General features: G+C 65.1%; 52 protein-coding genes (1 of these 52 running past the window's edge). 27 read left to right on the top strand and 25 right to left on the bottom strand.

Going from position 1 to position 57,671, the window contains the following annotated elements; translation table 11 throughout:
- Positions 1–435, bottom strand: the 5' portion of a protein-coding gene (locus VN706_03730) for a matrixin family metalloprotease (GenBank protein ID HXT14711.1). It extends 312 nt beyond the left edge of the window; the window shows 435 of its 747 coding nt (coding positions 1–435); the start codon lies at positions 433–435; its stop codon lies off the left edge, out of view.
- Between the two features lie 88 nt (positions 436–523).
- Positions 524–1,417 (bottom strand): alpha/beta hydrolase, encoded by an 894-nt coding sequence (locus VN706_03725; GenBank protein HXT14710.1) that lies wholly within the window; start codon positions 1,415–1,417, stop codon positions 524–526.
- A gap of 271 nt (positions 1,418–1,688) precedes the next feature.
- Here VN706_03725 and VN706_03720 point away from each other — a divergent pair, with 271 nt between their 5' ends.
- Both VN706_03720 and thrA read left to right on the top strand, forming a co-directional pair.
- Positions 1,689–3,167, top strand: a complete 1,479-nt coding sequence (locus VN706_03720) for a M20/M25/M40 family metallo-hydrolase (protein HXT14709.1) — start codon at positions 1,689–1,691, stop codon at positions 3,165–3,167.
- 21 nt (positions 3,168–3,188) lie between these two features.
- Positions 3,189–5,660, top strand: a complete 2,472-nt coding sequence (gene thrA, locus VN706_03715) for a bifunctional aspartate kinase/homoserine dehydrogenase I (protein ID HXT14708.1) — start codon at positions 3,189–3,191, stop codon at positions 5,658–5,660.
- A gap of 21 nt (positions 5,661–5,681) precedes the next feature.
- Here thrA and VN706_03710 read toward each other — a convergent pair whose 3' ends face one another.
- Positions 5,682–6,377 (bottom strand): energy transducer TonB, encoded by a 696-nt coding sequence (locus tag VN706_03710; protein HXT14707.1) that lies wholly within the window; start codon positions 6,375–6,377, stop codon positions 5,682–5,684.
- A gap of 166 nt (positions 6,378–6,543) precedes the next feature.
- On the opposite strand from VN706_03710, the gene VN706_03705 reads away from it, so the two are divergent.
- Positions 6,544–7,560 carry an LLM class flavin-dependent oxidoreductase gene (locus VN706_03705; GenBank protein HXT14706.1) on the top strand — a complete coding sequence of 339 codons (1,017 nt, stop codon included), beginning with the start codon at positions 6,544–6,546 and terminating at the stop codon, positions 7,558–7,560.
- Positions 7,561–7,609: 49 nt separating this feature from the next.
- Here VN706_03705 and VN706_03700 read toward each other — a convergent pair whose 3' ends face one another.
- Positions 7,610–9,295, bottom strand: a complete 1,686-nt coding sequence (locus VN706_03700; GenBank protein HXT14705.1) for a hypothetical protein — start codon at positions 9,293–9,295, stop codon at positions 7,610–7,612.
- 95 nt (positions 9,296–9,390) lie between these two features.
- Here VN706_03700 and VN706_03695 point away from each other — a divergent pair, with 95 nt between their 5' ends.
- Genes VN706_03695 through VN706_03685 form a run of 3 tightly spaced genes read left to right on the top strand, consistent with a single transcriptional unit; the run spans position 9,391 to position 11,408 of the window.
- The gene (locus VN706_03695) at positions 9,391–9,828 is read left to right on the top strand and encodes a MarR family transcriptional regulator (GenBank protein HXT14704.1); all 438 of its coding nucleotides are present in this window, start codon (positions 9,391–9,393) and stop codon (positions 9,826–9,828) included.
- Between the two features lie 12 nt (positions 9,829–9,840).
- A complete protein-coding gene (locus tag VN706_03690) occupies positions 9,841–10,788 on the top strand; it encodes a ring-cleaving dioxygenase (protein HXT14703.1) in 948 nt (315 codons plus the stop codon).
- 2 nt (positions 10,789–10,790) lie between these two features.
- The gene (locus VN706_03685; protein ID HXT14702.1) at positions 10,791–11,408 is read left to right on the top strand and encodes an alpha/beta hydrolase; all 618 of its coding nucleotides are present in this window, start codon (positions 10,791–10,793) and stop codon (positions 11,406–11,408) included.
- A gap of 60 nt (positions 11,409–11,468) precedes the next feature.
- Here the strand turns inward: VN706_03685 and VN706_03680 are convergent, their stop codons facing one another.
- Complete coding sequence (locus VN706_03680) at positions 11,469–11,885, bottom strand: hypothetical protein (protein ID HXT14701.1); 417 nt, start codon at positions 11,883–11,885, stop codon at positions 11,469–11,471.
- Between the two features lie 72 nt (positions 11,886–11,957).
- Here VN706_03680 and VN706_03675 point away from each other — a divergent pair, with 72 nt between their 5' ends.
- Positions 11,958–12,305 (top strand): hypothetical protein, encoded by a 348-nt coding sequence (locus VN706_03675; protein HXT14700.1) that lies wholly within the window; start codon positions 11,958–11,960, stop codon positions 12,303–12,305.
- A 95-nt stretch (positions 12,306–12,400) separates the two neighbouring features.
- Here VN706_03675 and VN706_03670 read toward each other — a convergent pair whose 3' ends face one another.
- On the bottom strand, positions 12,401–12,955 hold the full coding sequence (locus VN706_03670) for a DUF4142 domain-containing protein (protein HXT14699.1): 555 nt from the start codon (positions 12,953–12,955) through the stop codon (positions 12,401–12,403).
- Between the two features lie 85 nt (positions 12,956–13,040).
- Complete coding sequence (folE, locus tag VN706_03665) at positions 13,041–13,643, bottom strand: GTP cyclohydrolase I FolE (GenBank protein ID HXT14698.1); 603 nt, start codon at positions 13,641–13,643, stop codon at positions 13,041–13,043.
- A gap of 105 nt (positions 13,644–13,748) precedes the next feature.
- Between folE and VN706_03660 the strand changes: the two genes are divergently transcribed.
- Positions 13,749–14,381, top strand: coding sequence for a helix-turn-helix domain-containing protein (locus tag VN706_03660; protein ID HXT14697.1), 633 nt, complete (start codon positions 13,749–13,751; stop codon positions 14,379–14,381).
- A 243-nt stretch (positions 14,382–14,624) separates the two neighbouring features.
- On the opposite strand, the gene VN706_03655 is transcribed toward VN706_03660, so the two are convergent.
- Both VN706_03655 and VN706_03650 read right to left on the bottom strand, forming a co-directional pair.
- A complete protein-coding gene (locus VN706_03655) occupies positions 14,625–16,367 on the bottom strand; it encodes a hypothetical protein (protein HXT14696.1) in 1,743 nt (580 codons plus the stop codon).
- 49 nt (positions 16,368–16,416) lie between these two features.
- A complete protein-coding gene (locus VN706_03650) occupies positions 16,417–16,959 on the bottom strand; it encodes an RsmD family RNA methyltransferase (protein ID HXT14695.1) in 543 nt (180 codons plus the stop codon).
- A 160-nt stretch (positions 16,960–17,119) separates the two neighbouring features.
- Between VN706_03650 and VN706_03645 the strand changes: the two genes are divergently transcribed.
- The gene (locus VN706_03645) at positions 17,120–17,689 is read left to right on the top strand and encodes a hypothetical protein (GenBank protein HXT14694.1); all 570 of its coding nucleotides are present in this window, start codon (positions 17,120–17,122) and stop codon (positions 17,687–17,689) included.
- A 13-nt stretch (positions 17,690–17,702) separates the two neighbouring features.
- Here the strand turns inward: VN706_03645 and VN706_03640 are convergent, their stop codons facing one another.
- The 5 genes from VN706_03640 to VN706_03620 all read right to left on the bottom strand — a co-directional run bounded on the left by VN706_03640 (position 17,703) and on the right by VN706_03620 (position 23,789).
- Complete coding sequence (locus VN706_03640; GenBank protein HXT14693.1) at positions 17,703–19,286, bottom strand: amidase; 1,584 nt, start codon at positions 19,284–19,286, stop codon at positions 17,703–17,705.
- 45 nt (positions 19,287–19,331) lie between these two features.
- The gene (locus tag VN706_03635; GenBank protein HXT14692.1) at positions 19,332–21,290 is read right to left on the bottom strand and encodes a serine/threonine-protein kinase; all 1,959 of its coding nucleotides are present in this window, start codon (positions 21,288–21,290) and stop codon (positions 19,332–19,334) included.
- A 124-nt stretch (positions 21,291–21,414) separates the two neighbouring features.
- Positions 21,415–22,206 carry a choice-of-anchor D domain-containing protein gene (locus VN706_03630; protein ID HXT14691.1) on the bottom strand — a complete coding sequence of 264 codons (792 nt, stop codon included), beginning with the start codon at positions 22,204–22,206 and terminating at the stop codon, positions 21,415–21,417.
- 354 nt (positions 22,207–22,560) lie between these two features.
- Positions 22,561–23,532: a tRNA epoxyqueuosine(34) reductase QueG gene (gene queG, locus VN706_03625; GenBank protein ID HXT14690.1), complete on the bottom strand. Its 972-nt coding sequence runs from the start codon at positions 23,530–23,532 to the stop codon at positions 22,561–22,563.
- Positions 23,529–23,789: a hypothetical protein gene (locus VN706_03620; GenBank protein HXT14689.1), complete on the bottom strand. Its 261-nt coding sequence runs from the start codon at positions 23,787–23,789 to the stop codon at positions 23,529–23,531. The genes queG and VN706_03620 overlap by 4 nt, the downstream gene beginning before the upstream one ends.
- 34 nt (positions 23,790–23,823) lie before the next feature.
- Between VN706_03620 and VN706_03615 the strand changes: the two genes are divergently transcribed.
- Entirely contained in the window at positions 23,824–24,060 is a 237-nt protein-coding gene (locus VN706_03615; GenBank protein HXT14688.1) for a hypothetical protein, read from the top strand.
- Between the two features lie 14 nt (positions 24,061–24,074).
- Here the strand turns inward: VN706_03615 and VN706_03610 are convergent, their stop codons facing one another.
- Positions 24,075–25,475, bottom strand: coding sequence for an alkaline phosphatase family protein (locus tag VN706_03610; GenBank protein HXT14687.1), 1,401 nt, complete (start codon positions 25,473–25,475; stop codon positions 24,075–24,077).
- Positions 25,476–25,587: 112 nt separating this feature from the next.
- Here VN706_03610 and VN706_03605 point away from each other — a divergent pair, with 112 nt between their 5' ends.
- Both VN706_03605 and speY read left to right on the top strand, forming a co-directional pair.
- A complete protein-coding gene (locus VN706_03605; protein HXT14686.1) occupies positions 25,588–26,547 on the top strand; it encodes a TIGR00730 family Rossman fold protein in 960 nt (319 codons plus the stop codon).
- Between the two features lie 3 nt (positions 26,548–26,550).
- Positions 26,551–27,756, top strand: a complete 1,206-nt coding sequence (speY, locus tag VN706_03600) for a deoxyhypusine synthase (GenBank protein ID HXT14685.1) — start codon at positions 26,551–26,553, stop codon at positions 27,754–27,756.
- Here speY and VN706_03595 read toward each other — a convergent pair.
- Together VN706_03595 and VN706_03590 are read right to left on the bottom strand one after the other, a co-directional pair.
- Complete coding sequence (locus tag VN706_03595) at positions 27,748–28,539, bottom strand: MBL fold metallo-hydrolase (GenBank protein ID HXT14684.1); 792 nt, start codon at positions 28,537–28,539, stop codon at positions 27,748–27,750. The two genes, speY and VN706_03595, sit on opposite strands and share 9 nt — an antisense overlap.
- A gap of 12 nt (positions 28,540–28,551) precedes the next feature.
- Positions 28,552–31,665 (bottom strand): AAA family ATPase, encoded by a 3,114-nt coding sequence (locus tag VN706_03590; protein HXT14683.1) that lies wholly within the window; start codon positions 31,663–31,665, stop codon positions 28,552–28,554.
- A 798-nt stretch (positions 31,666–32,463) separates the two neighbouring features.
- Here VN706_03590 and VN706_03585 point away from each other — a divergent pair.
- On the top strand, positions 32,464–32,946 hold the full coding sequence (locus VN706_03585) for a GreA/GreB family elongation factor (GenBank protein HXT14682.1): 483 nt from the start codon (positions 32,464–32,466) through the stop codon (positions 32,944–32,946).
- Here the strand turns inward: VN706_03585 and VN706_03580 are convergent.
- The 5 genes from VN706_03580 to VN706_03560 all read right to left on the bottom strand — a co-directional run bounded on the left by VN706_03580 (position 32,943) and on the right by VN706_03560 (position 39,377).
- The gene (locus VN706_03580) at positions 32,943–34,586 is read right to left on the bottom strand and encodes an HD domain-containing phosphohydrolase (GenBank protein ID HXT14681.1); all 1,644 of its coding nucleotides are present in this window, start codon (positions 34,584–34,586) and stop codon (positions 32,943–32,945) included. The genes VN706_03585 and VN706_03580 overlap by 4 nt on opposite strands.
- Before the next feature lie 309 nt (positions 34,587–34,895).
- Positions 34,896–36,542 carry an HD domain-containing phosphohydrolase gene (locus VN706_03575; GenBank protein ID HXT14680.1) on the bottom strand — a complete coding sequence of 549 codons (1,647 nt, stop codon included), beginning with the start codon at positions 36,540–36,542 and terminating at the stop codon, positions 34,896–34,898.
- The gene (locus tag VN706_03570) at positions 36,539–37,576 is read right to left on the bottom strand and encodes a sigma 54-interacting transcriptional regulator (protein HXT14679.1); all 1,038 of its coding nucleotides are present in this window, start codon (positions 37,574–37,576) and stop codon (positions 36,539–36,541) included. The genes VN706_03575 and VN706_03570 overlap by 4 nt, the downstream gene beginning before the upstream one ends.
- A gap of 59 nt (positions 37,577–37,635) precedes the next feature.
- Positions 37,636–38,427 (bottom strand): tetratricopeptide repeat protein, encoded by a 792-nt coding sequence (locus VN706_03565; GenBank protein HXT14678.1) that lies wholly within the window; start codon positions 38,425–38,427, stop codon positions 37,636–37,638.
- A gap of 353 nt (positions 38,428–38,780) precedes the next feature.
- The gene (locus VN706_03560) at positions 38,781–39,377 is read right to left on the bottom strand and encodes a hypothetical protein (protein ID HXT14677.1); all 597 of its coding nucleotides are present in this window, start codon (positions 39,375–39,377) and stop codon (positions 38,781–38,783) included.
- A gap of 240 nt (positions 39,378–39,617) precedes the next feature.
- On the opposite strand from VN706_03560, the gene VN706_03555 reads away from it, so the two are divergent.
- Both VN706_03555 and VN706_03550 read left to right on the top strand, forming a co-directional pair.
- Positions 39,618–39,950, top strand: a complete 333-nt coding sequence (locus tag VN706_03555; GenBank protein ID HXT14676.1) for a PadR family transcriptional regulator — start codon at positions 39,618–39,620, stop codon at positions 39,948–39,950.
- Positions 39,950–42,604 (top strand): ABC transporter permease, encoded by a 2,655-nt coding sequence (locus VN706_03550; protein HXT14675.1) that lies wholly within the window; start codon positions 39,950–39,952, stop codon positions 42,602–42,604. The genes VN706_03555 and VN706_03550 overlap by 1 nt, the downstream gene beginning before the upstream one ends.
- An 82-nt stretch (positions 42,605–42,686) precedes the next feature.
- Here the strand turns inward: VN706_03550 and glpD are convergent, their stop codons facing one another.
- Positions 42,687–44,321, bottom strand: coding sequence for a glycerol-3-phosphate dehydrogenase (gene glpD / locus VN706_03545; GenBank protein HXT14674.1), 1,635 nt, complete (start codon positions 44,319–44,321; stop codon positions 42,687–42,689).
- Positions 44,322–44,357: 36 nt separating this feature from the next.
- Between glpD and fadI the strand changes: the two genes are divergently transcribed.
- The 10 genes from fadI to VN706_03495 all read left to right on the top strand — a co-directional run bounded on the left by fadI (position 44,358) and on the right by VN706_03495 (position 55,024).
- Complete coding sequence (fadI, locus tag VN706_03540) at positions 44,358–45,656, top strand: acetyl-CoA C-acyltransferase FadI (GenBank protein HXT14673.1); 1,299 nt, start codon at positions 44,358–44,360, stop codon at positions 45,654–45,656.
- Positions 45,619–47,823: a fatty acid oxidation complex subunit alpha FadJ gene (gene fadJ / locus VN706_03535; GenBank protein ID HXT14672.1), complete on the top strand. Its 2,205-nt coding sequence runs from the start codon at positions 45,619–45,621 to the stop codon at positions 47,821–47,823. Before fadI ends, fadJ begins: the two co-directional genes overlap by 38 nt.
- A 44-nt stretch (positions 47,824–47,867) precedes the next feature.
- Positions 47,868–48,416, top strand: coding sequence for an RNA polymerase sigma factor (locus VN706_03530; protein ID HXT14671.1), 549 nt, complete (start codon positions 47,868–47,870; stop codon positions 48,414–48,416).
- Positions 48,409–48,996: an isoamylase early set domain-containing protein gene (locus VN706_03525; protein ID HXT14670.1), complete on the top strand. Its 588-nt coding sequence runs from the start codon at positions 48,409–48,411 to the stop codon at positions 48,994–48,996. The genes VN706_03530 and VN706_03525 overlap by 8 nt, the downstream gene beginning before the upstream one ends.
- Positions 48,997–49,001: 5 nt before the next feature.
- Positions 49,002–49,637 carry a hypothetical protein gene (locus VN706_03520; GenBank protein ID HXT14669.1) on the top strand — a complete coding sequence of 212 codons (636 nt, stop codon included), beginning with the start codon at positions 49,002–49,004 and terminating at the stop codon, positions 49,635–49,637.
- Positions 49,638–49,721: 84 nt separating this feature from the next.
- Positions 49,722–51,575: a M14 family zinc carboxypeptidase gene (locus VN706_03515; protein ID HXT14668.1), complete on the top strand. Its 1,854-nt coding sequence runs from the start codon at positions 49,722–49,724 to the stop codon at positions 51,573–51,575.
- A complete protein-coding gene (locus tag VN706_03510; GenBank protein ID HXT14667.1) occupies positions 51,575–52,513 on the top strand; it encodes a proline dehydrogenase family protein in 939 nt (312 codons plus the stop codon). Before VN706_03515 ends, VN706_03510 begins: the two co-directional genes overlap by 1 nt.
- A complete protein-coding gene (locus VN706_03505; protein ID HXT14666.1) occupies positions 52,513–52,929 on the top strand; it encodes a hypothetical protein in 417 nt (138 codons plus the stop codon). The genes VN706_03510 and VN706_03505 overlap by 1 nt, the downstream gene beginning before the upstream one ends.
- A complete protein-coding gene (rsgA, locus tag VN706_03500) occupies positions 52,926–53,906 on the top strand; it encodes a ribosome small subunit-dependent GTPase A (GenBank protein ID HXT14665.1) in 981 nt (326 codons plus the stop codon). The genes VN706_03505 and rsgA overlap by 4 nt, the downstream gene beginning before the upstream one ends.
- A gap of 128 nt (positions 53,907–54,034) precedes the next feature.
- Complete coding sequence (locus VN706_03495) at positions 54,035–55,024, top strand: tetratricopeptide repeat protein (GenBank protein ID HXT14664.1); 990 nt, start codon at positions 54,035–54,037, stop codon at positions 55,022–55,024.
- Between the two features lie 22 nt (positions 55,025–55,046).
- Here VN706_03495 and VN706_03490 read toward each other — a convergent pair whose 3' ends face one another.
- Complete coding sequence (locus tag VN706_03490; protein HXT14663.1) at positions 55,047–55,754, bottom strand: GntR family transcriptional regulator; 708 nt, start codon at positions 55,752–55,754, stop codon at positions 55,047–55,049.
- A gap of 184 nt (positions 55,755–55,938) precedes the next feature.
- On the opposite strand from VN706_03490, the gene VN706_03485 reads away from it, so the two are divergent.
- Positions 55,939–56,202 (top strand): hypothetical protein, encoded by a 264-nt coding sequence (locus VN706_03485; GenBank protein ID HXT14662.1) that lies wholly within the window; start codon positions 55,939–55,941, stop codon positions 56,200–56,202.
- On the top strand, positions 56,199–57,416 hold the full coding sequence (locus VN706_03480) for a DNA polymerase IV (protein HXT14661.1): 1,218 nt from the start codon (positions 56,199–56,201) through the stop codon (positions 57,414–57,416). The genes VN706_03485 and VN706_03480 overlap by 4 nt, the downstream gene beginning before the upstream one ends.
- On the opposite strand, the gene VN706_03475 is transcribed toward VN706_03480, so the two are convergent.
- On the bottom strand, positions 57,413–57,671 hold a 259-nt coding region (locus VN706_03475; protein ID HXT14660.1), incomplete at its 5' end, for a hypothetical protein. The genes VN706_03480 and VN706_03475 overlap by 4 nt on opposite strands.

The following is a 57,671-nucleotide window of genomic DNA, read 5'->3' as shown; positions in this document are numbered from 1 at the left end:
CACGTGCACTTCGGCCTGCGCCGAATCACGCACGAAGGCGAATTGCACGGGGAGGTCGACGTCGTTCCACGCCTCGAACGCTTCGCGCACCCGATTCACATAACTGTTGGAGAAGTCGTCGAGCGGTGACTGCGGTTGAATCCACACGCTGAGCGGCGAGTCCTCGCGTCCGGACCAGCGCGCGAGCGATGAGTCGCGTTCGCGAAGAATGTCGCCGATGTAGGTGCCGGATTCTTCATCGCGCAATCGCTGCATCACGCTCGATCGGTCGGCGCCGCGCGACGGCAGCGCGGCGACTTCACGGAGGACGCGAGCGATGGCGCCCGACGAAATGGTATGGCGCACGGGCTTCGGTTCAGCGACCGGCGCGTGAATGGCGCCGAGGACGGAAAGTCCCAGCGCAAGCGAGAGCAGGGGGAGGACGGCTCGCTTCATACCGATCGTTGACCGCCCCGGGACCGGCAGCGGCCCGGAGTTCAGGGGGAGGGAACTACGTGTTACTGCGGAGGAGTATCGGCGGGAACTACGAGAGAAATGATTCGACCAGCGAGAAAAAGCGGGAAGGGGATTCCCAGAAAGGCATGTGCCCGGAGGTAGGAACGAGCTCGTGGCGGGCGTTCTCGATGATATACGAATTGGCCCGCGAAACCGCTAGAGGCAGTGCGTCGTCGTCGCCGTGAAGGATCAGGGTCGGCGTTGTGATCCCACGAATTATCGGACGCCAATCGTATCCGTCGCGCCGCAAACGGGCAAGAACCGCGGCGCCGGTTTCGCTCGTCGCGGACGGAGGCGCGAATCGGCTGGCCATCTCGGCGTCGGCGAACCAGGCGGGATACACGGCGCGCGCGTATGTGCTGTGCAACTCGGGATCGGGGTCGCCAAGCGCAGCTTCGGGGATGGCGGCGACCGCATCGCGCTGCGGCCCTTCGAGCCGGCGCAAAACGTTTTCGCGCAACGGGATCATCCACTCGCTCGTCGGCCCGACGGCGTCGACCAGCACGAGCTTGCGCACGCCCGCGAGATCGCCCGCGGTGGCGAGCATCGCGATGCCTCCTCCCCACGAATGGCCAAGCACGTCCCACGAACGAATGCCCAGCGCGCGGCGCAACGCACCCACATCCGCCGCATCGTCCTCGATCGTCGACTCGGCAGGATTGGCCGGGGCGGACGATGCGCCCCGGCCGCGGAGATCGTAAAGAACGAGTTGTCGGCCTGCGGCGAGCGGCGACAGCGCGGGCCACAGCATCGAGTGGTCGTACACCATGCCGCCGTTGATGCAGACGAGCGGTCGCGCGCCGTCGACATGCGGGCTGGTGAACACGGCGAACGAGATGCCTCGCGCGCGCACGGTCTGTCGCTCGAGCCGCGGCGTACGAGGGAGGGATTTTCTGAAGGCGACGAAATCGGAGTACGACATTCAGAGAAATATGCTCAAAAAAACTGGACCACGGAAAACTGCCGGACGAATACTGACAGGCACGGAGACGGCGTTTAAACCGTTTGAATCGCGTTTCAAGGGAATGCTTCTTAGAACATCCCCGGGATGCTTCGATTCGCGAGGCGTCCCGAGGGTGTTCCAAAAAGAAGTCGCTGGACGGCAGTAGACTGCAGTTCACGCCGTCTCCGTGCCGTTCCGTGTTCGTCCGCCGTTGTCCGTGGTATACTGAGCGTGACCCCAACAATTGCTCATGCGCCGACTCATTCCCGCACTGCTCGCGATTCCCAGCCTTCTCGCTGCCCAGGAAAGCTTCGATCGCGCGATGATCGCCAGGATCCGTGACGAAGGGCTCAACCACTCGCACGCGTACGCGATGCTCGACACGATCGCGACGGTCATCGGGCCGCGGCTCACCGGTTCGCCCGCGTTCATGCGCGCCGCCGAGTACGCGAAGGGACGGCTCGAGAGTTTTGGATTGTCGGACGTCCACATGGAGAGCTGGCCGTTCGGCCGCGGGTGGCAACTCGACAAGTTCACGCTCGAGATGACGGCCCCGCGCTACACGCCGCTCATCGGCTACCCGGATGCGTGGTCGCCCTCCACGAACGGCGACGTCGTCGGCACGCCGCTGCTCATCGCCGGCATCTCGGCCGATTCGCTCGAGAAGATGCGCGGCCGCCTGAAGGGCGCGATCGTCCTCGCGCAGCCGCTGATGACGAACTTCATCCGCGAGGACCGCGTCAATCCCACGGCGCCGAACGCGCCGGCCGACGTGTACACCCCCGCCCCGCCGATCGGTGGCGGTCGCGGAGGGCGGGGCGGCGGGCGCGGTCCGACCGAAGCGCAACGCATCGCGGCCATCCTGCACGATGCGGGCGTCGGCGTGGTGCTCAAGCCGAGCCGCGGCATTCACGGCACGCTGTTCGTACAGACGCGCGACGCCGGCGCGAGCGGCGTGCCGACCGTCGTCGTCGCGGCGGAGCATTACAATAATATAATTAGATTATTGGCAAACCACGTCGCGCCCACGCTTCGCGTCAACGTTCACGGCCAGTACTTCACGCGGGACACGAGCGGCTATAACGTCATCGCCGAGCTGCCCGGGACCGATCCCCGCCTGAAAGACGAAGTCGTGATGATCGGCGGCCATCTCGATTCCTGGCACGCCGCCACGGGCGCCATGGACAACGCCGACGGCGCGGCTACCGTGATGGAAGCCATGCGCATTCTCACCGCGGTCGGCGCGCGCCCGCGCCGCACGATTCGCGTCGCCCTGTGGGGCGGAGAGGAGGAAGGCCTGTTCGGGTCGCGCGCGTGGGTCGAGCGACACCTCGCCGGCGACGCCAACGCGGGCGCGCGCGACAAGATGTCGGTCTACTTCAACATCGATCCCGGCTACGGTCTGGTCTACGGCTTCTACACCGAGGGCAACGCCGCCGCCAAACAGATCTTCGACGCGTGGCTCGAGCCCTTCAAGGACCTGGGCGCCCGCAAGAACGTCGTCGCCGGCATCGGCAACACCGACCACTTGAGCTTCATCGCTCAGGGCATCCCGGGCTTCAATCCCGTGCAGGAGTTCGCGGACTACGACGTGCGCATCCATCACACCGACATGGACACGATCGATCGCATGAAGCCGGACGACATCAAGGAAGCGGCGATCGTGTTCGCCGCCTTCGCGTACAACGCGGCGATGCGCGACGAGAAGATCCCGCGCGCCCCGCGCTGATCTCCGGCGATTCGAGGCGCCATGACGGTCGAGATCGTTCACAAGTTCGGCGGCACGAGCCTCGCCGATCCGGAACGCTTTCGCCAGGTCGCGGCAATCGTCGCGGCCCGGCCCGAGTCGCGGCGCGCCGTCGTCGTCTCGGCGATGAGCGGCGTGACGAACGCGCTGATCCGCGCCGTCGAGCTAGCCGGATTAAGAGATTCATCATACGCCACGATCGTCGATGACGTCGAGCAGAAACACGTCGAGACGATCGCCGCGTTGATCGCCGACGACGCTGCTCGAAGCCTGTTGGCCGGGCTCGAGCGCGATCTCGCCGACATTCGCGACGTGTTGCACGCGACGACGCTGCTGCGCCGTCATTCCCGAGAGACACTCGACCTCGTTGCCGGCTTCGGCGAGATCTGGTCGGCGCGGCTGCTTGCGGCGCAGATCAACGGAACCGGCGGACAGGCCGCCGCGCTCAACGCGCGCGAGGTGCTGGTGGCCGAGTGGCGAGATGACGTGCCGCAAATCGATTGGGCGGCATCACGCGAGCGACTCGCCGCATGGCTCGGGCAACGACGGGAAATTCCGCCGACGCTCGTCATCACCGGCTTCGTCGCATCGGCGCCGAGCGGCGTGGCCACGACGCTCGGGCGAAACGGCAGCGATTACAGCGCATCGATCTTTGGCGCGCTGCTCGACGCGCGCGAGATCCACATCTGGACCGACGTCGACGGCGTCATGAGCGCCGATCCGCGCCTCGTGCCCGAAGCCGTCACGCTCGACAACATGTCGTACGACGAAGCGATGGAGCTCGCATACTTCGGCGCGAAAGTCGTGCATCCGAGCACGATGGCGCCCGCCGTCGAGCGCGGGTTGCCCATCTACATCCGAAACACCTTCCGCCCCGAGCTGCCCGGCACCCGCATCCACGCGGGACCGTCGACCGGCTACGTCGTGAAGGGACTCACCGCGATCGAGTCCGTCGCGCTGCTCAACCTCGAGGGCACGGGAATGATCGGCGTGCCCGGGACCGCGCAGCGCTTGTTCGGCGCGTTGCGCGATGACGGCATCTCGGTGATCATGATCTCGCAGGGCAGCTCGGAGCACTCGATCTGTTTCGCGGTGCCGGCGGCCGTTGCCGATCGTGCGCGCGACGCTGTCGAACGCGCGTTCTTCGCCGAGCAGCATCATGGGCAGATTCAACGCGTCGAGATCGCGCGTGAGTGCAGCATCCTCGCCGTCGTCGGCGACGGCATGGCCGGCGTTCCCGGCGTCGCGGCGAAAGTCTTCAGCGCGCTCGGGAAAGCGCGCGTGAACATTCGCGCGATCGCTCAGGGCTCGTCCGAGCGCAACATCTCGGTGGTGGTGAACGCGCCGGATACCCAACGGGCGCTCCGTGCGGCGCACGCTGGGTTGTATCTCTCCGAGCAAACGATCTCAATCGGCCTGGTCGGCGCGGGAAACGTCGGATCCGAGTTGCTGCGCCAGCTCGCGCGCGAGTCGGCGCGCCTCGAGCGCACGTTCGGCGTCGATCTCCGCGTGCGCGCGATTTCGACGTCGCGGCACATGCTGCTCAGCGATCGCGCCATCGATCTCGAGCGCTGGCGCGAGCTGCTCGAGGCGCATGGCGAGCCGCTCGACCTCGACCGATTCGTGGTGCACGTCCACACGGATCACCTGCCGCACGCGGCGATCGTGGACTGCACGGCGAACGATCGCGTCGCCGCGCGGTACGAGGCGTGGCTCGCGAGCGGCATTCACGTGATCACGCCCAACAAGCGCGCGAACGCGTCGAGCATCGCGTACTATCGACGGCTGCGCGCCGCGAACCGCGCCGTCGGCGCGCATTATCTCTACGAAACGACCGTCGGCGCCGCGCTGCCGATCATTCAAACGCTGCGCGATCTCGTGCAAACCGGCGACGAGATCATCGAGATCGAAGGCATTCTTTCCGGCACGCTGTCGTATCTCTTCAACGCGTTCGACGGATCACAGCCGTTTTCCTCGCTCGTCGCCCGCGCGCGCGAGCTCGGATACACCGAGCCCGATCCGCGCGACGATCTGTCGGGCACCGACGTCGCGCGCAAGGTCGTGATTCTCGCGCGCGAGATGGACGGCGACCTCGAGCTCGCCGACGTCAGCGTTCAAAGTCTCGTGCCTGAGGCGCTGCAATCGGGCACGCCCGAAGAATTCCTTGCCGCGCTGGCCGCGCACGATGACGAGATCGAGATGCGCCGCCGCCGCGCCCACGAAGCGGGCAAGGTGCTTCGCTTCGTCGGCCGCGTCGCCCGCGACGGCTCGGCGAGTGTCGGTTTGCGTGAATACGGCACGACGCATCCATTCGCGCGCCTGCAGCTGACCGACAACATCGTGTTGTTCAGAACGCGCCGCTACAGCGAGAATCCGCTCGTCGTTCAAGGCCCGGGCGCCGGCCGCGAAGTGACCGCGGCCGGCGTGTTCGCCGACGTGTTGCGATTGGCCGGCTACCTCGGCGCGACCATTTGAGCGAGCGAAGATACCGCCAGGCTACCGCCGCCGGCCCATCGTAAAGCGGAATTCCTGCACGACGAGTTGCGGTACCACCTGTCCACCGAACGTCGCCGGGAAATATCGCGAGGCGCGAAGCGCGCGCCGCACGGCGTCCGCGAACAGCCGATGCATCGACGACGGAAACTCGATCTTGTCGGCGACGACGGCGCCCGTCGTATCCACCACGAACTTCACGACGAAGTCGCCTTCGATCCCCATGTCCTGCAGCATCGACGGATACCGCGGCGTCGGATTTCCGCGCAGCGGTTTCACGCCCCGCTCGACCATGTCTTCCGTATAGATGCCGTTCTCCGGCGGATGCACCACCGCCGACGCGAGCAGCTTCGACGCAATGTCGCTGCCCAGCGTGCTGAGTGAGTCCGCCGCTCCGATCCACGCATCCGTGACAGAAGTCAAATCGGGCGCGGCCGCCTCGGGAACGCGAACGCTCGATAGCGCGAGCTCGACCGACGCGTTCGTCGCCCACAAGTCCGGCTGTGCGGGCTTGGCCGGTTTCGCACGCGCGGCTGTCGCGGCCCGCGTCGCCGGCGGCGGTGTCATGAAACGCGTCGGGTCGACATACGTGATGTGCTCGACCGGCGCGTACGCACGCCGTTCCTGAACGGACGTGCCGTTGTGCGTGGTGCTGACCACCGCCAGTGCGATGAGCGCACCATGTGTGACGGTGCTCACCGCTGTACCACCGAACCAGCCCTCGTGAACGGGCTGTGATCCAATGAGAGTTCTCAACATGTTCCCCGCCCCTTCCCCTCACCCTTTCCGCACCGAACCCAGTCTGCCGCTTGCCGAATAGGCATCTGTCGCGCCACCGCGTATGCCGGGCACGTAGCTTTTGGCTATGCACATTGGCGTATACAGCTTTGCCGACACGACGCCCGACGTCGGCCCGGAGCGGCGGTTGCGCGATCTCATCGAAGAGATCCAACTCGCGGACGAAGTAGGCCTGGATGTATTCGGCGTGGGCGAACATCATCGCCCCGACTATGCCGTGTCGTCCCCTGCCGTCGTGCTCGGCGCCGCCGCCGTGCGCACCAAACGAATTCGGCTGACGAGCGCCGTTACGGTCCTCAGCTCGGACGACCCCGTTCGCGTCTTTCAGGACTTCGCGACCGTGGATCTGCTCTCCGGCGGCCGCGCGGAGATCATGGCGGGGCGCGGTTCCTTCATCGAGTCGTTTCCGTTGTTTGGCTACGATCTCCACGATTACGACGCGCTGTTCAGCGCGAAGCTCGATCTCTTGCTCGAGCTTCGTAACAACGAGAGGGTCTCCTGGTCGGGCAAACATCGGACTCCGCTCGACGAGCTCGGTGTGTATCCCCGGCCGGTGCAGCGGCCTCTGCCCGTGTGGATTGCCGTCGGCGGAACGCCGCAATCCGTAATCCGCGCGGCGACGCTCGGACTTCCACTCGCGATCGCGATCATCGGCGGATCGCCCGAACACTTCGTCCCGATGGTCGAGCTCTACCGCGACACGGCGGCTCGCGCGGGTCACGACCCCGCAGCCCTGGCCGTGGGCATCAACTCACATGCGTTCGTCGGCGAAGATTCGCAGGCGGCCGCGGACGCGTTTTTTCCGTCGTACGCCGCGGCGATGACGCGCATCGGGCGCGAACGCGGCTGGCCGCCGACCACGCGCCGGCAGTTCGACACATCGCGATCGCCCGCCGGCGCGCTGCTCGTCGGCAGCGTGCAGGAAGTCATCGACAAGATTCTGCACGAGCACCAGCTCTTTCATCATCAGCGCTTTCTCGCGCAGATGGACGTGGGGTGCGTACCGCACGCGTCACTGATGAAGTCGATCGAGCTGCTCGGCACCAGAGTGGCGCCCGTCGTTCGTCGAGAGATCGACGGCTGATGATCGCGCGGCAATCACACTAGCGAGCGCGCTAACGATCGCGCTAACGCTAGCGATCGCGATAGCGGTGCGGACACGCGGGATTTGCATCGAGCGCCGCGCAGATCGGCGGCGGCTCGAAGCGAATGACGTCGATCACGCGTTGCGATACACGGCGTCCCGCGCGCGTCGCCGGCTGATAGCGAGAGGCGGCGAGGCTCGCGCGAACCGCCGCGGCAAGCCGGCGATCCGTCGACGCCAGCACGACCACCGTGCGCGGGTCCGCAACGCCAATGCTGTCCACGAGGAATGACGCGAGCACGTCCGCGCGCGCGTTGCGCGAACGCATGAAGTCCGGATACACGCCAACCGGCGGCCGCCACACGCCGTTCATGTTGTTCGGGCTATTCACCGGATTCAGACCACCGACGGGCACCGCAACCCACGGCAGCGAGGCGGGGCAGGCGACGTCGGCTCCGGTGTAATTCCCGCGACCAGGATCAGCCGGCGGGGATCTATCCGCACGCGCCTCGCGCGCGGCATTGCGAAAGATCGGCGTGGCCTGGGCCTTCCCACTGCTCTCGGGATGCGGGTCGCCGCACCACGCCAGCGACGACACCTCGAATGTTCGCTTTTCCTGGCGCAGATACCCCGCACTCAGGCGCACGCCGCTGTTCCAGCCGAGCGACGTCATTCTGGTCTGGCGATAGCTCGAGTCCGGCGATATCGCGGCCGCCTCGAGGTTCAACGCGTCGAGCCGCTGCGCGTAGGCGTCAATTGAATCCGGGTGAAACCAATCCTGCACGTCACCGCGCCGCGGTCCGCCAATGCTGTGGTAGTACACCCAACCGTCGTGCGTGGCGTGGATGTCGAGACGCCCCTGGCCGAACGGCAACGTTCTGCGCGGCCACGCGATAAGAGATCGCTCAACAACCTGACGGACCGGCGTGCCGTCGATTTCCGCCGCATGAAAATGCCAGCTTTGCATGGCCGACCGGGCGGCCCGAACGACCGACGTATCGGCACCAGGCAGAAACTCGATCGAGCCGCGTTCGATATTTCCGGCCGTGTCGACGACGAAGGCCGTGCCGATCTCGACCGGACCGGTGAAGCGCGCGGAGTCGATCTCGACGCGCGCGTTCGTCGTGTCGGGCCGGGCCGGGCAACTCACATCTTCACTGAAGTACGGACGCGCCAGCGTCGGTGCACGACCATCCCGGCCACCCGCGACTCGCGCCGCGCTGTCGAGCAGGTCGAGGAAATCGAGCGCCGCCTTTTTTGTCACGACGGCCGAACCGTAGCCCGGTTGGCAATGCCGCCAGTACAGGTTGACGGAACCGCGCGTCGGCCCGGACGGCCGCGCCTCGACTTGAAACCCTCCGTGTCCGAGCACCACATGCAGCGGGAAATCGCCGCCGAGAGTGTCGACGGCCTGAACGATGGGACGCGTGCGCGCGATCCACGCCTCGAGATCGCGCGCTCCGGTCAGCATGCGGATCGGCGCCGGGTCGCGGCCGACGACGCCTTGCTGTGAGAGAAACGTGATCGTGACCCACCCGGTCTTGTCGGCTTCGACGGTCACCGGCGGCATGGATTCGCCGAGCCGTGCGCCGACGGCAACGCGTTCGGGCCACACGGCGTTCCACGCGGCGCTCGACGCGGCGGGCGACTGCGCCGAGGCCGTGGCGGCGATCGTTGCCGCCGCGACAAGGGGAGCGGCGACCGGAGCGATCGCCGCCAGAATGTGCGCTCTCATCCGTAATTGACGATCAAGCGGGCTCGGTGTCGCACCGCCCCGCACGTCATCCAAGATATCTTGATATCAAGATACTTGACGTTAAGTTACTTGCCATGACGCGCACCCCGACCGGCATTCACACCTGGCTCGTTCTCTGGAAAGCTGCCCGCGCCGTCGAGACTCGTGCCCACGAGTCCATCGGCCACACGGGACTCGGCGCTACCGATTTCGCCGTGCTCGAGGCACTGCTGCACAAAGGGCCGCTGCCGGTGAACACGCTCGGACGAAAGCTGCTGCTGACCAGCGGGTCGATCACCACCGCGGTCGATCGCCTCGAGGACAAGGGCCTCGTCTCGCGCGCCGACGATCCAAACGATCGCCGAGTGCGGGTGGTCGAGCTCACGCGCGAGGGGCGAAAGCTGATCGTCCCGGCGTTCGCGCGGCACGAGAAGGATCTCGAACAGGCCGTGTCGGCACTGACGCCGCGCGAACGCACTACACTCGTCAATCTGCTCCGCAAGCTCGGCAAGGGCGCGGAACTTCAGAAATAAAAAGAGGGAATCATGGAACTCCTCGGCATTCATCATCTCACCGCCGTGTCGGCGAAGATTCGCGACAATCACCAGTTCTACACGAAGACGCTTGGGATGCGGCTCGTGAAGCGCTCGGTGAATCAGGACGACGTCAGCGCATATCATCTCTTCTACGCCGACGCGAAAGGTTCGCCCGGCAGCGATCTCACGTTCTTCGACTGGCCCGTGCAACCCGAGCGCCGCGGCACGCGTTCGATCATTCGGACGAGCTTGCGCGTGAACGGCCTGGGCGCGCTCGAGTGGTGGGCGGCGCATCTGCGCGGGCAGAAGTTGCGTTCCGGCGAGGTAATCGAGCGCGACGGACGCCTCACGCTCGACTTCGAGGATCCGGAAGGCCAGCGCCTGTCGCTGGTCGACGACGGCGGAGCGGGCAATGGCAATCCGTGGGACAGGAGTCCGGTTGCGCCGGAGCATCAGGTGCGCGGGCTTGGCCCGATCGTGCTCAGCGTGCCGCGGCTCGAGCCAACGGACGTCATTCTTCAGAAGGTTCTCAACATGCGACCGGTGCGCACGTACGCGCATCCGGAGAACGCCGCGCACACGGTTCACGTGTACGAGATGGGCAGCGGTGGGCCCGCCGCGGAGCTGCACATCGCCGTGCAGCCGGACTTGCCGCCGACCCATCCGGGCGCGGGCGGCGTACACCACGTTGCGTTTCGCACACCCGACGCGGATTACGACGCGTGGGCCGATCGACTCGTGAGCATGCGTGTGCCGAACAGCGGAAAGGTCGATCGCTTCTGGTTTCGCAGTCTCTACTTCCGCGAACCGAACGGCATTCTGTTCGAGATCGCGTCCGACGGACCGGGCTTCGCCGTCGACGAAGATCCCAACACGCTCGGTGAAAAAGTCGTTCTGCCGCCATTTCTCGAGGCGCATCGCGACGAGATCGTCGCGAACCTCAAACCGATCGACTGACGATGGCCATCCTCAGCCTCACCCATCAATACGTGCGTCCGGTCGACCCGTCGTCGCACACGACGCTGCTGCTTCTGCACGGCACCGGCGGCGATGAACACGATCTGTTGCCGCTCGGGCGTGCGCTGCTTCCCGGCGCCGGCATGTTGAGCCCGCGCGGCAAGGTGCTCGAGAACGGAATGCCGCGCTTTTTTCGGCGGCTCGCGGAAGGCGTGTTCGATCAGGAAGACCTCGCGGTGCGCACGGACGAGCTGGCGGAGTTCGTCGATCAGGCTGCGGACGCGTACGCCTTCGATCGCGCGCGCGTCATCGCGGCTGGATTCTCGAACGGTGCGAACATCGCCGCGAGCATGCTGCTTCGCAAAGGCGCGGTGTTGCGAGGCGCCGCGCTGTTCAGTCCCATGGTTCCGTTCGAGCCGACGGCACCCGTTTCACTTGCGAGCACGCGCGTGTTCATCGGCGCGGGACGGCGCGATCCAATCGTTCCGTTGCCGCAAGTCGAACGGCTGCGCGAATTGCTGGTGCAGTCGGGCGCCGATGTCACGCTTCATTGGCAGGACGGCGGCCACACGATCACCAACGACGAGCTCGCGGCGGCGCAGCAATGGATCTCGCCGTGATGCTGCCGCCATTTCTCGAGCCGCGTCGAACGGAGATCGAGGTGAAGCGCGGCCGATCGCTCAGCGCGCGAGGAACTGCGCGACGCGTCCTTGCAGCATGACGACCTGCGGAGACGACTGTAGCGCGCGCGCATAGTTGCGCTGGAATTCGTCACCAAGGTCACTCGGCGCGATCGCGGTGCGCACTTCGTCGCGGATCTGCTTCACCTCGGCGAGGGTGAGCGGCTCCTTCGCGTCGAGGCGTTCGTCGATCTGAACGATGAGCGCGGACAACACGCGAAGCCACGCGAACGAGGGATCCGATACGAGGAGCTGCAGCAACTTGCCGCCACTCTCCAGACGTCCGTGCTCCCGCTCGTAGCGCAACTGTTCGTCGTCGAGCAAGGCTTTGTGAAGCGCGAGCAATGCGTGACGCAACTCACGCAGCTTCGCGATGTCCGCGTCGGGAGCGGACGATTTATTCGAGTCGGCGGCCATGCTTGAAAATAACGGTGGTGTGAAGTCGGCCGCACCGATTCGCGGCGTTCTTCCCACTCTCCGGAGCCCATCGTGTTCGCTCGTGTCTCGAGCGCCGCCGGGCTGTTGGTCGTCGCCGGCATTCTCGCCGCGTGCAGCGATGCACCGTCGTCTCTCATCGCCAACTCGAAACAACCGCTTCGCATTTCCGCCGCGCGAGCCGCTGATTCGGCGACCGACGTGAATACCGATCCCGTATGCGCGGTCAACATGCCACACTTCGTGGCGGCCAAGAACACGGCGCCGAATGGAGTCCTGATCTGGCAGGTGAACTCGACGCTCGTGAATTGTCAGGGAACGATGCACACGTTCAATCTGACGCTGATCGATCCGAGAACCGGACAGGTGCTCGCCACGGCGCAACAAAGCGTGTTCATGTAACAGGCAGAACGACGTCATGAAAAAAAGCGCGGCGGCCAGAAGTGGCCGCCGCGCTTTTCTTGCTCCCCTGGGAGCTACTGCTGCACTACTTCGCGCTACTTCTGCTTGTCGAGCAGATTCTGCGCGGCATCCTCGTGCGCCTTGAACGCGGGCGCGACCTTCGTCACGAGGTCCTTCACTTCCTGGTTCTGCAGCGCCGGCATCAGCGTCGTGTTGATCGCGTCGATGACTGCCTTGTGATACGCGACTTCATGCTCGAGGAACGCCTTGTCGAATTCCTTGCCCTTGAGGCTCTCGAGCTTCTTCATCGCGGCTTCGTGATCCTTGACCATCGCAAAATCCTTCGGCGGCGTCGGCGTGACGCCGAGCTTCTTCGCGAGATCGCGACCCTGCTGGCGAACGGCGCGGTGGTCGCGCGCGATCATGTGGCCGAAGTCACGCACTTCCTTGGAGCTCGCCTTTTTCTCGGCCAGCGTGCCGGTCTCGACGTCCCAGGTGTTCGCGGCGTCGAAGATCGCGACGATGGTCGGATCGTCGAGCTTCGCGGCGGCATTGCCCTGCTGCTTCTGGGCCGAGGCGAGCGACGGAAGGACGAGCAGCGCTGAGGCCGCAAAGGCGGTGATGGACGCGCGATGCATAAACTTGTTCATGGTGCAATTTCTCCTGAGTGGGGATGGGACAGAGCTGCTGCTGAAAGGCCGTTCGCTTCGCGCACGCTGAGGGATCAGGTAGGGATCAGGTGCGGTACGCGAGCCGGAGAAACTCGTCGCGGGTGCGCGCATCGTCGCGGAAACTTCCGCGCAGCGCGCTGGTCAGCGTCTTCGAGTTCTGCTTTTCGACGCCGCGCATCATCATGCAGAGATGCACGGCTTCGATGACGACACCGACGCCGGCTGGCTTGAGCACGTCGTCGATTGCTTGGGCGATCTCCTCCGTGAGACGTTCCTGCACCTGCAGCCGGCGCGCGAACACTTCGACGATGCGCGGCAGCTTGGAGAGGCCCACGATCTTGCCGTTCGGGATGTACGCGATGTGACACTTGCCGAAGAACGGCAGCATGTGGTGCTCGCACATGCTGTACATCTCGATGTCGCGCACGAGCACCATGCTCTGATGCGACTCCTCGAACAGCGCGTCGCCGACGACGTCGGCTGGCGACATCCGATAGCCCGAGGTCAACCAGCTCATCGCCGTGGCGACGCGCTCGGGCGTTTTCATCAAGCCTTCGCGGTCGGGATCCTCTCCGAGCAGCGCGAGCTGTCGAGCGACCAGTTCAGCGTATTCGTCGTTCGTGGACTGAATTTGGGGCGCGGAGCGCCAGGGTAGCGTCGTCGTCATGGGTCGAGAATACAGAGGGGACCGATAATTTGTCAAGTAAATGCTTGACTAATTGCACAATCCTGCGTCGTGCTGTATGGTTCCACAGACTCCTTGGAGGCGAAGATGCCGATCCTGAACCCCCGATTCGCCGATTCGACGCGAGGCCGCATCGTCGATTTGCTGCGGCGGCGCAACCGTACGGTGGACGAGCTTGCCGCGGAGCTCGGCGTCACCGATAACGCGGTGCGGCTGCAGCTGCAGCTGCTCGAGCGCGACGGCATGGTGCGGTCGAGCGGCGTGCGCCGTGACGGCGGGGTGGGAAAGCCCGCGACCTTCTATGAGATCGTACCGTCAGCCGAGGCGTCGCTGTCGAACGCGTATTTGCCGTTTCTCTCGACGCTGCTGCGCGCGCTTGGCGAGCGGCTGACGCCACAGGCCTTTCGCGCGTTGATGCGGGACGTCGGCCACCGCCTCGCCGGCGATTCGCCGAGCACGGAGCGTGACATCGAAGCGCGCGTCGAGGTGGCGTCGCGGATCCTGAACGATCTTGGCGGGCTCACCACGATCGAGCGCTCTCCGGATGGGCGGACGATCATGATCCGAGGCTGCGGTTGTCCGTTATCGGTCGCGGTCGCGGAGCGGAAGGAAGTCTGCGGCGCCGTTCAGGTGATGCTGAGCGATGTGATCGGGAGTGAAGTCCGAGAGCACTGTAGCCGAGGAGATAGACCGCAGTGCTGTTTCGAGATCGCTCGATAGACGACAGCATACCACGGACGAACGTCGGACAACCGCGGACAGGCACGGAGACGGCGTGAACCGCGGTCAACTGGTGTTGAATGATTCTTTTTAGAACACCCTCGGGACGCTTCGGCGATCGAAGCGTCCCGAGGGTGTCTTAAGAGGCATTCAACGTCAAACGCAGTCACAACGCCGTTCAGACGCGGTCTCCGTGCCGATCCGTGGCCGTCCGACGTCCGTCCGTGGTACGGTTTGTTCGTCTTATTTGCTCGCCAAATCACGAATCGATTTGGCCAGGAGCCTGACCTTCGCCGCGTCAGACGCCGACTTCGCGTCCGCATCCACCGACGCGCCGAGCTTGCGTAGCACCGCGCTCCTTGCTCCACCCTTGAGCTGTTCCGCCGCATCCAGATCACGGCCGATCGCGGTCGTCCGATCCGCCGAGATTCCGTGGTCGCGGACGAGCTGATCGAGGTACGCTCTCGAGAGCGAGAACGACGCCGGCCACACGATCCGCTGCTGGTTCTGCGGATTGTCGACGTCCACGTGCACGGACTTCGCCGCGTCGATCTCGTTCTGCGTGAGAAACTCGCTCGGCGTGAGGTCGAGCACGTCCAGACCCCGCGCGATCTCCGAGCCGTAGATGTGGCCGTTGTACCAGTAAGCCGACCACTGTCCGCCGAGGATCAGCTTCGTGGAATCGAGCGGGCCGCGATCGAAGAACGCGATCTCCTTCGGCTTGTTCACATCAGAGAAGTCGAACACCGAGACGCCGCCCTGATACCATGCCTGCACCATGATGTCGCGGCCCGGCACCGGAACGAGCGAGCCGTTGTGCGCGACACAGTTCTCATACGCGGTCTGCGGCGCGGGCAGCTTGTAGTAGCCGCCCGGCGTCAGGTGCACGCCGTGATCGCGCGAGATCGAGAACAGCGCGTCGGCGCCCCATGTCGGCTTGTCCGTCGAGCGGCAGCGCGGCGCGACACCGCCGCCCCACTCGTCGGTGAAGATCACCTTGCTGCCGTCGTTGTTGAACGTCGCCGAGTGCCAATAGGCGAAGTTCGGATCGGTCACCTCGGCGACACGCTTCGGTTTGGCGGGGTTCCGAATGTCGAGCAGAATTCCGTTACCCGAGCACGCGCCGGCCGCGAGACCGATTTGCGAGTAGACCGTGATGTCGTGGCACATGTTCGTTTCGGTCGTCGTCTGCGTACCTTCGCCATGCGCACCGCCGTTCCAGAGGCCGGCGATGTGGCCCGCGCTATCCGCGAAGATGCGCGGCGACGAAATCACGTGCGCCCGCTGCGGCGCGGCGAGCGGCACCTGAATGACGTCGATGCGAAAGAGCGACGTGTTCGGATCTTCTTCCGGGCGCTTGTTCGAGCAACCCGCAAGCTCGTTCGGCGAACGCGCCGGGCTCGTACCCGACACGTAGATGTAGACGTTCTTCGTGTCCTTGGGGTCGACGACGAGCGTATGCGTGTGCGAGCCGCGGCACGTTTGCACGTCGGCGATCTGCTTCGGATGATCGAGATCGCTGATGTCGAAGATGCGAACGCCGCGGAAGCGTTCCTTGCTCACCGTGTCCTTCACGCCTTGCGCGCCGCAGTCGAGACGGCCGAGGGTTTCCTCGACCGACATGAAGAGCAGGTTGTGATACACGGACAGGTCGCCTTGTCCGCCCGGGCAAACGTACGAGGTGCGCAGCCTCGGGTGTGCCGCGTTCGACACGTCCCAAACCTGGAAGCCGTGGAAGCTGCCCTGGAAAACCTCATTGCCACGAAACATCAGATCGGAATTGACGAATCCGAAATTTCCGATGTTGGTGGTATCGACGAAGTTCGCCGGCCGATTGACGTGCGCGACGAGCTTCATGTTGAACGCGGCCTCTCCGGCGTTTTCCCAGCCGGCGCGGAGACCTACGCGCGGATCGGTGCCCTGCGCCGCGAGCGACATATTGGAGATCGCTGCCGCGGCGGCTGCGAGCGTGAGAGAGCGAACCATCGACATAAAAGGCGTGGTGAGAGACGTGGAAGTTCAACGACGCCGGAAGCTATCTCACCGGCGCCGGTGCCGCGAGCGGCGCCCTATATATGGAAAGGGCGGTGTCGTCGATCGTGCGGCGCCACGCGGCCGGTGGCAACTCGTGCGCGCGGGCATGCTCGACGGCGAGCACCGGCGCGAATCGCGTGGCAACCCAGGTCTCGATCAACCGATCGAGCATGCGTGACTCGTACGGCGGATCGGCGAACGCGACATCGTAGCTGCCTTCACCGAGCTGCGCGGCGAACGGCAGTGCATCGCGCTTGAAGATGCGCGTGCGATCGCGCAGTCGTAACACGGCCACGTTCGCGCGCAGCGCATGCAGGCTCGACGGGCGAAACTCGACGAAGTCGGCCGAGCGAGCACCGCGGGAAATCGCTTCGAGACCGAGCGCGCCTGTGCCGGCAAAGAGATCGAGTACGCGCGCATCGCGGAGCTCGTCGGCGAGCGCGTCCAGCAAGGCGACGCGCACGTGTTCGGCCGTCGGCCGTACACGCGTGTCGTTTGGCGATGTCAGATCGCGGCCGGCGAATTTTCCCGCAACGATTCGCATGCCGTAACCTCGGCCGCGCTCACTCGGCACGCAACGCACCCGTAACCGAGGGTTCGAAAGAATTGGATATTGTATTGCCGCGTCGGCGCGCGCATTCGGGCATGGCGATAGGCGTGTACATGAAATAATACTTATACTCTCACTTCTGCCCTCGACTCCCATGGACCGCTATCATATCGCGCTCTTCATTCACCTCGTCACGCTCGTCGTGGCATCTGCCGCGACCGCGGTGACGAAGATCGCCGTCGGCCGCCGCGCGCGTGCGCGCACGATCGCCGACGTGATCGACTGGCATGACGTATTGATGTCGGCGTCGAAGCTCTTCCCGATCTGCCTCGCCCTGTTCGTCATCACCGGTTCGTACATGCTCAGTCTCACCGACTCGCATGCGTGGTCGAGCGGATTCATCGTCGCCGGACTCGTCGGCGCGACTCTGCTCCTTGCCAGCGGCGTCTTCCTCGGCATCAAGGGCCGCGCGCTCAAGCACGTGCTCGATGAGATGGCGAAGGGCGGCATGGACAAGCCGGCGCCGAAGCTCGTGCCGCCGCCGCTGATCGCCGCGTTGCCAGCGATCAACACCGGGATCGCGCTCGCCGTGGTCTTCGACATGGTGACGAAGCCGGCGAGCGTGCCCGTCGCGCTGGCCATCGTCGCGGTCGGTATCGCGCTCGGTGCGGCGAGCGGTATGCGCCGTCCAGCCGCCGCCGCCGAGCGCGCGACGGCAGCGTAAGGCTCGCACGCGACTACGCACCGCGCGGCGGCGCCACGAAGCGTCGCGACTGTCGTTCGTACGCGTGCGCGAATGACAACACACGCGCATCGCTGCCGGGTAATCCGACGATCGAGACGTTGAGCGCCGGCATTCCGTCGGTGCCGAGCCCCGCCGGCACCGACACTTCGGGCAGACCGAGCCAGTTGCCGTAGCCGAGTGCGGTGCGAACGTCCGGCCACGGGTCACTGGCGCGCGGCGCGTTGAACGGCATGGTCGGATAAACCATCGCGTCGATCTTCGCCGCGCGCATCGACTCGGTGAGCGCGGCGACGACGGTTGCACGCGAGCGAGCGAATGAGCGTCCGGCTGGATCGTCGGTCATCGGCCGCTCGAGGAGCGGCGCGCACTCGTCGAAGGTGGCCGGGAGCACGTTATAAAACTTCTGATATGCGCTGTAGCCGAGCCGAACGGCGCCGCGTGGATCGTTCGTTCGTCCCTGGAAGTAGCGATAGAGTGAGTTGGCAGTCGGTGCTGGTGAATCGGCGTCGACGGCAACGTCGCCGCGATCGTGTGCGGCCGCCGCGAACAGATCGCGATAGTTCACGCGCGTGACCTGCGCGGCGAAGGTGTCGACCATTGCGCCCGCCGCGCGCAGATCACCGACGGCGCGATCCCACACCGCGACGGCCTCAGAAGTCATTTGCGCGCGTGGGACGTGCACATCAATAATGCCAAGTCGGATGCCGGATAATGCGTCGTCGCGCAGCGCCATGAGTGGTGCGGCGTTCCACCCATCAGCGCGCGAGAGCGGATCGGAGCCGTCCGCGCCTGCGATCGCGGCGAGCAACAACGCCGCATCGGCGACGTGACGCGCGAGCGGGCCATGCGTGTCGAGATATGGCCACGTCGGAATCACTCCGGTGCGCGGCACGAGGCCGAACGTTGGCTTCATTCCGACCACACCGGTGAATTGCGCGGGAATGCGATTCGATCCACCGTCGTCGGTGCCGAGCGCGGCGAACGCCATTCCGTCCGAGACGGCGACGGCCGATCCGGCGCTGGAACCACCCGGCGTCTTCGTGCCGGTTGGATCGTGCGGATTCAGCACCTGTCCGGTATGACTGCTGGTTCCGTTGCCGTGATACGCAAAATCGTCAGCGGCCGTTTTGCCGAGAATGACGGCGCCGGCCGCACGAAGACGCGCGACTTCGATCGAGTCTCGTCGTACGACTTCTGGAAAGAGCCGTGCCCACTCGGCGTTCGACGCCGTTGTCGGCAATCCATTCACGTCGTAGATCGCCTTCGCGAACACGGGAACCCCGTCGAGCGGCCCGCGCGATTTTCCGCTGCGACGGCGCGCGTCGGCGGATCGCGCTTCGTCGAGTGCCGTAGCGGCGAGCGCATCGATCGCGCGCCAACGCGTGCCCTCGGCGCGGCAGCGCTCGAGCGCGCGAGCGGTGACGTCGGCCGACGTCCATTCGCCGCGCCGAAGCCCGGCCTGGAATTCGGCGATCGTGCCGTCGAGTGGATCGACGGCGGTGACGCTCCAGCGCGCGAACGGCAGCGTGGTGAGCGCGGCGAGTTGCACGAGCGCTTCGCGACGAGTGGGCGACATCGGTTGAATTGGCGCGCCTCGAGGTGCGCGGTCAATATCCGGCGATCAGGCCGGGGTCGGAGTGCGCGCTGTCCCGAGCGGCTTGCGCGATGTCGCCGCGTTCACCTCACGCTGCGCGTCGGCGAGGCGATTCACGTCTTCATCGAGCGCGCGTGCCGCGTCGATGAGCGTCGTGAGCGGCGCCAGATCGCTCGCGCCGGCGTGGAGACGCAGCAGGTCGAGGCGAATGCCTTCCAATGCCGCGACGGTCTGCGCCAGATGCGTCGACGCGGCGGTACGACGAGCCGCCAGGACTTCAGCATCACTCGAACCGTTCGGCGCAAGCGCGGCAACGATGTCGATCCCGGCCCTCGCCTCCGCGGCGCGGGCCTCGAGCGCGGCGACGATCGCGGGCAAATCGCTGAGTTGTTCGCGATACGCCTTCGGCAGGGCGGCGAAGAGCTCTGATGCGGCGACGCCGAGCGCGGCTTCGGTTGGACGGAATACACCGCCTCCAACCGCGCGTGAGCGATCCGGAGCACCGAGTCGCCGTGCGAACCATTCGCCGGCGCGACTGTTCCAGAGACGATCGCGAATTCCCGTCTGCCACCATTGGCGCAGCTTCGTGGGAAGAAACTGCACGTCGAAGGCGTTGCTCGCGGCGCCGAGCAGCATCGTCGATCCGATCGGCGCGAGGATCCACGCGATGCCTGTTGTGTGTTCGTTGAGGACGCGCGACATGACGAGTCCGAACGTGACGGCGAGCCAGGTCGCGGAAGCAACCGTGCTCAATCGCAACAGGCGGATCGGGGCGGATTCTTCCTCGTCGCGAGCAAGCGCCTCACTCTCGACGCGGTCGCGGCGCGCGAGCTCAATCGCCGTTCGCAGATCGGCGAGCGTATGCCCGGCGCGAAACTGTCGCCGCGCCTGGTTGAGATGGAACCCGATGATTGGCACGAGCGGCGCCAACGCGAGCGAACCGAGGATCGCGACGTCCCGGATATGACTGCCCCGATTCCCAGTCGCCAACGCGACCGCGTTCCCAATTGTGAGAACGCTAAAGCCCGCGGACCAGGCACTGAATGGCACGAGCAGCGGATTTCGCGCGCCGAGCCACGCGCGCAATGTTGGTGGAAGCGCGGGCCGCGTATCGGGACCGGGTACCAGCGCGGCGGCCAATGCTTCGCCGTCGGTGAAGCGGTCAGCGGGATCGAGCGCGAGACAACGATCGATCGCGGCGCCGAGCTCGCGCGCAATGCCCGGCGCGACGTGCAGCACGCTCTGCGGCGCCTCCGTCGCTTGACGAACGAGCAGCGCGGGAAGCGCGGTGCTTTCGAACGGCAACCGGCCGCTCAGCGCGAGATAACCGACGACGCCCAGCGAGTACAAGTCGCTGCGGCCATCGATCGAGTTGCCGGCGGCCTGCTCGGGACTCATGAAGTGCGCGGTGCCCATGATCTTCCCTGGAATCGCGTCGGGTGAGGCGACATCCTGGCGTTGCGCAATGCCGAAGTCCGTGACGAGCGCGCGACCCGTGCCCGCCTCGAGCAGAATGTTGTCGGGTTTCACGTCGCGATGAACGATGCCACGGCCATGGGCGTACGCGAGCGCCCACGCGACCTCGCGCAACACACGCGCTGCCTCGGCGGGCGGAAGCGCTCCATTCGTGCGCAGGCGATCGCCGAGCGTTTCGCCTTCTACGTAGCTCATGACGAAGAACACGAAGCGAGTGCCCGCGGCGCCCTGGTTGGCCGGTGCGGTCGCTTCGCCGACGCGGTGGATCGGAACGATGTGAGGATGCGAAAGCCCGGCGGCAGTGCGCGCTTCCCGAATGAAGCGTTCGCGCGACTCGGGCGTACGGGCGAGGTCGGGCGGCAGCACCTTGATGGCGACGTCGCGGTCGAGCTGGACATCGCGGGCGAGGTAGACGATGCCCATGCCGCCGCGGCCGAGCTCTCGCTGGAGGGAGTATTCGCCGGCGAGGGCGGCCTGGAGCTCGAGAAATTCGCTGGAGTGCTGCGTCATGCGGGTACTACGACTGATGCACCCAGACGTTTCGCGGCGGGCTCGGAAGACACGCGGCGCGCGACTGTGACCTTCCAGTCGCGCGCCGCTCCTACCTAATGCTGACCTCGTTACAGTCGGACGGCTACGGTGTGAACGTGATCGGCACCTCTTGCCGCGGATGCAGCGGATCGTTCGTGACGATCACGAGCGTCGCACTCGCCGCTGTCGTCACACCTGGAGCAAGCGCCACCGCGAACAGGCACTCGGATTTAGGGGCGATCAGTTCGGGTGTGAAGCAGTTGCTCAGCCCGTGGTTGGTCACGGCGAAGGTAAATGCTTCCGGATTCGCCCCACCAATCGTGAGCGAATCCAGCGACAGCGTCTGACCGCCGGCGTTCGCGATGCTGAGATTGAATGGAGCGGCGCCGGTGACGAAGTTGAGCGGAGCAATCAGGCTGACCACCGGGCTGCCGGGCAGGCCGGTACCGGTGAGAAAGACTTCGGCGATGCCGCTAGCCGAGGTCACGAGGAGCGTGGCCGAGCGAGGACCGGAGGCCGTCGGCGTAAAGCTGACGTGCAGCACTTCGACCGCGTCCTTGTTCGCCGGAAGCGTGGTCGCCAGCGCCGACGCGAGGTCCGCCGGATCGACCGCGAAATCGCCCGGGTTCGCGCCGGTCATGGAGATGGCCGTGATGGTGAGCGCCGTCTTCTTGCTCGTGTTGTAAATGAACTCTGATGAGGTGCGGGTCGTGCCGACGGAGATGCCACCCGGCGACAGGTTCTGGAGTCTGTCGAAGTCGATGTCTGCCGTCAGCGGACCGGCGAGGCCGCCCACTTCCGAGAAGTACCACGCGGGTCCGTCAACGAGCATTGGTGGCGGCAGCTGCGTGCCACCGGTTGGCGCCGGTGCGGCCGCGGTCGACGGGGGCGGCAAGGTAGCGCCACCGCCGCCGCCTGGGACTCCCTTGGCGGCGGAGCTAGACGCGCGTGGCGTGAGGAGGCTCTGCTGGTCTCCACAGCCGGCCGCGGCGCACAAGACAAACGCTGCAAACAATCTGGATGGATGGGGCACTTAGATATCTCTAATAATAGTTTCATGATAACATGGTGGGCATCAGCGCCCAGCGGCGGCCGCCGATCACCGGTTGCCGTGCAGAAAGGCCCGTGACACGCGCGCGGTTCCCGAAACGAGAATGCGCATGTCACCATCATGAATTTCCTTGTTGGCGATGTCTCGAAACGGGGCGATGATGTCTCGAAACGATCGTCGCACCGTCATTCGCCGGCGCTAATCCGTCGTCCGCGCCCGGAGTGCCTCGATATTCGCCAGCACGACTTCCGCGTTTCGCTTGAGGCCGCGGAGTTTGGCGCGCTTCATCGGCGAGTCCTTGAACGCGATTCGAAAATCGTCATCGCTCATCGCCAGGATGTCCCGCGCCAGGGCGGCAGCGTCCTTGCCCGCGACCGTGGGCCGCGGCCGAAACGCCTCTTCCCGCAACGGTAACGCGAACTTCTCATTCCAGGGACAGACTTCCTGGCAGATGTCGCACCCATAAATCAAGTCGCCGACGAGCGGCTTCAGCTCCTCGGGCATGTCGCCCTTGAGCTCGATCGTCAGATACGCGATGCACCGGTTCGCGTCCAGCACGTGCGGCTCGACGAGCGCATTCGTCGGGCAGGCGGCGATGCAGCGATGACACGTGCCGCAGTGATCGGTCTCGAACGGCGGATCGATCTCGAGGGCGAGATCCAACACCAGCGCGCCAATAAAGAAGAACGACCCCGCGCGCGGGTTGATGAGCGTCGTATTCTTGCCGAACCAGCCGAGCCCCGCGCGGCGCGCCAGATCTCTCTCGAGAATTGGACCGGTGTCGACGTATGCGCGGCCGCGAATCTCGCGGCTCGTCTGCGATTCAATCCAGCGATGCAACGCGTTCAATCGATCGATCATCACGTCGTGGTAGTCGTCGCCGCGAGCGTAGCGCGCCACTGGCCCCGACGGTTGATCGCCGCCGTAACTCATCGCGACCACGATCGCATGCGTGACGCCGTCGTACGGCAGTCGCGAATCGTGCCGCGTGTCGACGTTGCGCGCCATGTAACCCATCTCACCCTCGTACCCGCGCGACAGCCACGCATCGTACTCTGCGGCCGTGCTGGCGGGCCCGAGGTCGGTGATCCCCACGAGATCGAAGCCGAGCCCGTAGCACTGAGCCTTGATGAGCGTTTCCAGATTCCGCGCGTTCGCTGCTTGAATCACGACCGCTTTCCCGTGCTCACCGCCCAGCGCGCGTAGCGGACGACATCCTCCGCCGGCGGCACGATCTCGGCGTTACCGTAAGCCGTGTACATTCGCCAGCGCACATAGTCGGTCGCGGGAACGGGCAGGAACGGGAAGCGGCGATACCAGTCTCGGCGCCGAAAGCGCCAGCCGACGCGCACGAGCGCCGACGCGGTCCGCGGATTTCGCAAACCGCGCCACGCGAGCGACGCGCCGAGCCGGAGCCAGGAAGCCATGACGAGAACTACCAGATCACCAGGATGAAGAGAGATGCTCTATCAAATAATATCGGTTGCGGGCGCGATCATGATTCTCATCGCGTACGCCGGCAGTCAGCGCGGATGGATGGACCGGGCTGACGTTCGCTATAATCTGCTGAATCTCGTCGGGTCGGGCCTGCTGGCCTGGGTCGCGATCGTCGATCGCCGCATGGGATTCATCTTTCTCGAGAGTGCGTGGGCGCTGTTGTCGATCCCGCCGCTCCTCCGAAAACCTTCGTCGAATTGATGTGAGTTTTCGGCTCAAAAGAATGATCGCCCGTCCAGGCCGCCGGGAATCGCTTTCCCCAGCGCGGCCAGCGCGCTCGGCATCACGTCGACCGTTCGTCGCGGCTGACCGTGGGGCGGACGATTGACCAACAAGGGAACGAGCATGTGTTCGCGATGCAGCGCCCCGTGTGAGCTCACGTGCGGAATCGGCTCGTAGCGCGCGCGGAAATCCCAATCGCGCGCGGCGGAGAGAACGATGTCGCCGGACCGTGAGGACGTCGCCAGATGGACGATCTGCACGATGCCGTCCGGATAGTCCGTCGCGATCGTCGCGTCGTAGGCCGCGTCCATCGAGGCGTTCGAGACGTTCGCGCCGACGCGAAGCGGATCGCCCGTGTCGCGACGATAGTGATACCCATGCTCGTCGAGCCATATCGTGGCCGCCCCGCGGGTCGCGCTCACCACCGACACCAGCTTGCCGTGCGGGACCATCATCACGTCCACCGACGGCCGAGAGAGCAATGTTGAATAAAGATGTTCATATCGATGTGGTACACCGTTCGCCGGTCGCTCGCGGGAGCGCACATCGAGATACAGATGCGCCATGGCGTTGCCGCTGACCATCACGGCCACGTCGGGCGCGCGCGAGAAGAGCCACGGATGCGACATGGTGCGATAGCCGGCCTGCTGCACGATTTTTACAAGATCCTCATGCGACGTCACGCGGGAGTGCCCGTGGTCGCTCACGATCCACAGACTCATGTCATCCCACCGGCCTTCGCGCTCGGCATCGGCGCGAATCTGCGCCGCGGTATCGTCGACGATGGCGAGTGCGTCGGCGATCATCGCCGACGGCTGGCCGCGCGAGTGTGACACCTTATCCACGCCCGTCAGCGCCGCGAACACGAACTCGGGCTTGTCGTCGCGAATGCGGCGCACGACTTCGCTCGCGACGTCACGATCGATCTGCAGCCAGCCCGCGACGTTGCCGGCGAAGTGTGTGCGCGCGGCGCGGAACGCCGACGCGGCAGAGATCGACCCGACGCGATCGCGCGCCGCCAGCCCTCGACCGATGACGTTCAGCGCGCCGACGCTCGCCGTCGCCAACTCGAACACCGTTGGCGCCTGAGGATCGATGTCGCGATCGATCGCGCCCATCTGGTAGCCCACGTAGCTGCGCGTGTAGTCGGGAAATGATGTGGCACTGCGCGCGCGGTCGAACCAACGGAGTCCGGGCAGGCCGATCGGGCCGGGGAAACGCCCCATCAAGAACGGCGCATATGCCGGCCCCGTCACCGACGGAAAGCACGACGTCACCGTGTACAACCCGCCCTCGGCGCGCAATCGCTCGAGCGCGGGAAGCGAGCCGTTCGCCAGCGCGGCCTCGAGCGTGTCGGGGCGGGCGCCGTCCGCGAGTAATATCACAACAGTCACGAGAATTCCGAGCGGAGGTGCGAAGCGCCGAAGCGAGGAACAATAAATGGCGGGTTGAACCCGATCCGGGAAGCCTCTGTGTTCGCCAGCCTCAACCCCGTAAACTCCACGCATGGCGAAAAAACGTACACGCGCCGACGCCGACGCACCCAAGGCATCGCGCGCGCCGAAAAAATCCCAACGCAAGCACGCGCGCACCGCGGGCGGCAAACGGGCGACGCCGGAGGTCATGGCGGAAGCCGCCCTCACAGCGCAGGAAGGCTTTCGCGAGCGAACCGAAGTCGGTCATCGCGCCGCCGGGCGCACACCACCGTCTGAAAAGGGTGCACCGAGGTCAGCGGGAGCGGCGCGCAAGGTCGACGAAGCGATTCGCGATTATCCCGTCACCGAAGACGAGAAGCTGCTGCAAGCCGGCGCCGATCAGACCGACTTCACGCGAAGCGACCCGTGGCGTGTGATGCGCATCATGGGCGAGTTCATCGAGGGCTTCGACAATCTCGCGCACGTCGAGCGCGGCGTGTCGATCTTCGGCTCCGCGCGGACGCATCCCGATGATCCGCAATATCAAGCGGCGCAGGAAACCGCTCGCCTGTTGGCCGAGGCCGGGTTCGCGATCATCACCGGCGCGGGTCCTGGGATCATGGAAGCCGCGAACAAAGGCGCCAAGCTTGGCGGCGGCATCTCGATCGGCTGCAACATCGAGCTGCCGTTCGAGCAGGGCTCGAATCCGTACGTCGATACGCTGGTGAACTTCCGCTACTTCTTCGTGCGGAAGACGATGTTCATCAAATACTCAAATGCCTTCATCATTTTCCCGGGCGGCTACGGCACGCTCGACGAAGCGTTCGAGGCGTTGACGCTCATTCAAACCGGCAAGATCTATCAGTTCCCGGTCATCATGTTCGGCCGGCACTACTGGGCCGGGCTGGTGCGCTGGTTCCAGTCGCGCGTGCTGGGAGAAGGCAAGATCTCACCGGGCGATCTGGATCTGATGCTGCTCACCGACGATCCGCGCGAAGCGGCCGACGCCGTGATCCAGGCGTGGAAATCACCGAACAACAGCAAAGTTTGATCAATGGCGAAGAAGAAGAGTGCGAGCGGAAAGGCATCGGCGGCCGGCCCCAAGGCCGAGCAGAAGCGCGCCGCTGAGGAGCGCGAGCGCGCCGGGCAAAAGCATACCGCCCACGAAAAGAGCAAATTCTTGCGCGGCGATCGCATCGATCCGCGGCGTATCGATGGGAGTGAATCAGCCGCGGATCTGATCGACAACGCGTTTCTAGCGTACAACGCGGCGCGGCTGCGCGAAGCCTGTCAGCTCTTCACGAAGAAGATGCTCGAGCCCGATGTGACGATCGGCATGACGTTGACTGGTGCGTTGACGCCGGCGGGGCTCGGGATGGCGGCGCTGATTCCGCTGATCGAAAGTGGGTACGTCGACTGGATCATTTCGACGGGCGCGAATCTGTATCACGACACGCATTTCGGCTTGGGGCTCGCGATGCATCGCGGCAACCCGCAGGAGTCCGACGTCGTGCTGCGCGAAGAGGGTGTCGTCCGCATCTACGACATTTTCTTCGACTACGACGTTTTGCTGTCGACGGACGCGTTCTTTAGAAAAATCATACAGGGCAAGGAATTCCAGCGCTCGATGTCCAGCGCGGAGTTTCACTATCTGTGCGGCAAGTACGTGCGTGAGCGCGAGAAGATGCTGGGTCTCGGGCAGAAGTCGCTGCTCTCGGCCGCCTATGCCGCGGGCGTGCCGATCTACACCTCGTCGCCCGGCGACTCGTCGATCGGCATGAACATCGCCGCGCTGGCGCTCGAGGGGAACAAATGCGTGATCGATCCGAACCTCGACGTGAACGAGACGGCGTCCATCGTGCTGACGGCGAAGCGCGGCGGCGGTAAGTCGGGCGTGTTGATCTGTGGCGGCGGCTCCCCAAAGAACTTCATGCTCCAGACGGAGCCGCAAATTCAGGAAGTACTCGGGATCGACGAGAAGGGGCACGACTTCTTTCTGCAGATCACCGATGCGCGCCCGGACACCGGCGGGCTATCGGGTGCAACGCCGGCTGAAGCGGTGAGCTGGGGCAAGATCGATCCCGATCGCCTGCCGGATGCGGTCGTCTGTTACCTCGATTCGACGGTCGCGCTGCCGCTGTTGACGGCGTATGCGCACGCGCGACACGCGAAGCGGCCGCTCAGGCGGTTGTACGAGCAGCGAGAGAAGATGATGAATCTCTTACGGCGCGAGTTCGAGCGGGCGGGCGCCTCAGGATGACAGCCGCCGCCTGACCGCCTTCACCAGATTGCGCCGCGAATAGTCGCCGTGTGACACCACGGCGGCCATTTCTTCGCCGCCGAGTGCTTCGCGGACGATCTGGCGATCGCGCTCGCCGCGGTGGATGCGGCGCTCGATGTCGGCGAGTGTTGCTCCGAGCCAGTCGATCTTCGCGCGCAACGCGTCCGCCGGACGCTCGACCACACCGCGATGCGCGTCGAACATTCGCGCAGGTTCGAGCGCGGCGACCAGGCGCAGACTGTCGATGATCCGATACGGATCTTCGGATGCGTGGAGCACCCGCGCGCGAACGCCGAGCCAGAGATCGCCGGAGAAGAGTGTACGCGTCGCCTGGTCCCACGCCACCTGATGGTCGGTCGAGTGGCCGGGCGTGTGGATCGTCTCGAGGCCTTCGGCGTCGAGTCCTGGACTTTCCGACACTAACGCCGGCGGCCGTCCCCACACGACGCGCCGGTAGACCTGAATGTCGGGCGGCCGGCGAAGAATTGCGCGCGTATCCTCACGCATTGCGATCGGCACACCGAGCGCGCTGAGCTCGGCCGCGTTGCCGGCGTGGTCTTCGTGCCAGTGCGTGACGATCGCTCCGCGAATATTCAGTTCGCGTACGGCGCGCAACAATTCATGCCGCAGCCGGCGGAAGCCCGTATCGATCATGACGCCGCGAATCACGTACGCGCTGACATCGAGCCGCACGGCGCGCGTGGCCCAGCTGGACATGCGCAGCCTCGTCACGTCTCCGTGGCGTTCGATGTCGAGCGTCATGTCGGAAAGCTATCAGCCGCCGAGTGCGATTCTGGTCGTCGGGCTCGCGGGCGCGGCGGGTTTGGCGGCGGTCGTGATGATTCCATCTACGCGCGACGCGATGTCGAGCAGTATCTGCGGCGGCGCATACCGTTCGCGCCGCACCTCGTTGATGTACCGCGTCGCGAACTCGGCGGCGACGTCCACGCCGCGCTCGGTGTGCAGGTAGCGCGCGTAGATGGTCGCCGGCCAATCGAGCCAGTGGCCCGCGCGATCGAAGCACGTCGCCAGGCGACCGACGATGTCGTCGAGATGTGCACGCTCGCCCAGCGCCACCCGCGCGGCAAGATGGATCGCAAGAAAGCGCGCACGCCAGCGCGGCACAGCGCACTCGAGTGAATCACCCAGTCCGTGCACGACGTCGAGCGCGTCGCGCGCGCGGCCTTCCATCGCGGCGAGCTGCGCTTCGTGATTCGCGAACAAACGCGAGCTCGCCGTGCCGCCGAGCGAACCGAATGCAAACACCGGCTGTTCCGCTTCCTTGATGAGCGCGCGCGTCACGACGGGTGCATCGAGGTCGAGGCTGAAGCCCACCCACGCGTCGTACGCGGTCGTCGCGCAATCGATCAGACCTTTCTTGCGCGAGAGATCGGTTGACTCGCGGAACGTGGCTCGCGCGTCGCCGAAGCGGCCGACGAGCAGATACGCCTGGCCGCGGAGCGACAGCGCCGACGCGAGGAGCCGCGGCCCCACGTCGCGTGCGTCGGCGACCATCCCTTCGCTCACGCGAACCGCTTCATCCAGGTCTCCGCGCGCGACCGAATATTCGTAGAGCGTGTAGTCGCGATTCCAGCGATCGTCGCGCGTCGTCGGTTGAAGCGCTGTGACGATGTCGCGCAGCTCGTCGAGCGTTTCGGGCGCGATGAGCGCCGACATCCGCGCCGATTCCTTCGCCGCGCGCAAGCGATGCCCCGTCGTGGCACCGGCGTTTCGCGCGCACGCGAGCGCCGAACGCTGCACGACTTCGATCTCGCCGCGTTGCACGTGACTCACGAACAGGCGCGTCATCTCGAGGTCGTTGTGCGCGTCGTATGCGGGATTGAGCTGCATCGCGAGCGACTCGTGGCGATCGATCTCGTTGGGCAGATCGTTCATGCGGCCCGCCATCACGAGCAAATCGATGCGCCGGCGCAATAGCGAAAGCTGCTCGATCGGATCTTCCGCTGCTTCGGCGGCAACGTGCAGCACGTTCGCGGCTTCCTCGGGGAACCCGTGCTGCACGAGATGATCGGCGCCGCGCGAGATCGCAACGCGCGCGCGATCCGGACGCGACGCACCGTGCCAGTGTCGCGCGGATTCCCACAAGAGCTGCGGCGACGGCTCGCTCGCGAGCTCGTCGTCGAGACACTCCGCCGCGTGCCGATGCAACACGCGCGCGACCGCATCCGAAACACGGCGCATCGCAACGTCGGACCAGAACACGTGGCCGTACACGTTGCCTTTCGCGTCGGCGCTCAGGATGCCTTCGTTCTCGAGCTCGACGATCGCGTCGATGAACATGCCGCGCGGGAGCTGCATGAGCCGCTCCATGCGCTCGAGCGTCGCCTGCGTGCCGAGGATCGATGCGACTTCGAGCGCGCGGAGGGCCGGTGCGCTGAGCGACGCGATGCCGGCGTCGAACAATCCCGCGAGCGACGTCGGCAACTGGTCGATCGAGCCGGTGAGGGCCCACTGCCGCGTCATCTCGCGCATGAAGAGCGGGCTTCCACCGCAGCGCACGAGCAGTGCTCGCCGCACGTCCGGCGTGGCCGCGCGCTCGAGCTGCGTGAGCAATTGATCGAGCAGCGACTCCGCGGCCGCGCTGTCGAGCATGGGCAGTGCGATCGTCGCCGGTTTGAACGACGGTTCCTCGGCGGCCGGCGTGCGGCAGCCGAACAACATCGCGACCCGATGCGTTTCACTCCACGCGGCGAGTTGCGTCCACAGCGCATCGAGCGAGCGTCCCGCCCACTGCACGTCGTCGACGATGATCACCACCGGTGCTTCCGCGCTCGACGCTTCGAGGACGTCGATGAGCGACGCGCACAGTTGCGACCGCAGAAACTCCGGGCTCGCTTGTGGGGCGTCGTCGTCGTCCTTGGCGGCCTGGGCGAACTGGGACAGTCGCGAAAAACTCGCGGGATCGGCACCGATCGCGCCGCGCAGCTCGCAGGCCTTGGCGATGAGATCGGCGAGTGCCGCGAGCGGACGATCGGCGGTCGCCGGGTCGCAGCGAACGCGAATCGTCTGAAGGCTGGCGGTGGCGTTGCGCGAAACCGCCTCGTCGAGCAAGCGCGTCTTCCCGATGCCGGCCGGTCCGCTGAGCATGAGCGCGCCCCCGGTGCCCGCGCGCGCGGCGCCGATCAGCGCCGAGATCCGGCGCACCTGTTCGGCGCGGCCTACGAATGGCGGCTCGGTCGCGCGCGAAATACCGCTTTCACTCTTTGTGATGCGCCGCCGAAGGACTTCGGCGGGCAGCCGGAGCTCCGTTCGATCTTCGCCGAGCGCGTCGAGGTACGTCTCGAGACCGGTGAGCGCCTGGGCTTTGGCGCCGAGCTGGCAGCGTGCTTCAGCGATGGCGAGGACCGCTTCTTCGTTGAGCGGACTGACGCGCAGCATCGCCGCGGCGACACGGTTGACGAGCGACCAATCCTCGGCTTGCTGGGCGTTGGTCAGACGCGGCAGGAGGCGGCGGACCGTTTCGGTCGCGATCGTCTCGCGCTTCTCGTCGAGCCAGCGCGTGAAGGGTTCGGAGAAGGTGGGGTTGTATCCGGCGAGGATTTCGCCGATCTCGTCGAGCTCGACGTCCTCGGCCGCGAGGTAGTCTACGGAGGTAGAAGCGGCGTCGAGGGTGACGCTCGTCGCCGTGGCGGTGATCGGAAGGCGGAGTGTCCGCAGGCGGTTGAGGAGCCAGCGAAGGCGGGCGCCCTGGCGTTCGTGCGGGGCGTCGGGCCAGAGGAGCGTTTGGAGTTGGCCGCGCGGGATTGGGCGACCGGCTTCGAGTGCGAGGTAGAGCACTCCGGCGAAGACGAGCTCGGCGGCTGGATCGAGGGTGCGGTCACCGACGGAAGCGGCGGCGCGGCCGAGCGTGTACAGACGACACTGCATGAAGAGCGGAGATACAGCTGAATACGGCGGGAAACGGCGGGAAATCCATGCGGCGTCGCGCAGGATAGATAGGACTATAAGGGGAGGGCGGCAAGGAACGAAACGTCACAAGGCGGCGGCGCGGGTCGGCGGCGCGGGGTGGAAAACCGTCAGAGTTTCCGATTTGTGTGGCGCTAGCGTCGCTAACGCTGCGCTAACGGTGGGGATTTGATTGGTGGCGTGGCGCTGAAGCCGCCCCACCACTCAATCGAATTCTCTGGAGTAGTACATCATGCGTACCGCCTTTCGTCTTTCGTTGATCGCCGCGGCCATTGTGCTTGGCGCTTGTGCTTCTATGACTGAACCGACGTCGCATGCGCGCCAGGCTGGGGCGAAGGCGTCGCATAGTGGGTATATCTATGCCACGGGCGACAAGTGTTCGGCTGATCAATCGGTAGCTGACTCCACGTGCACCGGCAATCCGTAGCCGATCCCGGCCCGCGTCGGCGAGTTCGCGTGCCTAAACCTGCCTGCAAACTGGACTCTTCTGTACTGGAGTTTTCTATCATGCGCCCGAATACCTGTGTGACCTTGCTCGGTTTTGCTGTGGCGATTGAGAGCCACTTAAACAATACTCCCGACTCGAACGAGGTCAGAACCGTCGACCATCCGCGACCCACTGAGACTGCGACTCAGCGCCGGTAGTCCGTCCGGACCCTTTGCTGAGGTCGACCCGGCCCGTAACTTGAGAATGTTAGACAGCGCCCGGCTTACTCCCGGGCGCTGCACTTTTTTTGTATCTCGAAATCGCGACTGCACATGATCGAAGCGCTGAAGGCAAAACTCGGAGAGGAAGTCGAAAAGCTGCAGTACGAGCTCAACGTCACTCTGCCGCAGGAAATTCGAAAAGCAGTCGAGCTGGGCGATCTCCGGGAAAACAGCGAGTATAAGGCTGCGCTCGAGCGCCAGCAGTTCGTTCAGGCACGCCTCGGTCAACTTCGGCAGCGCCTAAGCAAGTTGTCATCGATTGATCCGACACAGATCCCGTCCGACCGTGTCGGCTTGGGTTCAAGGGTCGTCGTTCAGGATGAAAAGACGGGATCGAAAGAGACCTATTACCTCGTCTTCGGCGACGCTCTCGAATTCGAAGAGGGCCACGTCACGATGGCGTCTCCTATCGGTCGTGCGCTACTTGGCAAGGCGGTCGGAGAGATCGCCTTTCTCAGGCTGCCGACATTAGTGCGTCAGCTCAAAGTCGTGGAACTCAAAACGATCCACGCAACCGAAGAGGCCGATCTTTAAAGGATCGGCGCTGCGGCGATCGGCCGGATCGGCGACGGCAAACCATGATGCACCGGTTGTTGTCGAACCAGACGCACAAATCGCGGAAGCAGCTCGGGATCAAACATCTTACCGCTGTCGGTTTCCATCATCTCCAGTGCCTTCTCGCGGCTGAATCCTGGCCGGTACGGACGATCGCTTGTCAGGGCATCGAAGACGTCAGCGATACACGTGATGCGCGCGGTCAGCGGAATCTGATCGCCAGCGAGCCTGTCCGGGTAACCCGCGCCATCCCATCGCTCGTGATGGTTTCGAACAATCGGGATAATATCCCATGGAAACTCGATATCGCGTAGCATCTCGGCACCGACTGCGGGATGCAGCTGCATTGTCGCTCTCTCTTCCTCTGTCAGACGTCCCGGTTTGTTCAAGATCTCCGTTGGGGTCGTGATCTTTCCGACGTCGTGCAACAGCGCGCCAATGCGGAACCAAAACAAAGTGATCTCGTCAAAGCCAGCGTCAAGCGCCAGGGCGCAAGCGTAGTCGGCTACTCGTTCGCAGTGACCCAGCGTATATGGGTCTTTTGATTCGATCGATCCAGCCCATCGCGTGACGATATCGAAGAATTGTTGCTCAAGCCGTGAAATTTGGTGTCGCAAATCCACCAGGTCACGCTGGGCGCGGAGTTTTGAAAATAGGCGGTGCGACCGCGAGAGCGCCCGCAAGACACCACGGCTGTCTTCCATCGCCTCGTACAGCCTCGCTTGTTCGCGTGCCGTCTCGGCAGCAAGCAACAAATCCTCGCGCTCGACGGCACCGTCATAAGCAGCTGACAGAAAATGCTTGGCTTCGTCCAACCTTCCGGACAAGAGAGCGATGACTCCCTGATTCTTTGCAGTTTCGGCGAGAGCCCGCTGATCTCCTAACGCCGTGGCCTCCGAATGCACGAGCTCGCAGCGCCTAGTGGCGCTATCTACGTCTCCTCGAGCGAGCAAAAGCGTTGTCGAATTGACCATCGCAAGGAGTCGATTCGGACGGTCGCCTGAGACAGCGCAATGTTCGATTGCTTCATCGTACGCCGCTTCGGCATCAGCGAACCGGTTGAGCCGGGTGAAAACCAACCCAATATTGTTAAGCACTGGTCCGATGCGTTCGCGGAGACCTGCAGTACGATATGTGGCCAGACAGGAAGTGAACTGATCGATTGCAACCTCAAGCTCACCACGCATACTTGCGATGATACCGAGGTTCTGGGTGATCATCGCATCGAGCTGGGGCTCGCCGGCGGGCGTCACAAAGGTCTTCGCACGCGTGTAAAGCGAAGTGGCTTCGTCCAAGTCTCCGCGAATCAAGTGCACCACTGCAAGGCCGTTGATAGCATGCGCCGCGCCCGAACTGTCGGACCGCGCTTCAGCCGAGGCGAGGGCGGCCTCGAAGCAGTCAAGGGCCACGTCATACACGCCGTCGTCGGCATACGTCCGAGCGATCCGGCGCATGATGGTCGCGGCGTGCTCGCCATCGCCCAACCGCAGCAGGTACAACGCCGACTCATAATACTGGCGCGACAACTCCCGCCGCCCCGACCGCTCCGACTGCTGCGCGCGCTCGAGCAGCGTCGCCACCGCCGGCGACAATTCCGCCTTGGTTGCGCCGGTGCTCATACGCCACGAAGCTGCCGAGATGCACTCGCAGCGTTCCTGGAACGGGAAGTCGATTCGATCGCCACAACAGTCGTGCGCCGCTGTCCCAACCATCCAACAGTCGAGAACCTTCAGGAAATCCTAAATCCGGGGCTTGGCGTCAATCGCCAATTCCCGAGTGCCGTCATCGGCGTGGTGTAGCCCAAGTCCGCCGGTTGCGACGCCGTCTAAGCGGCCGAGGACTACTCCACATGCTCAGTATCGGCATGTTGTGCACGATTTTGTACGGTAGCGCTGTATGCAAACTCTACAGCGGCATCGCCAGCGGCTTCATCCCGCGACGGCTGCCACCGCGCGCGACCGATTCGGCGTCGGAATCACGTACAGCCGATCCATCGTCCGCACCACCCGCTCGAACCGCGCAAAAAGCTCGGGATCGAACAGCTTGCCGCTGTCCGCCGCCATCATCGCCAGCGCCTGCTCGCGCGTGAACCCGGCGCGATACGGCCGGTCCGTCGTGAGCGCGTCGAACACGTCGGCGATGCACGTAATGCGGGCGCTCAGGTGAATATCTTCACCGGCCAGGCGGTCCGGATATCCAGTACCGTCCCAACGCTCGTGATGTCCGCGCACCATCGGAATCACGTCCCACGGGAAGTCGATGTCGCCGAGCATGTTCGCGCCCGCCGCGGCGTGCAGCTCCATTGCCTCGCGCTCTTCCGGCGTCAAACGGCCGGGTTTGTTCAAGATCTCTGACGGCACGGCGATCTTGCCGACGTCGTGCAGCAGGGCGCCAATACGGAACCAGAACAAGGTGATGTCATCGAAGCCCACGTCACGCGCGAGCGCGCACGCATAGTCGGCCACCCGCTCGCAATGGCCGAGCGTGTACGCATCCTTGGATTCGATCGACTGCGCCCAACGGCCCACGAGCTCGTAGAAACTGTTCTCGAGCCGTGCGACGCGCCGCTGCAGATCCGCGAGATTGTGCTGCGCACGCAACTTCGTGAACAACTTGTGCGACCGCAGCAGCGACTGCAGAGTCTCGCGGTTCTTTCCCATCAGCTCATACAGTGACGCTTGTTCGCGCGCCGTTTCGGCCGCGAGCAACAAATCTTCGCGTTGCATGGCATTGTCGTACGCACTGTACAGGCGTCGCTCCGACTCTTCGAGCTCACCGCGCACTCGCGCGACCACCCCCAGATGCCGGTTCGCTTCTCCGTTTGCGCGCTGGTCGCCGGTGGCGTCCGCTTCGACGAGAACATTCACGCAAACCGCCACGGCGCGATCGTACTCCCGCCGTGCGATCCAGAGCTCGGCCGAGTTGATGAGGGTCAGCAGACGACGAGGCGTCTCGCCGGCAGCGGCGTAGAAGGTGACCGCTTCATCATATGAAGAGTGCGCCTCATCGAGCCGCCCAAGCTGGGTGTACACGAGGCCCATGTTGTTGAGCGCATCGCCCATGTACTCGCGCATGTCCGCCGCGCGAAGCGACGAGAGACACGCCTCGAAGTGGATCAGCGCCAGCGTGAAGTCGCCGCGCATGCTCGCGCTCACACCCAGATTTTGATCGATGATCGCCTGGAGCGGCAGGTCCGCCGCTTCGCGCGCGAAGTGCAGCGCGCGCTCCGCATAGGACTCGGCCTGGTCGAACTCTCCGCGCTGCGACGACGTCACAGCCAGAAAGTTCAGCGCGTGCGCGACGCCAGACAGGTCGTTCGCGGCTTCGGATACTCCGAGCGCCGCCGTGAGACAGTCGACGGCCACGTCCAACGCGCCTTCGTCAAGGTAGGTTCGCGCGATGCGCCGCATGATCGTCGCGGCGGCATCCGGACGCTCAACGCGCAGCAGATAGAGCGCGCCTTCATACCGGCGTCGCGCCATCTCGCGGCGTCCGGCACGGTCGGCGTTCTGCCCTTCGTCGAGCAGCGTCGCGACCGCCGGACCGAGGGATGCGTGATCGAGCGTCTGGCTCATTGCGCGCGGTCGGACGATATCGGTTGCTGCGGTGCCCGAGGCGCCATCTTCTTGGCGAGCGTCGGTCGCGAGATGCCCAGCATCCGCGCCGCCGCCGCTTGATTCCCGCCGGTCAGGCGAAGCGTCAACGCAACGGCTTCTCGCTCGATGTCCTCGAGAAGCTTCCCCTGCGGCGGGATGTGAATGTCGCCGATCCCCGGCTCCGGATTGACCGCGCGCATCGTCCGCCGCTGAATCATCAGATGCTCGGCTTGCACGACACGCGCGTCCGCGCTCAAAATCGCTGCGCGCTCGATGACGTTCTTGAGCTCACGCACATTGCCTGGCCAGCGATGCACGCGCAACGCGGCCACCGCTTCGGCCGATAGTTCCTTCGGCTGCTGATACTCGCGTGCTTCCTGATGCAGGAAATGTCGGGCGATGATCTCGATGTCGTCGAGTCGATCACGGAGCGCCGGAAGCGAGATGGAGAAGACATTCAGCCGGTAGTACAAGTCTTCGCGAAACTCGCCCGTGCCGACGACTTGCTCGAGAAGCGGGCTGGCCGCCGCAATGATGCGGCAGTCGATTGGCATCTCGTCGAGCCCACCCAGCCGCCGAATCTGTCGCGACTCGAGCGCGCGCAACAGCTTTGGCTGCAGCAGACGAGGCAGATGATGTACCTCGTCCAGGAAGAGCGTACCCGATCCCGCGAGCTCCAGCAGCCCTTGCTTGCGCGTCGTCGCGCCGGTGAACGCGCCGCGCTCGTGACCGAACAATTCAGACTCGAGCAGTGTGTCGGGTATCGCGGCGCAGTTGATCGCCACGAACGGCTCACTCGCCGTGATACCGGCGTAGTGAATCCCGCGCGCGAACAGCTCTTTGCCGGTTCCAGTCTCGCCAATGAGCAGCACCGTCGTTCGCCGGGTACCGGCGACGCGCTCCGCGAGCGCGATCGCTTCGCGCAGCAGCGGGCTTTCGCCAACGATGCTTTGGAATCCGAACGACGGGTCGGCCAGAATAGCTGCGGAAACGCCAACGTCGGCGATCGCCAAACAGACCTCAGGATGCGGGGGTACGTGCGGTGACGCGCCCCCATCCGGGCCGCGCCGCGCTAGAAGTATCGACCCGACGACCCCTTGGTCAACACCTCCCGGACCCGCGCGACCCAATCCACGGCCGCGATGCGCTCGAAGGCCTCTAGAGCGGCTCGCCAAACCTCCTGAGCCATTTTCGAGTCGCCGGCGTCGTACAGCGCTAGTCCAAATTGATACAGGACCTCGGCTCCGAGCAGGGCATCCTCACCAAGCGTGCTCAGTGTCAGCGCATGTCGCAGCGTCTCGACCGCGCTGTTCACGCGGCCGACCAACCGCTCGTACGCGCCGCGAAGTTTGAGCGCCGCGGCGAGGCGGCCGTCGTCGCGGCGCAGCTCGGCGATGTCGAAGGCGCGGCGGATCGGATCGTAGGCATCGTCGATCTGGCCGCGAATCAAACGCCCCTCGCCACGATTTTCCTCGATCGTTCCCTCAGACATGAGATCGCCGCGGGCGCGGGCGATCGAAAGTGCGCGAGAATAAATGTCCTCCGCTTCGTCGTAGCGCTCCTGGCGCATCCGCAAATAGCCGAGGTTCGTCAACAACCAGCAGAGACGTTGTTCATCGTTCGCGGATTCGAAGACACGCTGGGCAATGAGATAGTGTCTGGCTGCGCCCTCCGGATCGCCACGCACATCGGAAAGGATGCCGAGGTTCTGCTCGATACTCCCCACGAGACGAGTTTCATCGGATCGCTCGGCGAGATCGAGCGCGCGAATCAGTTGGCTTGCTGCACGGTGCAGGTCGCCGCGACGTTGCGACAGTCCGGCGAGACAGTTGAGCGCGTGCGCGATGCCGGCGGTGTACGCCATTTCCTCGGAGAGTCCGAGGCTTCGTTCGAACAACGGCTCCGCGTCCGAGAGACGGCCGCGCTCGAGGAGCACGGACCCCTGCCACCGAAGCACGTCAGCGAGGAGCGGGGTGGGCTGGTCGCCACCCAATAGGGCGATGGCTTGCCGATGCCCTTCAAGAGCGACGTCAGGCGAGTCGCCAAGCCCGGCGGCCCGCGCGATTTCGGCGAGCCGCCGGGCTTCCAGCGTCTGTTGAACTTTTCTGTCCGACGGTTGTGCGTCCATTCAGCTCGCGATGGCTCGCCGTACAGGCATTTGCGCTTCGCGTCGCGGGCCCAACGTCGCCCGCGATCCGCCATTCCTATCGGATCAGCTTACTGATCGTCGCACCGGCCGGTCGACCAGATATACCCCGAAAAATGCCAAATCGTCGCGATCGACGTCTGGTTCAACACGTCGACGCCAAGCGTCAACAGCTCCGTCACCGCATTCTGCTTCGTCGAATCCGGGAAGTAGCCAAGCGAGAGCGACAGCGGATTGATCAAGCCACCCGCGGCCGCCTGTGTGTTGCGCAGACTCTGCGTCGCGACGAGCGGCACCGTGAAGTTGATCCCGTGCGGCGCGAACTCGTACGACACGTTCGACCCCGCGAGCGCGGTGACGCTGATCAGCTTCGTCGACGCGATCGCCAACGGCGGAACGACGACGGTCAAGCCAGCCTGCGGAATCGCGATCGTTCCGCCAAGAATGCCGATGTTCTTCGAGACGGTGATCGACGTCGCCAGCGCCGTCGTACGCTGCAGCGGCTTGACGTTGATCGGACTCGCGAAGAGCAGCGAATGATTTGCGGATTCGGTCGGCACCTGCCTCGCCCCCGCGGACGGCGACGCGGGGTTGTCGGAACCCGAGCAAGCAGCCGCGGCGAATACAGCGACGGCGGCGAATAACGTACGGAGGGAACGAGCACGCATGAAGGGGGACTCCACAGGGGTTGAACGGCATCGCACAACGCCGGCTGCTAAAGCATTGGCTGTGCCAGCTAACTAAACTATTATAAATCAATCATTTACGATTTTCACACATCATCGAGAGTAAAGTTTTTTTACATCAGAACTTTGCTCTATGTAAAAATTTTTTACTGTCACTCGGTCTCTTGACCAGCCAGGACCATCGCTGCAATTTCCCCTTACCAAGTAAGGGGTAAAAGCAAAATGTCCTCCCAGCCGCTCGACCTCCTCCAAGGCACCCTCGACGTTCTCGTCCTCCGCGCCCTCGCCTGGGGACCGATGCACGGCTACGCCGTCTCCCGCTGGATCCACGAGCGCACCGACGGCGTCCTCACCATCGAAGACGCCCCGCTCTACAAGTCACTCCACCGACTCGAACGCGCCGGCTACGTCGCCGCGGAATGGGGCCTGTCGGAAAAGAACCGCCGCGCGCGCTACTACACACTCACCCCCACGGGCCGCCGGCACTTCCACGCCGAAGAGGCCACGTGGCGCCAGTACGCCGCCGCCGTGTTCAAGGTCCTCGAGCCCGCGTGATGCGCCCGCGCCGCTTCTTCCGCCTCCCCTGGCGCACCGCTCGTCAAATCCGAGCCGACATCGACGACGAGCTCCAGTTCCACATCGCCGAACGCGTTGACGCACTCATCGCACTCGGCACCGCACCCGACACCGCTCGCGCGCAGGCGCTGCGCGAGTTCGGCGACATCGACGACGCCCGCCGCTACATCGACGCCGTCGACCGAGACATCGAAGCCGCGCAGCGGCGGAGTGATTTCATGAGCGACCTCCTCCACGACATCGCCTACGCCGCGCGCAAACTGCGCGCGTCACCCGGGTTCACGCTCGCCGCCATCGCCACCCTCGCGCTCGGAATCGGCGCGAACACGGCGATCTTCTCCGTCGTCAACGCCGTCCTTCTCCGGCCGCTTCCATTTCCGAAGAGCGATCGGATCATGCGCATTCAGTTCAAGCAGCAGGGCCACGGCGACGCGAGCACGCCGATGGACCTCGTCGACTATCGCACACAGGCAACGCGCTTCGTCGGCTTCTCGACGATGGAGCCGACGACCGCCAACATCTCGCGCGATCAAGGTGACGCCGAGCGCGTGCAAGCGCTTCGCGTCAACGCGAACTGGTTCGAGCTCCTGCGCGTGACGCCACTCGTCGGTCGGTTCTTTCTCCCTGGCGAGGATCAGCAAGGGGCGCCCGCCGTCGCGGTTATGAGTGAGGAGCTCTGGCGCCGCGACTTCTCCGCCGATCCGGCGATCATCGGCAAAACGCTCCGCGTCAACGCGAAGGCGGTGACCGTGGTCGGTGTCGTCGCGGCGAACAAGCACTACCCGCTCACGGTCGAGATGTGGATGCCGAAGCAGTTCGACGCGCAGGAGTTGAGCGACGCGGCGCGCGGCGCGCGCTGGCTCGGCCTCGTCGCGCGCGTGAAGGACGACGCCGACGTCGACGCGGCGCGCGCGGAGGTGACGCGCATCTCCGAGGCGATGGAGAAGCGCTTCCCCGAGGACTTCCGCGAGCGCCGCGCCACCGCCGTCCCGCTGCACGACTACATGGTCGGCGATCTTCGCAAGCCGCTCTATCTCATCCTCGGCGCCGTCGTACTCGTGCTGCTGATCGCCTGCGCGAACGTCGCGAACCTGTTGCTCGTTCGCGCCAACGCGCGCGAGAGCGAGCTCGCCATCCGCGCCGCGCTGGGCGCCGGCCGCGGACGTCTCATTAGACAATTGATGACCGAGAGTGTGCTGCTGGCGATCGTCGGCGGCGGTGTGGGCGTGCTCGTGGCAAAGATCGGCATGACGAAGCTCCTGAGCAGCGCGCCGGCAAGTCTGGTGATGGCCCAGCATGCGTCGATCGATGCAACCACGCTCGCGTTGACCGCGTTTGTCGCGATCGCGACGGGACTCCTGTTCGGTGTGTTGCCCGCGCTTCAGGCAAATGCTCGACAGCTCGCGTCCACGCTGCGTGCGGGAGGGCGCGGCCAGAACACACGCCCCGGTGCGCATCGCACGAAGCAAACGATCGTGGTGGCCGAGCTGGCGCTGGCCGTTGTGCTGTTGAGCGGCGCGGGCCTCTTGCTGCGCAGCTTCGAGCGATTGATGTCGGTCGACCCCGGCTTCAAACCCGACGGCGTGCTGACGATGAAAGTCGCGCTGCCCGCGGTGAAGTACGATTCAACGGCCGCGCGAAATCTGGTCGCGACGATCGAGCAACGAGTTCGCTCGCTGCCTGGTGTCGACCGAAGCGGCGTCGCGACCTACGTGCCGCTCGACAATTCGTCGTACGACTTTACGTTCGAGATACGCGGCCGGCCGGTGCCGCGGCCAAGTGACGAACCCGCCAGCGAGGTGCGTCAGGTCACGCCGGAATTTTTCAGCGCGATGGGAATTCCCGTCGTGCGTGGACGCGGCATCGACGCCACGGACATTCCAACCGCGCCGCATGTCTACGTCGTCAACGAAGCGTTCGCGAAGAAGTTCTTCCCGAACGCCGACGCGGTCGGTCAGTCCATTCGCATGGACTGGGGACGCGATCCCAAAGGGGCCACGAATCAGATCGTCGGTGTGGTCGGCGACGTGCACTCCTTCGGCCTCGAGGACGCGCCCGAACCGACGGTGTACGCCTCACTCGCGCAGTACCCCGCGAACGGACTGACGATCGTTGCGCGCTCGGCTGCGCCGGCAACGCTCGCCGCCGCGCTGCGCGGCGTCATGCGCGATCTCGATCGCGACGTGCCGGTGTACTCGGTCATGACGATGCGTGAACGCGTCGACGCCTCCGTCGGTGCGCAGCGATTCTATGCGTCGCTCATCGCCATCTTCGCCGCCGTCGCGTTGGTGCTTGCCGCGGTCGGGCTGTACGGCGTGATCGCATACGCCGTGAGCCAGCGCACGCACGAGCTGGGGGTGCGCGTCGCACTCGGTGCGACGACCGATCGCATTGCTCGCATGGTGATCGGCGAGGGCCTGGCCCTCACCGTAACGGGCGTGGGCATCGGCATCGCGGCGGCGTTGGTATTCGGCCACGTGATGGCGTCGTTGTTGTTCGGCGTCAGCGCTCGCGATCCACTCACCCTCACCGCGGTCGTCGTCGCACTCGGCGTCGTGTCCACGCTCGCCAGCTGGTTGCCGGCGCGCCGCGCCGCACGTGTCGATCCGCTGGTTGCGATGCGCGGCGACTAGTGGTGACTACGCTGTCATCCTGAGCGAAGCGAAGGATCTCATCCGCATGGATGGGGATGAGATCCTTTCGGCGCTACGCGCCTCAGGATGACGCGTCAATCGTGAACGTGCGTGGGACTTCGGTCTCGAGATACTGGCGCACCGCGCGCGCTTCGTCTTCCGCGCTCCAACCGAGCAGCGGCGCGATCGCGGTCGCGACGCGCGCGGGCACGTCACCGGCGTCCGAGCCGCACAGCTCGAAGGCAAAATGCGTGCGGCGCATGAGCAGATCGCCGATCGTCATCGCCATCTCGCGCCGAACGCAGTAGCGCATTTCTCCGATCGTATAGGGCAGGGCGGGAACGAGCCGTTCGGCGCCGTCATTCGAGATCTCTGACCATACGTCACGCCACCGGCTGCCATAGGCCGTCGCGAGATGCGCCGCGAGATCGACGTCGTTCGTCGCGCGCGCGATGTCCGCAGCCAGCACGTCGAATGAAGCGAAATCGCCGCCGGGAAGCGGCGTATCACGCGTGAGATTCCGGCGCGACGGCCGCCGCAATCGCTCGGCGACCGCATCGACGACCTGGGAAGCCATCACGCGGTAGGTCGTCAACTTGCCGCCGGTGATGCTGAGGAGCCCGCGCGGCGTCCAGGTAATCGCGTGCTCGCGCGAGACCGATCCCGGTGTGCTTCCGTTCGTCGGCAGCAGGGGACGAATACCCGCCCAGGCGCGACAGACGTCGTTCGATGTGAGTCGCGCGTTGGGAAAGAACGCGTTGACCGAATCGATCAAATACTTCACGTCTTCCGCCGTCGCGCGCACTTCGTCCGGCGGTGCGGACGTGAATGTATCCGTCGTCCCGACGATGCTCATCGAATCCGCGGGCAGGACGAAAAACACGCGCCCGTCGATCGGCGACAGGAGCGTGATCGCGTGACGATTGCCGATCCGATCGCGCGCGATCGCGATGTGAACGCCCTTGCTGCCGCGCACGACGGCGTGCGCCGTATCGTCATCGAGCGCGCGAACGCGATCGCTCCAGGGTCCCGTCGCATTGACGACGACTGACGCGCGCACGCTCGACACGCTTCCGGTCCGCTTGTCACGCACAATGGCGCCCGCGATTCGATCGCCCTCGTGCAGCAGCTCCGTGACCGCGGCGTGATTGACGACGACCGCGCCAGCTTCCTGCGCCGCGATGGCGTTTGCCAGGGTGAGGCGCGCATCGTTCGTCGCGGCGTCGAAGTACGATGCCCCGCCGCGCAGCCCATCGGCACGCAGCGTCGGTTCGTTCGCGAGCACCTGTCGGGCGTTCAGCCGGCGGTGTCGCCCGACGTTGCGGAACAACGCCAGCAGGTCGTACAGCATCAGCCCGGCGCCGAGCTTCCATCGTGGAATGCGCGCGCCGCGGTACACGGGCCACGTGAACTCCAGCGCCCGCACGAGATGCGGCGCGAGCCGCAGGAGCCGCCGCCGCTCCGCGCTCGACTCGAACACCAGATGCAACTGCCCATGCTCGAGATAGCGAACGCCGCCGTGCACGAGCCGGGACGACCGGCTCGAGGTGCCGCTCGCGAAGTCATCCTTCTCGACGAGCGCCACCGAGAGCCCGCGCAGCGCGGCATCCCGGGCGATACCGCATCCCGTGATCCCGCCACCGACGACGAGCACGTCGAACGCCCGGCTGCGCAGCGCGTCGAGCGACTTGGCGCGCTTCACCGAAAACCCGCGCACACTTGCATTGGATCAAAGCTAAGCGAGTTTCCAGACATGCCATCCTTGGGCGGACCCGGCGGACGGGTCGCGATCGTCGCCGGCGTGCGCACGCCGTTCGCGCGCGCCGGCTCCGCACTCAAGCACATGAGTGCCATCGAGCTTGGGAAGCTCGCCGTCGCCGAGCTGATTCAACGAACGAACGTCGACGCAAAACTCGTGGAAGCGATCGTCTACGGTACGGTCGTGCCATCGGTGCTCGCGCCGAACATCGCGCGCGAAGTCTCGCTGCTGCCGATGCTGCCGAAGGGCTGCGAAGCATATTCGGTCAGTCGCGCGTGCGCGTCGGCGAATCAAGCCATCACCGACGCCGCCGACCAGATCGTGCTCGGCCATCATGAAATCATCATTGCCGGCGGGGCGGAATCGCTCTCCAACGTGCCGATCCTTCACTCGCGATCCATGTCGGAGAAGCTCGTGTCGCTCTCGCGCGCCAAGAGCGCCGCGCAGCGCCTCAAGATCGTCGGCTCCATTCGCCCGAAGGATTTCGTGCCGATCACCCCCGCCATCGCCGAGCCGTCGACCGGTGAAACCATGGGACAGTCGGCCGAGAAGATGGCGAAGATCAATCACATCGCGCGTGAGGATCAGGATCAATTTGCGCTGCGATCGCATCGCATGGCGGCGGTCGGTACCGAGGACGGCCGGCTGACGGCGGAGATCGTGCCCGTATATCCGCCGCCGCGCTACGACAATGTGTTGACGAGCGACAACGGCATTCGCACGGATACGTCGATCGAGCAGCTTCGATCGCTCAAGCCGGTGTTCGATCGACGCTACGGTAGTGTGACCGCCGGTAATTCGTCTCCGCTGACGGACGGCGCGAGCGCGGTTCTGCTCATGAGCGAATCGCGTGCGAAGGCGCTGGGCTATGTGCCCTTGGCGTACGTTCGTTCGTACGCCTATGCCGCTCTCGATCCGGGCGAGCAGTTGCTGATGGGTCCCGTGCTCGCGGCGCCGGTCGCCCTCAGGCGCGCCGGCCTCTCACTCGGCGACATGGATCTCGTCGAGATGCACGAAGCGTTCGCGGCGCAGGTGCTGTGCAATCTCGAGGGCTTCACGTCGCGCGCGTGGGCCGAGCGCGCGGGGTTCACGCAGCCGGTGGGCGAGGTCGATCGCTCGAAGCTGAACGTGATGGGTGGTTCGATCGCGATCGGGCATCCGTTCGGCGCGACGGGTGGACGCATTCTCACCACGCTGTGCAACGAGCTGAATCGTCGCGGCGGCCAGTTCGGGCTCATGACGGTGTGCGCCGCGGGTGGAATGGGGCACGCGATGGTGGTGGAGCGCGCATGACGAGTCCCGCCCAGCGCTCAACGCCCAGCTCGAAGACGACGTCCTCGTCGTCACCATCGACAAACCCGGCGAGGCCGTGAACACGCTCAGCCCCGCCCTCGTCGGCGAGTTCGAAGGCATCGTCCTGCGCGTCGATGAGGATACGCTCATTAAAGGAGTAGTATTGATCTCCGGCAAGCCCGATACGTTCATCGCGGGCGCCGACATCGAGCAGTTCAAGGAATTCAAATCGGCCGCGGACGCCGAGCGCGTGAGCCGGCTCGGGCAAGATCTGCTGAAGCGAATGGAACAGCTGCGCACGCCCGTCGTCGCCGCGATCCATGGAGCCTGCCTGGGCGCCGGCCTCGAGCTGGCGCTGGCCTGCCGCTACCGCATCGCGACCGACCATCCACGAACGACGCTGGCGCTGCCGGAAGTGCAGCTCGGCGTCATTCCAGGGATGGGCGGCACGCAGCGACTGCCGCGGCGCGTCGGCCTCCAGGCCGCGCTCGACATGATTCTCACCGGCCGCAACGTACGCGCGAAGCGCGCGCTGCAGATGGGCCTCGTGGACGAGATGGTGCATCCCGCCATCCTGCGCGACATTGCCATCGATCGCGCGCGGAAGCTCGCATCGCGCGAGCTCAAGCCTCCGCGTGGAGGCTCGCACGGCGCCGCGAGTCTTCTCCTCGAGCACAATCCGTTCGGTCGCGGCGTGGTGTTTCGCAAAGCGCGCGAGAGCGTGATGGACAAGACGCACGGCCACTATCCCGCGCCGCTCGCCGCGCTCGAGGCCGTGCAGGTCGGATACACCCGCGGATTCGCCGAAGGCCTCCGCGAAGAAGCGCGCCTCTTCGGCGAGATGGCGATGACCGACGTGTCGCGGCAGCTCGTCTTCCTCTTCTTCGCGAGCAATGCGCTCAAGAAGGATCCGGGCGTCGACACGACGCGGATCGTCCCACCGCCGCGCACGGTCGAGAAGCTCGGCGTGCTCGGTGCGGGATTCATGGGCGCCGGCATCGCGTCGATCGCCGTGCAGCAGAACACTCTCGTGCGGCTCAAGGACACCGACTACGCGCGCATCGGCAAAGGCCTGGCCGCCGTGCGCTCAGTGCTGCAGGAGCGGTTGACGCGCAAGCAGATCACGCGCCTGCAGCTCGAGGACTACATGAGTCTCGTCGGCGGCACGATCGACTACTCGGGATTCGAGTCCGTCGATCTCGTCATCGAGGCGGTCTTCGAGGATCTCGCGCTCAAGCATCGCGTGCTCGAGGAAGTGGAACCGGCGATCGATCCATCCGCGATCTACGCGTCGAACACGAGCACCATTCCCATCACGCGAATCGCCGAGACGGCCGCGCATCCGGAGCGCGTGCTCGGCATGCACTTCTTCTCGCCCGTGCATCGCATGCCGCTGCTCGAGATCATCGCCACCGCGCTGACGGCGCCAGAGGCGATCGTCACGGCGGTCGCCTACGGCAAGCGCCTGGGCAAAACGGTGATCGTCGTGAACGACGGGCCAGGCTTCTACACGACGCGCACCCTCTCCGCATACATGAACGAGGCGGGCCGACTCCTCGACGAAGGCGTCCCCATCGACGTCGTCGACCGCGCGCTCGAGGATTTCGGTTTCCCCGTTGGACCGATCACGCTTCTCGACGAAGTCGGCATCGACGTCGGCGGCAAAGTCGGGTTGGTGCTCGCCGAGGCGTTCGGTCCGCGTATGGCGCCCGCCGACGCGATGCGTCGCGTCGTCGCCGCGGGACGAACGGGCCGCAAAGGCGGCAAGGGCTTCTATCGCTACGGCCCGGACGGCAAGAAAGGCGGCGTCGACGAAACGATCTACGAGATCATTCGCGGCACGACGGCCGCCGCTCCCGCGACGCCCGGGCGCGAGGTTCCGCCGGAGGAGATCGTCGAGCGCTGCGTCCTGGCGATGGTCAACGAAGCCGCGCTCTGCTTGCAGGAGAACGTGCTTCGTTCGGCGCGCGACGGCGACATCGGCGCCGTCTTCGGGATCGGCTTTCCACCGTTCCGCGGCGGGCCCTTCCGCTATGTGGACAGCGTTGGAGCGGCGACCGTCGTAGAAAGACTGGAGGACTTGAACGCCCGTTTTCAGCCTCGATTCGCCCCGGCCGAGCTTTTGGTGGACTTGGCAAGGGGCAGACGAACGTTTTACGGCGGTTGAGGTAAGACTTGTGACCCTAGCCACATACCCCAGGTCTGTCACTCGTGGAAGCCGTTAGCGCAGACGCAGCAGTCGTAGCCCGCGTTTTACGCGGCGATGTGGAGGCATTCCGAGTACTGGTCGAGCGGTATCGCGACCGGTATGCGCGGTACGCCGTTCACATGCTCGGGAACCGGGAGGATGCGCAGGAGGCTTTGCAGGATGCCTTCATGCGGGCCTACCGATCGCTGGCGCGCTGCGAGGATCCGGAGCGTTTCGGCGCGTGGCTGTTCCGCATCCTGGTCAACCGCTGCCGGACGCTCGGCGCCCGGCGGGGTCGTCGGTCGCGGACATTCGTTGCCGACGAAGTGGCGTTGCTCGAGGCGGCGCACGACCATCCGGCCGAGCAGTCGGCATGGCGAGAAGAGATCGATCGGGCGTTGCAGCAATTGCGGCCCGAGCAGCGTGAAGCGTTCGTGTTGAAGTACGTTGAAGACATGGGCTACGACGAGATGTCGCAGCTGACGGGGGTCGGTGTGTCGGCGCTGAAGATGCGCGTGATGCGCGCCTGCGACCGCCTGCGAGAGCTGCTGAGTGAGGTGCATAGTGCGTGACGACGGCGAATTCAGAATGAACGAGATTGCGCGCGAGCTGAAAGCCGACGTGCATCTCGATGCGTCGTTCGACGCGAGCGTCATGGCGGCCGTTCGCCGGCTGCCGCGACATCGCCGCTTCGGCCTGTGGTCGCGGCTCACGACGCCGCGCCGCCAGACGATCACGATGACGCCGTTGTCGTACGGCATCCTGGCGGCATCCATCGCGGTGTTCGCCATTCTCGGCGCCGCGCACGCGTCGGTCGATTTGCATCGCGTGGCCAGGCCCATCGTGAACGCGCTGATGCCGGCGAAGAAGGCCGCTCCGTCACAGCGCGTCCAGTTCGTTCTCGTGGCGCCGGATGCGAAGAAGGTCGCCGTGGTTGGCGACTTCAACGGCTGGGACCCGAAGCACGCGGCGTATCAGGCGCAGCATCGCGGCGGCGGCGTGTGGTCAGTGACCGCCCCGGTTCCCGTTGGGCATCATCGGTATTCGTTCATCGTCGACGACAGCGTTTGGGTGGCTGATCCAATGGCGCCGCGGATCATCGACAGCGACTACGGCGTCGCGAACTCGGCGATCGTCGTCGAAGAGAAGTGAGCGCCATGGCGCGAAGCGTCATGGCGCGAAGCCGCCTCGCGCTCATCGTCGCTCTCGGTGCTCTCGTGGCTGGTCATCGCGCCGGCGCGCAGGATACGCGCCTCGCCGCGCGCCTCGACAAGCCGACCTTCGCGGCCGTGAACGCGATCGTTGATTCGGCGCGGCATGCCAAGCTCCCCACCGCGCCGCTCGTCGATAAGGCGCTCGAGGGCGCGGCGAAGGGATTCGACGGTACCAAGATCACGTCCGCCGTGCATCAAACGATGCTCCGAATGGGCTTGGCCAAGCGAATGCTCGGGCCCAACGCCACCGCCGACGAGATCAAGGTGGCATCGAGCGCGCTCGACGCCGGCGTATCGGAGCGCGATCTCGCGCGCCTGCGCAACGCGTCCGGGAAGCGGGCCCTCACGATGCCGCTCACGGTGCTTACCGATCTGATCGGCAGGCAGGTGCCCATTCCCACCGCGACCGATCTCGTGCTGCAGCTCGCGCGCTCGGGCCTCAAGGATTCCGAGTACGCGCTGTTCCAGCGCAACGTGCGCGCGGACATCGATCATGGCGCCGATCCCGCGGCCGCGGCCACGACGCGCGCCCGTGGTCTCGTGCTGCGTGGACCCGGCGGCAGCAAGCCCACCGAATAGCGGTTAGTAGCCAGGCACGCACGGAGTAGCGTCATGCGGCGCTTTCCGGGTACAATTCCCCTTCAACTGCACGTGGGGAACTGAATGCGAAGTTTCGCATTGCTGCTCGCTCTCGGCGTCGCGAGCTCGCTCGGCGCGCAGCAGCGAGGGGACCGAGTCGACAACTACTCGATTCCGGCCCAGAGCAAATACACGCTACAAAGCTTCGTCGGCAAACGTCCATTGACGCGCGCCGAACGCACGGGATTCACCGAGACGTCGCACTACGACGACGTCGTTGCGTTCATCGATTCGCTCAAGCTGCTCGGCGCGACGATCTCGACCGGCTCGATTGGCAAAACGATCGAGGGGCGCGAGCTGCCGTACGTGATCGCCTCGCGGCCGCTCGTGACGACGCCGGCCGACGCGCGGCGGCTCAATCGCCCGATCGCCTATATCCAGGCGAACATCCACGCCGGCGAAGTCGAAGGCAAGGAAGCCATGCAGTCGCTGCTGCGCGACTTGCTCTTCGACAAGAAAAAGAATGTGCTCGACTCGATCGTGCTCATCGTGCAGCCGATCTACAACGCGGACGGGAACGAGAAGTTTGCGCCGCAGTCGCGCAATCGCGGCGCGCAGAACGGCCCGGAGCTCGTCGGCACGCGGCAGAACGCGTCGGGGTGGAATCTCAATCGCGACTACATCGATCTCGACGCGCCGGAGACACGCGGCGCGTTCGAGATGCTCAATCGGTGGAATCCCGACTTGTTCATGGATCTCCACACGACCGACGGCAGCGTTCACGGATACGCGCTCACATACTCGCCGCCGCTGACGCCAACCGCCGTCAACGTGATTCCATACGCCACGAAGCTGCTCGGTGACATTCGCCGGCGCATGCTCGATCGCGAAGGGTTCTACGTGCAGGACTACGGCGACTTCAGTCGTCCGCGACCGAACGGCCGCGGTGCGGCACCTGGTGGCGCGCTCGGCGGCGGTGGATTCGGCCGCGGTGCGGACTCGACGGGACGTGGTGGCCGTCGCGGCGGCGGTGGCGGCGGCAACTTCGCGCGCGGTCCTTCGCTCGAGCAGATCATCGCCGACTCGATTCCCACGAGCGGCTGGGTGTTCTCGACCTATGAACCCTTCGCTCGCTACGGCACGAACTATTACGGTTTACGAAATCGACTCGCGATTCTGAGCGAAGCATTCTCGCACGACCCGTTCGCGCGGCGCGTTGCGTCGACATACGACTTCGTCAGCGAGATTCTTTCCTACATCGCCGAGCACAAGAGCGAGGTGATGAAGCTCGGGCCGCGGGGCGACGCGAAGGTGGCGGCGTGGGCGCGGAATTCCGCGAGCGCGCCGAAGCTGTCTCTCCGGTCGCGCATGGATACGACGCGCATCGAGGACGTGCGCGTGGAAGAAGTCGTTCCGCTCACCGATTCCACCAAGCGCGAACCCGGCATGGGAAACCGCCAGCGTACGGGCATCATCAAGCTCGTTCGCATGCCGGTGATGGCGAGCTTCACGCCGACGCTCACGAGCACGCTGCCGTTCGCGTATGCGTTCGACGACAAGACGGCAAAGGCGATCGCACCATACTTGCGCATGCATGGGCTGACCGTGGAACGACTGACCGCACCGGCGACGGTATCGGCGCAGGCGTTTCACGTGGACAGCGTCATGGATCGCGGGCGCTCGGAAACATCGCGAATGATGAAGGACATCGCCGGCACCTGGGACGCGCCGGCGGGGCACGTGCTGCCGGCCGGCACGTATGTCGTCCGCGCGGGACAGCCGTTTGGTCTCGTCGCCTTCTACCTGCTCGAGCCGCTGAGCGAAGACGGACTGATGCAGTGGAGCTTTTACGACAACATCGTTGCGCCGCACACGGATTTTCCGGTGCTCCGCATCGTCAGCCCAGCCACCCTTCGCGCCAAGGCCGTTCGCGACTGATGCTTCGTTCCACCATGCTGTATCTCTCGAACCAGCCGCGGATCTTCCGGTTCGTTCGCAACAACAAGCTCGCGAAGAAGTTCGCGTCTCGCTTCGTGGCCGGCGAGACGCTCGACAGCGCGGTCGCCGCGGTGAAGAAACTGAATGCCAGCGGCATCACCGCGTCGCTCGACCTGCTGGGCGAAAGCGTCACGAACGAGCGCGAAGCGCGCGCGGCCGGCAATGAATATCTCGGCATTCTCGATCGCATTCACCAAATGCGCCTGAATGCGAACGTCTCGGTCAAGCTCACCGCGATGGGCTTGGACATCTCCGAGGAGTTGTGCGTCGCGGTCATGCACGACGTGTTGAGCCGCGCACAAGCGTACAACACGTTCGTTCGGCTCGACATGGAATCGACCGCGTACACCGAACGAACGCTGCGCTTGTTCTACGACCGCTTGTATCCCGCGTATAAGGAGAACGTCGGCATCGTCCTCCAGAGTTATCTCTATCGCACGTCCGCCGACGTCGATCAAGCGGTGCAGGCGCGCTGCCGCGTCAGACTCTGCAAGGGTGCCTATAAGGAGCCGGCATCGGTCGCGTTCCCCGAGAAGACCGAGGTCGACGCGAATTACGTGAAGTGCATGCACACACTGCTCGAGAAAGCGAACTATCCGGGGATTGCGACCCACGACCCCGCGATCATCGCCGCGGCGAAGAAGTTCGTCGCCGACAAGCAGATCGATCGCTCGCGCTTCGAGTTCCAGATGCTGTATGGCATCCGTCGCGATCTGCAGGAGCAGCTGGTGAAAGACGGATACCGCATGCGCGTCTACGTGCCGTTCGGCACGCAGTGGTATCCGTATCTGATGCGCCGCCTGGCGGAGCGCCCCGCAAACCTGGCGTTCATCACCGGCAACGTCGTACGCGAGATGCTCGGGCATCGGTCGACTTGATGTCGCACGCGCGGTTTCGCGAGCCCGATCACTCCAGGGGAGACGCGTCGACGATCGGCGGCTATGCGGCGGTCCACGATCGCCCGGCCGCGTTCGAGGGAAGCGACGGCTTTTCCTACAGCGTCGAGCTGATGGCCGAAGAGACAGGCGATGCCGCGGGTCCGTGGGGCGCGTTCTTCCTCTTCGTGAAATGGGCTCGCCAGGGCGCACAGACGCCCGAGGGCCATCTCGAGACGGACTTTCTTCTCACCGCGGCGACGGAGCAGGACGCACGCACCGCGCTCGGCGAGACGCCGCTCTCCGAAGTGAAGGCGCTGCTCGATCGATTGATCGCCGCGCGCGCCGGCAGCGCTCCCACGCGCAAATGGTGGGACGCGATGCGCGACGACACCGGCGATACACCGGAGCACGAGTGACCATCGACACGCTCGTGCGCGGCGTGGTGCTCGGCGGTACCGGCGGCGTGTGGCAAATCCGCACCGACGACGGAGAGACGGTGGATGCCGCGCTTCGCGGGCGTTTAAAGAAATCTAATTCCGGAAAGCGCGCCGACGGCTCGCTGCGGCGCGACACGGTGGCCGCCGCGGCCGAAACGCTCAAGCTCGCCGTCGGCGACGACGTGCATCTCGAGCGCGGTACGCGGGATGACGCCTGGGCGATCTCCGAGATTCTGCCGCGCCGCTCGCAGTTGGCGCGACGCGCACCCGGTGGCGGCCAGGGCGAACGCATCGTCGCGGCCAACGTCGATCAGGTCGTGATCGTCTTCGCCGCGGCCAAGCCCGAGCCGCACCCGCGCATGCTCGATCGTTTCCTCGTCATCGCCGAGGGCAACGGACTCGCGGCGCGAATCATCATCAACAAGGTCGATCTCGTTGGCGAGGCCGCCGCGCACGAACGCTTCGCGGCGTACGAGCGCGTGGGATATCCGGTGCACTACACCGCCGCGAAGAGCGGTCTTGGCCTCGAGTCCATTCGCGCCATGCTCGGCGAACGACGCTCGGTTCTCACCGGACCGTCGGGCGTCGGCAAATCGTCGCTGCTCAACGCACTCTTTCCGGGCGCGAATCTGCGCGTCGGCGCGATCAGCGAATCGGTGAACAAGGGTCGTCATACGACCGTCGGCGCCGTGATGCTCCCGCTGCCGAATGACAACGGCTACGTCATCGATACGCCTGGACTTCGCGAAGTCGGACTCTGGTCGCTGCCCGCCGAGCGGCTCGATGAATGTTTTCCCGAGCTCCGCGCCCTCAAGGATCGCTGCCGCTTTGCCGATTGTCGTCACGTCGCCGAGCCGGATTGCGCGGTGCGTGATGCCGTCTCGCGCGGCGAGATCGACGACGCACGCTACGACTCGTATTGCCGGCTGCTCGAGGAAATCGAAGCCGAAGCGTAGTCGATTCGACACAACGCGGCGTCGACGTCACGCCCTCGCACACATTTCTCTTGACATTCGAGAACAATCCTCTCAGCATGTGAGGGGACTCGCCGCCGTCGCCCGCCACCTCTCTGACCGAGACTACCATGCGCGTTCACTTATTCGCCGGCATGGCCGCCACAGCTCTCGCCACAGCTCTCGCCACAGCTCTCGCCGGGGCGGCGCACGCCCAGTGCTCCCCCGCCGTTCAGAAGCTCGTGACCGATCACAAGTTCGATGAGGCGCGCGCGGAGGTTCGGACCCTGCTCGCGAAAAATGACAAGGACGATGCGGCGCTGCATTGTATGGGAATCACATACATGGAGCAGGACGACTCCAAGCACGCCGAAGACTGGTTCGAGAAAGCCGTCGCGGCGAACGACAAGAGCTCGGCCCATCACCTGTGGCTCGGCAACTCGATCGGCGATCAGGCGCAGCACGCGAGCAAATTCAAACAACCATTCATGGCCCGGCGCGTGAAGAGCGAATTCGAGCGCGCGGTGGAGCTGGATCCGACGTCCGTCGACGCGCGCACGGGCCTGATTCAGTTCTACTCGATGGCCCCGGGATTCATGGGCGGCAGCATGGACAAGGCCAAGGAACAGGCGCGCGAGATCGAAAAGACGAGCCTCTGGCGCGGCCACCGCGAAATGGGCTCGCTCCTCGAGCACGACAAGGACATCGCCGGCGCGGAGAAGGAATTCCAGGCATCCGTCGCGGCCGCGCCGGACAGCGGCGCCCCCTACAATGCGCTCGCCGGGTTCTTCCGCCGCCAGAAGCGATGGGACGACGCGCTCGCGACCTATGAGAATTTGTTAAAGCATCGGCCCGATCTCGTCACGGCGCATCTCGCGATGGCGTCGGTGCTGAACAGCGCCGGTCAGGATCCCGCGCGCATGGAGCGCGAGACGCGCGTCTGGCTCGCCGCGCCGCCCGCCGACGCGTCAAAGCTCAATTTCAGCGCGGCGCACTATTTCCTGGGCCAGGTCGCCGAGAAACAGGGAAAGCGCGACGTCGCCAAGGCGGAGTATCAGCAGTCGCTGACGTTCAATCCCGGCAACAACGACGCGAAGAAAGCGCTCGACAACGTGAAGTAGTCGCGCGATCGCGACGAGCTCGTTACCAGGCGCCCCGCTCGCCCGCCATCGCGATCACCTTGCTCAAGCGATCGGCGGCATGGCGCCAGTTCACGGCGACCGCCAGCTCCGCGTCGTCCGCGCGCCCTTCCTCGATCGCCGTCGTGATGATGTCGTGCTCGTACACCGACGCGCGAATGTCGCTCGTCAGCATGCTGATGTACATGCGGATGTAACGCTCCGCCTGCGGTTTCACCGCCTCGTGCAGCGCGAGCAGCCGCGGCCCCGACGAGGCTTCCACGATGCGACGATGAAAATGCTCGTCGGCGTCGTACAGCGCGCCGTGATCCACCGGCATCGCCTTGCCCGAGCGATGAAACTCCGCGTTCAGGGCCCGAAGCTGGCGAACCAGGTCGCGCCGCTCCGTCTGCGGCAGCGCCGCTGCACCGCGCGCGCCAAGCCCTTCGAGCGCTCCCACAATGTTCAGCAGCTCGTACACGTCGTCGCGCGTGAGCGGAGCCACCGTGAGGCGCGACTGCTGCGCGCCCGGCGAACCCATGACGTAGCCTTCCTGCTGCAACCGCTGCAACGCTTCGCGCACCGGCGTGCGACTCACACCCAGGCGGCTCGCGATCTCCGTCTCGACGATGCGGCTCCCCGGCGCCAGCAACCCTTGCACGATCAGATCGCGCAAGCGCGCGTACACCTGCTCCGGGCGAGAGCCGTGCGGAGCGTCGGCGGCGCTTCCCATCGGTAGCTCGGTCGTATCGGCCGAAGGGCGGGTCAACGGTTTGCGAGCGGGAGTCATTGTATGCGCAATATATGACGCGCCGTGCGGCGCACGGCAACCACCGTCATACTTTCGTACCGTTGCCGCATCCCTGAGCCAGGCCCACATTGCAAGGGATGCCAGCGACTCCCTTCCGCCGCACGTCATGAGCTGGGCGCTCGACGAATTCTTCGCGGCCGTCGAAGAAGAGTTTGGCGTTCCCGTTGGCGAGGCGAACGATGCCTACCTCGAGACGCCCGGGTCGGTGATCGACTTCATCGTCGACAACAGCGAGCCGACCGACGGGATGGATGCCGAGGAGCACCGCGACCACATCGCCGGCGTGGTCGGCGAGATCATGGCGCGAACGCTCGGAATCACTCGATACAGTGAGGGCTCGCGCTTCGTTCAGGACCTGCACGTCAGGTGAATCCCCGACGGATTCTCCTGGCCGACGCCGACGCATTCTTCGTCGCCGTGGCGCGCATGGTCGACCCCGAAGGTGCCGGCAAGGAACCGCTCCTCATCGTCGGCGGCACGCGGGAAAGCCGCGGCGTGGTTTGTTCGGCGTCCTACGAAGCACGGAAGTTCGGAGTCAAGTCGGCCATGCCGATCTCGCGCGCGCTACGCCTGTGTCCCCGCGCCATGTGCGTTCCCGTTCCGCGTCGTGCCTGCGGTGAAAAGAGCCGGCAGATTCGCGCCGTGCTCGAGCGCTTCGCCCCGATCGTCGAGGGCGCGAGCATCGACGAGTGGTACATGGACCTGGGCGGCACCGAGGAACTGTACGGTTCCGAGCCGCTCGGCGAGACAGCGCGGCGCATTCGAGAGGCGGTGACCGCTGAAACAAAGCTCTCTGTTTCGATCGGCGGCGGCACATCCAAGCTCGTCGCGAAGCTCGCGGTCGAGCGCGCGAAGCCAAAGCCTGGTACCGGAGCGACGGGCGTGCACGTCGTGCCCGCCGGCGAAGAAGCGCAGTTCATGGACACGATCGAGCTCGCCGAGATCCCACTCGTTGGACCGCGATTTCAGGAGCGCTTGGCCAAGCTGGGCATGCGCCGCGTGCCCGATGTCCTCCAGTACGATGTGCCGGCGCTCACGCAATGGCTCGGCGCGCGCGAGGCGGAGTGGCTGTATGACCGCGTACGCGGCATCGACGGCAGCGAAGTAGAATCGCATGGCGAGGCGAAGAGCATCAGCCGCGACGAAACGTTTTCGCACGACATCAACGATGACGACGAGTTGATGCGCGAGCTGCTCGCGCTGATCACGCGCGCCGCGTCGGACCTGCGAAGCGATGGACTCACCGCGCGCACGATCACCGTACGCATTCGCGACCACGACTTCAAGACGCGCCAGGCCAATCGCACGCTCGATCGCGCGGTGATCTCCGATCGCGTGATTCTCGAGGTCGCGCGCGCATTGTTCGCGAAACTTCGCAACGCACGCCGCGTCCCGGCGCGCTTGCTCGGCGTGAAGCTGTCGTCGCTGACGGTCGATGCGACCGCCGATCAGCTCGCGCTGTTCGAGTCGCGCGACTCGCGCACGGACGAGACGGATCGCGACCGCGTGCTGGCGCGCACCATCGACAAAGTGCGCGAACGATTCGGTGACAAGGGCATCGTCCCGGCGCGCCTGATCGACTAGGTCTTTGACCGGCTAGAGAGTTTCGCTTGATAACCAAACTTGCGGCGGGCGTCTTTGCGTGTGAAGCGCCATTGGATTTTGGTCCGGGCCTCATGCGCTCGCGTCGTCCATGCGTTGGTCTCGGCGCGGAGTTGGTGCAACGTGTCGAGCCGACGGCGACCGAGGCAACCACGACTGAGCAGACTCAATTCGAGTTCGGCTTGGTTCAGCCAGCTGCCGTGTTTCGGAGTGAAATGCACGTGGAGTCGGCTCCAA

This window comes from Gemmatimonadaceae bacterium (assembly GCA_035606695.1).
Taxonomy (GTDB): Bacteria; Gemmatimonadota; Gemmatimonadetes; order Gemmatimonadales; family Gemmatimonadaceae; genus JAQBQB01.
This window is presented reverse-complemented; position numbering and strand designations above follow the sequence as displayed.

Bases quoted from the DNA above. Each gene is read 5' to 3' on its own strand.
- VN706_03725 (HXT14710.1), bottom strand. From the start codon at position 1,417: ATGTCGTACTCCGATTTCGTCGCCTTCAGAAAATCCCTCCCTCGTACG.
- VN706_03720 (HXT14709.1), top strand. From the start codon at position 1,689: ATGCGCCGACTCATTCCCGCACTGCTCGCGATTCCCAGCCTTCTCGCT.
- thrA (HXT14708.1), top strand. From the start codon at position 3,189: ATGACGGTCGAGATCGTTCACAAGTTCGGCGGCACGAGCCTCGCCGAT.
- VN706_03705 (HXT14706.1), top strand. From the start codon at position 6,544: ATGCACATTGGCGTATACAGCTTTGCCGACACGACGCCCGACGTCGGC.
- VN706_03700 (HXT14705.1), bottom strand. From the start codon at position 9,295: ATGAGAGCGCACATTCTGGCGGCGATCGCTCCGGTCGCCGCTCCCCTT.
- VN706_03695 (HXT14704.1), top strand. From the start codon at position 9,391: ATGACGCGCACCCCGACCGGCATTCACACCTGGCTCGTTCTCTGGAAA.
- VN706_03690 (HXT14703.1), top strand. From the start codon at position 9,841: ATGGAACTCCTCGGCATTCATCATCTCACCGCCGTGTCGGCGAAGATT.
- VN706_03685 (HXT14702.1), top strand. From the start codon at position 10,791: ATGGCCATCCTCAGCCTCACCCATCAATACGTGCGTCCGGTCGACCCG.
- VN706_03680 (HXT14701.1), bottom strand. From the start codon at position 11,885: ATGGCCGCCGACTCGAATAAATCGTCCGCTCCCGACGCGGACATCGCG.
- VN706_03670 (HXT14699.1), bottom strand. From the start codon at position 12,955: ATGAACAAGTTTATGCATCGCGCGTCCATCACCGCCTTTGCGGCCTCA.
- folE (HXT14698.1), bottom strand. From the start codon at position 13,643: ATGACGACGACGCTACCCTGGCGCTCCGCGCCCCAAATTCAGTCCACG.
- VN706_03660 (HXT14697.1), top strand. From the start codon at position 13,749: ATGCCGATCCTGAACCCCCGATTCGCCGATTCGACGCGAGGCCGCATC.
- VN706_03655 (HXT14696.1), bottom strand. From the start codon at position 16,367: ATGGTTCGCTCTCTCACGCTCGCAGCCGCCGCGGCAGCGATCTCCAAT.
- VN706_03650 (HXT14695.1), bottom strand. From the start codon at position 16,959: ATGCGAATCGTTGCGGGAAAATTCGCCGGCCGCGATCTGACATCGCCA.
- VN706_03645 (HXT14694.1), top strand. From the start codon at position 17,120: ATGGACCGCTATCATATCGCGCTCTTCATTCACCTCGTCACGCTCGTC.
- VN706_03640 (HXT14693.1), bottom strand. From the start codon at position 19,286: ATGTCGCCCACTCGTCGCGAAGCGCTCGTGCAACTCGCCGCGCTCACC.
- VN706_03635 (HXT14692.1), bottom strand. From the start codon at position 21,290: ATGACGCAGCACTCCAGCGAATTTCTCGAGCTCCAGGCCGCCCTCGCC.
- VN706_03620 (HXT14689.1), bottom strand. From the start codon at position 23,789: ATGGCTTCCTGGCTCCGGCTCGGCGCGTCGCTCGCGTGGCGCGGTTTG.
- VN706_03615 (HXT14688.1), top strand. From the start codon at position 23,824: ATGCTCTATCAAATAATATCGGTTGCGGGCGCGATCATGATTCTCATC.
- VN706_03605 (HXT14686.1), top strand. From the start codon at position 25,588: ATGGCGAAAAAACGTACACGCGCCGACGCCGACGCACCCAAGGCATCG.
- speY (HXT14685.1), top strand. From the start codon at position 26,551: ATGGCGAAGAAGAAGAGTGCGAGCGGAAAGGCATCGGCGGCCGGCCCC.
- VN706_03595 (HXT14684.1), bottom strand. From the start codon at position 28,539: ATGACGCTCGACATCGAACGCCACGGAGACGTGACGAGGCTGCGCATG.
- VN706_03590 (HXT14683.1), bottom strand. From the start codon at position 31,665: ATGCAGTGTCGTCTGTACACGCTCGGCCGCGCCGCCGCTTCCGTCGGT.
- VN706_03585 (HXT14682.1), top strand. From the start codon at position 32,464: ATGATCGAAGCGCTGAAGGCAAAACTCGGAGAGGAAGTCGAAAAGCTG.
- VN706_03580 (HXT14681.1), bottom strand. From the start codon at position 34,586: ATGAGCACCGGCGCAACCAAGGCGGAATTGTCGCCGGCGGTGGCGACG.
- VN706_03575 (HXT14680.1), bottom strand. From the start codon at position 36,542: ATGAGCCAGACGCTCGATCACGCATCCCTCGGTCCGGCGGTCGCGACG.
- VN706_03565 (HXT14678.1), bottom strand. From the start codon at position 38,427: ATGGCGTACACCGCCGGCATCGCGCACGCGCTCAACTGTCTCGCCGGA.
- VN706_03560 (HXT14677.1), bottom strand. From the start codon at position 39,377: ATGCGTGCTCGTTCCCTCCGTACGTTATTCGCCGCCGTCGCTGTATTC.
- VN706_03555 (HXT14676.1), top strand. From the start codon at position 39,618: ATGTCCTCCCAGCCGCTCGACCTCCTCCAAGGCACCCTCGACGTTCTC.
- VN706_03550 (HXT14675.1), top strand. From the start codon at position 39,950: ATGCGCCCGCGCCGCTTCTTCCGCCTCCCCTGGCGCACCGCTCGTCAA.
- fadI (HXT14673.1), top strand. From the start codon at position 44,358: ATGCCATCCTTGGGCGGACCCGGCGGACGGGTCGCGATCGTCGCCGGC.
- VN706_03520 (HXT14669.1), top strand. From the start codon at position 49,002: ATGGCGCGAAGCGTCATGGCGCGAAGCCGCCTCGCGCTCATCGTCGCT.
- VN706_03515 (HXT14668.1), top strand. From the start codon at position 49,722: ATGCGAAGTTTCGCATTGCTGCTCGCTCTCGGCGTCGCGAGCTCGCTC.
- VN706_03510 (HXT14667.1), top strand. From the start codon at position 51,575: ATGCTTCGTTCCACCATGCTGTATCTCTCGAACCAGCCGCGGATCTTC.
- VN706_03505 (HXT14666.1), top strand. From the start codon at position 52,513: ATGTCGCACGCGCGGTTTCGCGAGCCCGATCACTCCAGGGGAGACGCG.
- VN706_03495 (HXT14664.1), top strand. From the start codon at position 54,035: ATGCGCGTTCACTTATTCGCCGGCATGGCCGCCACAGCTCTCGCCACA.
- VN706_03490 (HXT14663.1), bottom strand. From the start codon at position 55,754: ATGGGAAGCGCCGCCGACGCTCCGCACGGCTCTCGCCCGGAGCAGGTG.
- VN706_03485 (HXT14662.1), top strand. From the start codon at position 55,939: ATGAGCTGGGCGCTCGACGAATTCTTCGCGGCCGTCGAAGAAGAGTTT.